Below are 43261 nucleotides of genomic sequence, written 5' to 3'. Positions count from 1 at the left end.
GATGTCGATACCGGTGTCGGCCTGGAATTTATCCAGCGCATCGTGCAGCGGCTGCGGGAACTCATAGTTACCGGTGTAGGTCACGCCGAAAGTCGGCACCACGCCGATGGTATTTTCGTCGCAGGCTTCAATCATGCGTTTCGGGTCCATAAACAACTGACCGGGGCGCATAGGGATCTCACGCAACTCCACATCCCAGTAGCGGGCGAATTTATGCCAGCAGATTTGTACCGGACCGCACACCAGGTTTGGTTTATCCGTTGGTTTGCCTGCGGCTTCCATACGCTTGCGCCAACGCCATTTCATCGCCATCCCGCCGAGCATACAGGCCTCGGAAGAACCAATGGTGTTGGTGCCAACGGCCTGACCATTTTTCGGTGCAGGCGCATGCCACAGATCGGCAACCATGTTTACGCAACGCAGGTCGATTGCAGCGGATTGCGGATATTCTTCTTTGTCGATCCAGTTTTTATTGATCGACAAATCCATCAATTTATGGACGTTTTCGTCGTCCCAGGTCTGGCAGAAAGTGGCCAGGTTCTGACGAGCGTTGCCATCAAGATATAATTCATCATTGATAATCTGAAATGCAACATCATCGCGCATTTCGTGCAGCGGAAATCGTTTTGACTCCGCGATAGTAGAAATGGCCTTTGCACCAAAACGTGAATCGAGTAGTTCTGAGCGGAAATCCGTTAACAGCTTCTGGTCCATTTCGAACTCCTTAAATTTATTTGAAGGCAATAAAAAAGTAGGATTTATCCGCAATGGAAGCAAGGCATTACAGGCTTAATTTAAATAACAAAATCCTAAGCAGAAAAACGACCTTTTATAATATAAACATTTAATATGATAATATTAAAAACAGACTTTATTATCGTAATAAAAATCGCCCAAACACTCCTGTTCGGGCGATCAAATTAATTATTGTTTATCCTGCATATACGGCGTGTAAACCCCGTTCAGACTGTGCAGGAAAGCTACGATATCATCCACATCCTCCTGCGGCAGCTCTTTGCCTACCTGATAGCGCAGCATCAGTTTCACCGCCCCGTCCAGCGTCGGCACGTCACCGCGATGGAAGTACGGTGCCGTTAAAGCAACGTTACGTAAACCGGGTACTTTCTGACGCAATTTATCACGCTCTTCTTTAGTCACATTCATACGACCAATATCCGCCGCCGTAATTTCACCAAAGTTAAAGTCTTTTTTCAGCCCCAACGGTTCAAAGGAACGTCCGCCGAGAATAATACCACCATGACAAGTTGCACATTTATTATCTTTAAATAATTGATAGCCTTTTTTCTGTTGCGCCGTCAGAGCATTCTCATCTCCACGCAACCATTTATCAAATGGGGAATCCGGCGTAATTAATGTTTTCTCAAATTCAGCAATGGCATCAGTAATATTTTCGCCACTGAAACCTTGCGGATAGACTTCGAGGAACTGCGCTTTAAGCTGCGGATCTTTTTCCAGCTTAGCAATAATTTCGTCCCAGGATTTCGACGCCATTTCAATCGGGTTCAACGGCGGTCCACCAGCCTGATCCTGCAATGTTGCCGCACGACCATCCCAGAACTGCTCAACGTTAAATACTGAGTTAAATACCGTCGGCGCGTTAATCGGCCCCACTGCGCCACCAACACCAATCGATGTTTTTCTGCCATCGACGCCCCCCGCATTCAACGCATGGCAATGAGCGCATGAAATGGTGCTATCAGCCGATAAACGGGGATCGTGATACAGCGCAAAACCCAACGCCACTTTTTGCGCATCGGTAGGCAGTTTTTGCGGGATGGGCTGCACCGGTTCATTGCGATGCTCCGGAGCAGTATCATTGCTGGCGTAATATTCCGCGCGCTGTTTTGCAATCCAGGCCAGTATTTCCGCCCGCTCTTCATCACTCACCTTACCCGCCCAGTGTAGCGCGGTATAACGCGTTGGCGGCATAGTTTCATACTGCATCACCCATTCAATCTTATTCAGATCGCTTTGCGAAACGGGTTTATTAGCCAGCAGAGCCGCACGCACGGCCTCGAGGTTAAAAGATTTATATCCAAGCTTTATGTCGTAATCCATCAACTGTTTCGCGCCGGGAATATAATAATAGGCGGGTAATTCTGCCGAAGGTGTATGGCAATAGTCGCATCCTTTTTCACGGAGAAAGCCTAAAACCTTATTATTTTCACTGACAGCAGATGCCTGAACATCGGCCTGTTTACTGCGTTTATTATCGTGGTACCACACATAACCAGATAACCCTAAATAGCAAATCGCGACGCCAGCCAGGCCGATCGCGGTAATACGTGAGACCATTTTCATTATTCTTCCCTCACGGTGGTGAGTTATTGTGACCCAGAAAATTTTCCAGAATGCTGCAAACGTCTCTGCGAGACAAAGCCATCATAAAAAACAGGGAGATATGCTTTTTGATAGGAATCAATCAATTACATGAATATAAACTATCAATAAGATAGCCAGTGCCTATTACCCAGATCAGGAATGGCATATCATGATTGCGGCGAGAGCAGGATTGAATGTTCTGAAAATGAAAAACAACACGAAATCCGTATTTTTATAAATTCCATTGATATTAGTGCGTTATATTTTTTGGCAGGTTAATAAACGTGATCCACCGCACGCTTTGTCGCCCACCAGGCGGAGCGAATGACTACCCTTAAAGAAAAGCCCGATAATTAGCGACGAATTTCGGAGGTCGGATCCTTATGCTCAATCAGAAAATTCAAAACCCTAATCCAGACGAACTGATGATCGAGGTCGATCTCTGCTATGAGCTGGACCCGTATGAATTAAAACTGGATGAGATGATCGAGGCAGAACCGGAACCCGAGATGATTGAAGGGCTGCCCGCCTCTGATGCGCTGACGCCTGCCGATCGCTATCTCGAACTGTTCGAGCATGTTCAGTCGGCGAAAATTTTCCCCGACAGTAAAACCTTTCCCGACTGCGCACCCAAAATGGACCCGCTGGATATTTTAATCCGCTACCGTAAAGTGCGCCGTCATCGTGATTTTGACTTGCGCAAGTTTGTTGAAAACCACTTCTGGCTGCCGGAGGTCTACTCCAGCGAGTATGTATCGGACCCGCAAAATTCCCTGAAAGAGCATATCGACCAGCTGTGGCCGGTGCTAACCCGTGAACCACAGGATCACATTCCGTGGTCTTCTCTGCTGGCGCTGCCGCAGTCATATATTGTCCCGGGCGGCCGTTTTAGCGAAACCTACTATTGGGATTCCTATTTCACCATGCTGGGGCTGGCGGAAAGTGGTCGGGAAGATTTGCTGAAATGCATGGCCGATAACTTCGCCTGGATGATCGAAAACTACGGCCACATCCCCAACGGCAACCGCACCTATTATTTGAGCCGCTCGCAACCACCGGTTTTTGCGCTGATGGTGGAGTTGTTTGAAGAAGATGGTGTACGCGGCGCGCGCCGCTATCTCGACCACCTGAAAATGGAATATGCCTTCTGGATGGACGGTGCAGAATCGTTGATCCCTAATCAGGCCTATCGCCATGTTGTGCGGATGCCGGACGGCTCGCTGCTCAATCGTTACTGGGACGATCGCGACACGCCGCGTGACGAATCCTGGCTTGAGGACGTTGAAACCGCGAAACATTCTGGTCGCCCGCCTAACGAGGTGTACCGCGATTTACGTGCGGGGGCGGCCTCCGGTTGGGATTACTCTTCCCGTTGGCTGCGTGATACTGGTCGTCTGGCGAGCATTCGTACCACCCAGTTCATCCCCATCGATCTGAATGCCTTCCTGTTTAAACTGGAGAGCGCCATCGCCAACATCTCGGCGCTGAAAGGCGAGAAAGAGACAGAAGCACTGTTCCGCCAGAAGGCCAGTGCCCGTCGCGATGCGGTAAACCGTTACCTCTGGGATGATGAAAACGGCATCTACCGCGATTACGACTGGCGACGCGAGCAACTGGCGCTGTTTTCCGCTGCCGCCATTGTGCCGCTCTATGTCGGTATGGCGAACCATGAACAGGCCGATCGTCTGGCAAACGCCGTGCGCAGCCGGTTACTGACACCTGGCGGGATTCTGGCAAGCGAGTACGAAACCGGTGAACAGTGGGATAAACCCAACGGCTGGGCACCGTTACAATGGATGGCGATTCAGGGATTTAAAATGTATGGCGATGACCTTCTGGGTGATGAAATCGCGCGCAGCTGGCTGAAGACGGTGAATCAGTTCTATCTGGAACAGCACAAACTGATCGAGAAATACCATATTGCCGATGGTGTTCCCCGCGAAGGCGGCGGTGGCGAGTATCCGTTGCAGGATGGGTTTGGCTGGACTAACGGTGTGGTGCGCCGTTTAATTGGTTTGTACGGTGAACCATAATATTTTTACAGCCAGCCGCTAACTTCCTGCTGGCTGTAAAATTATCCTCTTCAGGAGGAGATATTTAACATCATTGCCGCCTGGGTGCGATTTTTCACTTCCAGACGGCGATACAGGGATTCCAGATGCGCTTTTACCGTTCCGGTACTGATATTCAGCGCCCTGCCGATCTCCTTATTTGATTCGCCCGCCGCTAACATGGTTAAAATCTCCCGCTGGCGGGCGCTTAACGATTTGAGATCTTTAATGTCCTTTTCCGGCGTCGTCCGCCAGTCTCCAGGCAGAAACATCATCCCCATCGCCGCACTATTTACCGCCAACGCAAATGTCTCGACGGTTGAATCACGAGGCACAATGGCCAGCACATTAAAATGGATAACTTCCTGTAACCACCGTTTATTGCAATCCGTCGCCGTAATTAACACCTTAACCTCAGGAAATTGCACCACGGTTTTTTGCAGCAACCAGTAACAAAACTCACCATCCTGATCGCCATCGAGCATCACTAAGGCTTCAGGGTAACTTTCCAGCTTTTGCCATAACTCGTCTGCCTGACTGGCCCCCTGAATACTCACTCCTGGAATACGTTGCTGTAAACTGATTTTCATTCCATGAATAAATATTGACTGCCTGTCAAACATGACTATTTGCATAACTGAATCTCCACCTGAATACGTTAAAAAGACTTAAGTAGTGGAAGGGTATTACCCGCGAGAAAAAATAAGAATTCGCCATTTGGCGGTGGCCATTCTACAGAGATGACGCGTAGAAAATAGTTACCGATATAAATAGTTACAGCTAAACGCCTGAAATTACATGTCGAGGGCACTATTTAAAACAATTTTGAGGATTTCCTTATATTAGTGGTTAGTACGCATGCAATTAAAAATGAAATTCCGCGACCACAAGCCAAAATAACAAATGGCAATGAGACAAAAATAAGCACAAATAGCCAATACGTCCTCTATTCACTTTAAAGGGAATCGCTGAAAAATACGCTCTGTTTAAGGGGATTCACCTTTCTAAGAAAGCTATTCCTCCCTTTTCCTACTGAGAAATCGCCACATTCGTCATGACAACATTGTGAAACCCGGCTTTAGGTGTTAGAAAAAACAATAAACAATGCGATATGCGCGTTACTGTTTCGTTGTGAACAACAATCGGTCAAAGAAATGGATAAAATTCACGCAATGCAGTTGTTCATCAAAGTCGCGGAGCTGGAAAGTTTTTCTCGCGCGGCGGATTTTTTTGCTTTGCCAAAGGGAAGTGTTTCGCGCCAGATACAGGCACTGGAACATCAACTTGGCATCCAGCTTCTCCAGCGCACCACGCGGCGAGTCAAACTCACGCCAGAAGGCATGACCTATTATCAACGGGCAAAAGATGTGTTGAGTAATCTCAACGAACTGGACGGTCTGTTTCAACAGGATGCCACCAGTATCAGCGGTAAATTACGCATCGACATCCCGCCAGGAATCGCGAAAAGCCTGTTACTGCCGCGTCTGTCGGAATTTCTCTATCAGCATCCGGGAATTGAGCTGGAGCTGAGTAGCCATGACCGTCCGGTAGATATTCTTCACGATGGTTTTGATTGCGTGATACGCACTGGCGCGTTACCGGAAGATGGCGTTATCGCCCGTCCCCTCGGCAAACTGACCATGGTCAACTGTGCCAGTCCGCACTATCTGACGCGCTTTGGTTATCCGCAAAGCCCCGACGATCTGGCTTCACACGCAATAGTGCGTTACACACCGCACCTGGGTGTACATCCGTTAGGTTTTGAGGTTGCCAGCGTTAATGGCGTCCAGTGGTTTAAGTCTGGCGGCATGTTGACGGTAAACAGTCGCGAAAACTATCTCGCCGCCGGTCTTGCCGGTCTGGGGATTATTCAGATCCCGCGCATTGCCGTGCGCGAAGCCCTGCGTGCCGGGCGGCTTATTGAAGTATTACCTGGCTACCGTGCCGAGCCGCTCTCCCTTTCGCTGGTTTATCCGCAGCGTCGGGAGCTTTCCCGGCGTGTAAACCTGTTTATGCAGTGGCTGGCTGGCGTAATGACAGAGCACCTGGACTGACCGACTATACTTTTTAAGAATGACCACGACAGAAGGACAAAAGAGCGGATGACGCAGGAAAACGAGATCAAACGTCCCACCCAGGATCTGGAGCACGAGCCGATTAAGCAGTTGGATAATAGCGAGAAAGGCGGCAAAGTTAGCCAGGCGCTGGAAACCGTCACCACTACTGCCGAGAAAGTCCAACGCCAACCGGTTATTGCGCACCTGATTCGCGCAACAGAGCGCTTTAACGATCGGCTGGGTAACCAGTTTGGTGCGGCTATCACCTATTTCTCATTTTTGTCGATGATCCCGATTTTGATGGTGTCGTTTGCCGCAGGGGGCTTTGTGCTGGCCTCCCATCCGATGTTGCTACAGGATATCTTCGACAAAATTCTGCAAAACATTAGCGATCCGACGCTAGCCGCCACGTTGAAAAACACCATCAACACCGCCGTTCAGCAGCGTACGACTGTAGGGCTTGTCGGTCTGGCAGTGGCGCTTTATTCCGGCATCAACTGGATGGGTAACCTGCGTGAAGCGATTCGCGCCCAGTCACGCGATGTCTGGGAACGCTCGCCGCAAGATCAGGAGAAGTTCTGGGTAAAATATCTGCGTGATTTTATTTCGCTGATTGGTTTGTTGATTGCGCTGATTGTGACGCTTTCTATCACCTCGGTTGCCGGTTCTGCGCAGCAAATGATTATTAGCGCCCTTCACCTGAACAGCATTGAGTGGCTGAAACCGACATGGCGGTTAATTGGCCTGGCGATTTCCATCTTCGCCAACTATCTGCTTTTCTTCTGGATCTTCTGGCGCTTGCCGCGCCACCGTCCGCGCAAAAAAGCCCTGATTCGCGGAACATTTCTGGCTGCGATTGGTTTTGAAGTGATTAAAATCGTGATGACCTACACCCTGCCATCGCTGATGAAATCCCCCTCTGGCGCAGCATTTGGTTCCGTGCTGGGACTGATGGCATTTTTCTACTTCTTCGCCCGTTTGACGCTGTTTTGCGCGGCGTGGATTGCCACCGCCGAATATAAAGACGACCCGCGAATGCCGGGGAAAACGCAGCCTTAAAATAGGCCGGATGCGGCGTACGAATTTATTCGGCCTGGCTCCCCGTAGGCCGGATAAGATGCGCCAGCATCGCATCCGGCTATAATGCGCACATAACCTCTTGAAACTCTTTCCCAGAGCCTCTTTAGCCATCTATTCAGGAGCAAACAATTTCATTCCAACTCATAACCCCAGCATATAAATCCAGTTGGTAACTTTTATTTAACCTAAAACCAGTTTAATCCACCATTTATAAAATTATGTGAAGCATTTCATAGAAGAAAAATCACTGGCCTAAACATTATCCCCTTTTTGCATGATTTTTGACCATTTCCGCGATTTGTTACACATTGAAATATCACTTTTGCTGTGCGTAATATGGCTATTCGTTAGCCAAAAAATAAGAAAAGATTATGCAAGCAACAGCCACAACACTCGACCACGAGCAAGAATACACGCCGATCAACTCGCGTAATAAAGTCCTTGTCGCCTCTCTCATTGGCACGGCCATTGAGTTCTTCGACTTTTACATTTACGCCACTGCGGCCGTTATTGTGTTTCCGCATATCTTCTTCCCGCAGGGCGATCCAACGGCAGCAACGCTACAGTCGCTCGCCACCTTCGCCATCGCCTTCGTCGCGCGCCCCATTGGCTCTGCCGTTTTTGGTCATTTTGGCGATCGCGTTGGGCGTAAAGCGACGCTGGTCGCCTCGTTGCTAACGATGGGGATTTCGACCGTGGTGATTGGTCTGCTGCCAGGCTATGCCACGATTGGTATTTTCGCCCCGCTGCTGCTGGCGCTGGCTCGATTTGGTCAGGGTCTGGGCTTAGGTGGTGAATGGGGCGGCGCGGCTCTGCTGGCGACTGAAAACGCCCCACCGCGCAAACGTGCATTGTACGGCTCCTTCCCGCAGCTGGGCGCACCGATTGGCTTCTTCTTTGCCAACGGCACTTTCTTGCTGCTTTCCTGGCTACTGACCGACGAGCAGTTTATGAGCTGGGGCTGGCGTGTGCCATTTATCTTCTCGGCGGTGCTGGTCATTATCGGCCTGTATGTTCGCGTGTCGCTGCATGAGTCGCCGGTGTTTGAGAAAGTCGCTAAAGCGAAAAAACAGGTGAAGATCCCGCTGGGTACGCTGCTGACCAAACATGTTCGCGTAACCGTACTGGGTACGTTCATTATGCTGGCAACCTATACGCTGTTTTACATCATGACGGTCTACTCTATGACCTTTAGTACCGCCGCCGCGCCAGTTGGGCTTGGCCTGCCGCGTAACGAAGTGTTGTGGATGCTGATGATGGCAGTTATTGGTTTTGGCGTGATGGTGCCCGTCGCCGGATTACTGGCTGATGCCTTTGGTCGCCGTAAAAGCATGGTAATCATCACCACGCTGATCATCCTGTTCGCGCTATTCGCCTTTAACCCTTTGCTCGGTTCTGGCAACCCGATTCTGGTTTTTGCCTTCCTGCTGCTGGGGTTAAGTCTGATGGGGCTGACCTTCGGTCCGATGGGCGCGCTGTTACCAGAGCTGTTCCCGACAGAAGTGCGTTACACCGGAGCATCGTTCTCTTACAACGTATCGTCGATTCTCGGGGCTTCCGTTGCGCCATATATCGCAGCCTGGTTGCAGACTAACTACGGGTTAGGTGCGGTGGGGCTATATCTGGCGGCGATGGCTGGCTTGACGTTAATCGCCCTGCTGCTGACCCATGAGACGCGACATCAGTCGTTGTAATCAGAGTGAAAAGCCTGATGCGCTACGCTTATCAGGCCAGAATTTCCATACAATATATTGAATTCGCAAGGATTTGTTGGACGGATAAGGCGTTCACGTCGCATCCGGCATGAACAAAGCACACTTTGCCAACACTCTAAATCTGTTTAATTGCCGGATGTCAGACATCCGGCAATTATCATCACTTCTTCATCTGCGACAAAATCGTCCGACACTGATTAGCCTCCCCTTCGGAAGGAGAGATCAGCGCCAGTAACGCCGCCGCCGGTGTTACCAGCGTTGCCAGTGCCGCCGCAACAGCACCACGGGCAATCAACGGCCCGGCTTTCACCCCAGCCTGCGGATTTTTAAACGTCCCACGCACATACAGCGGCGAACGCAGTGTGATAATCCGAATCCCTTTACTTTCTGGATCGATAGTCAAATCCAGTTGCTCCGAAGCAAAACTTGCCGTACCGGTAACATTGATCAACGCATTCTCAGTATCAAAAGCAAAAATCTGCGGACGCGCCACACCGTTGGCAATATCAAGATTCGCCGCCGCGCAGTTCACCCGCACCTCATCGTCACCAAATATCGCACCGACAATGTAGTTACCGACATTCAGCCCGACAATCTCCATCAGGTTGCGGCTCACCAGCCCGTCATTCATCAGCAGTTTCAGGTTGCCGTTACTGTTGCCTAAAAGCGCCGCCACCGAGTTACCGCTACCGCGTAGTTCCGCGTCACCGTTCATTTCCCCCAGCGTCTTCTGCATCAGTTCTACATCGGGCATCAGTTCTTTCAGTTTCAGTCGACGAGCCTGAATATCTGCCCGCCCTTGCATCGGTTTTTTATCACCTTCCAGATGAATATTCGCCGCAATGCTGCCGCCTGCCATGCCAAATTTCAGCGGTTGCAGGCGCAGGTCAGCATTTTTGAGGATGATATGAGTAGAAAGATCGCTAATCGGCAGGCTACTGCCATGCTCAATGCGCCGCCCTTTGAAGCGAACATCGGCATCCATGACGTCCCATTTATCGGTTTCGAAGCGGTCATAAGGCAGCACTTTGCCCGCAGGCTGAACGCTTTTTTCACCCTTCTTCTGTTCAGACCGTTTCGACTTTTCAGCTCCTTTCCCGGAATCAACGCCAATTAACGGCCCTAAATCTGCCAGCCGCAATTGCCGCGACTCAACATCACCTTCCAGTTTTGGTCGTGGCTTGCCGGTGGTGTAGACCAGAGAACCGTGGATATCGCTATCGCCAATTCGCCCATTAAAACCGCGATAATCAAAGACCGACGATTTTTCAGTGTCGATTTTCGCTACCAGCCGACCATCCGTTTCAAACGGCGGGGTATCGGGCAGCAGAACGCCCGTCAGTTCATAGAGATCACCCAGCGAATCGCCAGAAAATTTAAGCCGTAAATCGACACCACCCATCTTCATTGGGTCATTCACAACGCCATCAAAAGCAACACGGGTGTTACCAGAGCGAAAATCAGCCTGTACAGGAAATGGCGTCCCTTCGCCACGCAGCGCCAGCATACCGCCTATTTTTCCCGTACCAGTGAGCGGCTCTCCGTTATAACGTCCCTGCGCCTTCAGGCCAAAAACGTAATCGCCCACCTTTTCTTTATCCGCTTTACCTTTCGATCCAGTAACTTCGCTGAACGGCAGCGGCTTGCCTAACGGATCGACAAAAATTTCCAGATCCGCTTTGCTTACTTTGTCATCAATGGCGATCCGCCCTTGATCGAACAGAATATTATCCAGCCGAAACGACCATGCCGACGGCTTTGCATTCGTGTCTTTGTTGTCATCGTTGGCAAGATTAAACGTCCAGTTGTTGTTCTTTTCTGAGAGGCGAATCAGGCGTGCGTCGGGCTTTTCGAGCTTGATCCACGGCAACCAGACCGTTTTGGTCAGCAGCGCCAGCGGGGCCAGCGTCGCTTCTACTCGCGGCAAATGCACCATTGTGACTTCGGGAATATCCGGTGGATTGCCAAGAATGATGTCTTCCGCGTGTACATGGGGCCACGGCACCCAGCTGCGCCAGCCAGTTTCTTGTTTTTGCCGCTCCCACACCACGCCCAGATCGCCACGGATAGCGAACGGACGATTCAACTCCGCAGAGACTTTCTGGTTGATGGTCGGTTTGAGTCGATTCCAGTCAAAAGTTGCAATCAAAATGATCGCCACGACAATCAACAACAAGAAAGCCCCTGAAATCGCAGCGGTTATTTTGCCTGCCTTGCTCATCGTTCGCTTCCTCATATTCTTCCTGTGCCAGTCCTAAAGATAGTCCAGCCAGGCGGAAAATGAGGCAGCTTATAGCGCCAGAACCGCCGTATTCAGCGTTTCTATCGGTGCCGGGCGTGAAAGAAACCAGCCTTGTGCGGCGAATGCGGGCGAGTTCTGAACATCACGCCACTCTTCTGGTGTTTCTACGCCCTCGACAATCACCCCGCGACAATAGCGATTCATTAGATGTAAAAGCTGAGAAAAGAGTGTGCGTCCTTCCGGTGACTGACGCAGCATCACAAACAGTTCTCGCGCGATTTTGATGTAGTCATAACGCACTTCACTTAGTACAGAGAAATTTGCCATCCCGGTACCAAAATCATCCAGCCACAGCGGGCCAAATTCACACATCGAGGCAAAGGTTGAATCTTTCGGCAGACGGATATGCTCCACCAGTTCGAAACGCAGCCAGGGAAGACGCTCAATCTGGCGCAGGATTTTTGGTTGCTGACGCAGGGCGATGAGCGTAGGGCCGTCAATATTGACCGATGCCAACAGGCCGTGCTCTACAAAGAAGTCGGCTTTTTGCGCCAGCAAATCAATCTGCTCTTTCACAACCTCCATCCGATGGCTAACGGTGATTTCAGTAAAATAGCGATCCGGCGGCAGGCGTTGCGAAGGGTTCAAGGGATGCGTGACCACCGTTAATAGCTCCACGGCCATTAACCGTCCGCAGGTTTGATAGATCGGCTGCCAGGTGTAAGCACGCTCACACTGCAACCAAAAACGCCGTTCCTGCAAGCTCTCGATGCTTGCTTCAGGGTTGCTTATTCGCTGGATAACCTGCCTTATCATCAAAGATGTCCTGTGTTTAAAAGTGATGCTGCCCGGACTCGACAAAGATTATCGGCGCGCAAGGGCAGAACTTTACCGCCTGGTCGGGGTAAATTTCCCCACTCCACAACGGAATCTTTCAGGAATACGTTCTGGCTCAAAAAAATAATGGAACACTGTTTTAATATGGTTGACCAGCAAACCACCACAGCGCAAACTAACGCTAATTTTTTACAGATCAGGTTCACGACTATGTCCAAAAAGATTGCCGTGATTGGCGAATGCATGATTGAGCTTTCCGAGAAAGGCGCGGACGTTAAGCGCGGTTTCGGCGGCGATACCCTGAACACTTCCGTCTATATCGCCCGTCAGGTCGATCCTGCGGCATTAACCGTTCATTACGTAACGGCGCTGGGAACGGACAGTTTTAGCCAGCAGATGCTGGACGCCTGGCACGGCGAGAACGTTGATACTTCCCTGACCCAACGGATGGAAAACCGTCTGCCGGGCCTTTACTACATTGAAACCGACAGCACCGGCGAACGTACGTTCTACTACTGGCGTAACGAAGCCGCCGCCAAATTCTGGCTGGAGAGTGAGCAATCCGCGGCGATTTGCGAAGAGCTGGCGAATTTCGATTATCTCTACCTGAGCGGGATTAGCCTGGCGATCTTAAGCCAGACCAGCCGCGAAAAGCTGCTTTCCCTGCTGCGCGAATGCCGCGCCAACGGCGGAAAAGTGATTTTCGACAATAACTATCGTCCGCGCCTGTGGGCCAGCAAAGAAGAGACACAGCAGGTGTACCAACAAATGCTGGAATGCACGGATATCGCCTTCCTGACGCTGGACGATGAAGACGCGCTGTGGGGTCAACAGCCGGTGGAAGACGTCATTGCGCGCACCCATAACGCGGGCGTGAAAGAAGTGGTGGTGAAACGCGGGGCGGATTCTTGCCTGGTGTCCATTGCTGGCGAAGGGTTAGTGGATGTTCCGGCGGTAAAACTGCCGAAAGAAAAAGTGATCGATACCACCGCAGCTGGCGACTCTTTCAGTGCCGGTTATCTGGCGGTACGTTTGACGGGCGGCAGTGCGGAAGACGCAGCGAAACGCGGGCACCTGACCGCAAGTACCGTTATTCAGTATCGCGGCGCGATTATCCCGCGTGAAGCGATGCCAGCGTAAAAGCAGCATATGCAAAAGGCTGGATAGAGTGTTACCCCCCTATCCAGCTCATCCATAAATACCTGATGGTTGTTCTAACTCATCACCATCAGGCATTACTGTACAGGTGGAATATCCGTCACTTCAGGATGTACGTCATCCGTGGCGACAGATGTGGCGGCAGCCGCAGTCGATGGGGTCATGATTTGATCCCAGGCCGCCTGCAACGCTTTCATGTTAAATTCCGGCTCGCCTTTCGGCTGCAGCAGTATTAACGCCATATCATTCGACAACTGCTGACGCAGATCCTGATTTAACATCTCCACCGTCAGGCTGTTAAGGAAATCCTGACGCAGTTTCTGATATTGCTCCGGCGCGATATCGACGACCTGATTTTGCAACGAACGCATCCGCTGCCCCATCAGAATATCGGTATCAGCTCGCGCATAGGCGGCAAACAGTTTCTGCAGCTCCAGTTTCTTTTGCGCCACTAACGCATTGAACTCTTCTTCCGGCAGACCTTTATCGCGAACCTTCGCCAGTTCACGCGCCACCAGATTAAGGTTGCTGTTCAGCTTGTCGTTTGGTGATTCGATGTTGATGGCACACTGCGCACGCAGATACAGCACACGACAGTCAAATCCAAGACCGATATCTTTGCTGTTACTGGCGCTTAACGCTTGCTGAACATGCCAGAACAGCGCCTCACGGGCCAGGTCCGCACGCCAGTAGCGCAGCAGTGCGGCTGATTCACGAATCGGCTGCCACGGCGTATCCCACATGATTGATAACCGGTCCTGACGCACCGCGTCAGTCATAATACTCACCGCTTCCGCACGCAGCGGAGAAAGCGTCGGCACCGGAGCCGGTGTTTCACGTTTGCCTTTCAGTTCGCCAAACGTTTTATTGATTTGGTCGACGACCGAGCGCGCATCCACGTTTCCCACCACCAGCAGCGTCATTGCATCCGGGGTATACCATTTCTGATAGAAATCTTTAATCTTTTCCGCTTCAACGGGTTGTTTCAGCGGATCGGCAGGATCGTGACCTAACAAGGTTGATCCTTTCAGACGATAACGCCACCAGCCCTCTTTAGTATCGGCAGGCCAGGTTGCCACCATGTCCTGACTTTGCAGCGCGTGGTTGATGGTTTCTGGTGTGATGGTCAGTTTGCCAGTGGCATTTGCCAGATAAGAGAGCGCTTCTTTCAGCAAGTCGTTACGGTTATTGGGCAAACTCAGATTAAACAGCGTGGTGTCATAAGAGACAATTACTGGCGGCATCGGGCGTTTAGGGTCGATCCCCTGCTGCCACAATGAACGCGCCTGTGCTGCTTCAAGGCCACCGCTTTGCGTTAACGCAATACGAGGGATGGCGTGGCTGTAACCGCTCTGTTGTGTACTTTCGGCGAGCGAACCGGTATTAACCAGCAGGCGAATTTCAACACGATCGCTAGGACGCTGGGGCGTGGTCAGCACTTGCCACTGTAAACCGTTGGAAAGCGTCCCCTGTTGCCATGCTGGATCAGGCTGGAGCGCATCTGCCTGCACATAGCCAGCAGTGGCCATCATCAGCAAACCGCCCGCTAAAAGTCGAATTTTTGTGCCCTGCATGTGAACCCCTGATCAACTATCCTGGTAATAAAAAAACTGCCCGTTGTCGGTCAGTCTAAATGACGTTAAAAACACTTCGTGTTAGACCGCAAGAACATGAAAATGTCACGGAAGAAGTGAAATAAACCTGAACTCACCCAGGTGGTAAGTTCAGGCACAGGGGTCAATTATGCGCAAACACCCGCACTCGGGGAAGGGAGTGCGGGCATAAGTGATGAGATTAAGAGGATAATTCGTGCGTTTTGCCATCCGGCGCACGATTATTCAGCACATCGTCCAGTTTTTTGTGGTCCAGTTCTTTCACCCACTTAGCAACGACAATGGTCGCTACGCCGTTACCGACCAGGTTAGTCAGCGCACGAGCTTCTGACATAAAGCGGTCGATACCAAGGATCAGCGCCAGACCTGCTACCGGCAAATGGCCCACCGCAGAGAGCGTCGCCGCCAGCACGATAAAGCCACTGCCCGTTACCCCGGCAGCCCCTTTGGAAGAGAGCAACAACACAATTAATAGCGTAATTTGGTGGACGATATCCATCTGACTGTTAGTCGCCTGGGCGATAAACACCGCCGCCATTGTCAGGTATATCGATGTGCCATCAAGGTTAAACGAGTAGCCTGTCGGGATGACCAGCCCCACCACCGATTTCCGGCAGCCGAGTTTCTCCATCTTGTCGAGCATACGCGGCAGCGCCGACTCGGAAGAAGAAGTGCCCAGTACAATCAGCAGCTCTTCACGGATGTAGCGGATAAATTTGAAGATACTGAAACCAGTCGCTTTAGCGATTGAACCCAATACCAGCACCACAAACAGGATACAGGTGATGTAGAAACAGATAATCAGCTGCCCCAGTTGCACCAGTGTGCCGACGCCGTATTTACCGATGGTAAACGCCATTGCCCCGAACGCACCAATAGGTGCCAGACGCATGATCATATTGATGATGCCGAAAATGACCTGCGAGAAACTTTCGATCACGTTAAAAATCAGTTGGCCTTTGCTGCCCAGACGGTGGAGCGCAAAACCAAACAGTACGGCAAACAGCAGTACCTGCAGAATGTTACCGCTGGCAAATGCGCCAATGACGCTCGCCGGGATGACATCCATAATGAAGGCGACAATGCCCTGGTCTTTCGCCTGATCGGCGTAAACCGCTACCGCTTTCGCATCAAGCGTTGCCGGATCGACGTTCATTCCGGCACCAGGCTGCACGACGTTAACGATGATAAGACCAATAATCAGCGCGATGGTACTGACAATTTCAAAGTAAAGCAGTGCGACTGCGCCGGTACGACCGACCGCCTTCATGCTTTCCATGCCCGCAATGCCCGTTACGACGGTACAAAAGATGACAGGAGCGATGATCATCTTAATGAGCTTAACGAACCCGTCGCCAAGCGGTTTCATTTGCTCGCCTATTTCAGGATAGAAATGGCCAAGGAGAATACCAATGGCTATCGCTGTCAGGACCTGAAAGTAAAGGCTTTTAAACAGAGAGGTTTTCATAGGGTGTCCTTTAGTAAAACCACAGGTCTTGTAAGGTTATGGGGTACCTGCGGCCTTAAAATAACACCCAGACAACATCACAGAAATGTACCTGGATCATAATTGAAACAAAAAGGTTAAAAAGTTTGAGCTGGCTCGCACAAACCAGCACTTTTTAAAGTTTTGTAATCAGTTTGGGGTAGCTACTTTTCTTCCAGGTAACTCTCTTCGAAGATTTCAATAGGGAGTGGGCGAGCAAAAAGGAAGCCCTGGGCAATACCAACGCCCGCTTTTGCCAGCCAGTCGCGTTGTGCTTCAGTCTCCACGCCTTCGGCAATCATTTGTAAGTTCAGGCTTTGCGCCAACATGATAATTGCAGCAATCATGCTGCTATCTTCCGGCAAGCCTTCAACAAACATTTTGTCGATTTTCAGTACGTCGATTGGCAACGATTTCATATGCTGCAGCTGACGCAGCCCCGCATAGCCCATGCCGAAATCATCCAGCGCCACCCGAACTCCGGCATTGCGCAGCGGACGGAGGATTGCCACCGCAGCATGAGGGTCGTCAATACGTCGGCTTTCTGTCACTTCCAGAATCAGTGTTCCCGGCTGAATGCGATAGCGGGTTAACAGTTCCAGCATATCCGCCACCATATTCGGGTGCATCAGTTGCAGCGCTGAGAGGTTTACCGACAAGGGCAGCATAATGCCGCGCTCTTGCCAGGCAGCAAGCAGTCGACAGGACTCTTCCAGCACCCAGTGACCAACGGTAACCATCAGCCCACAGCATTCAATGCGATCGATTAAGCCATCCGGCAGATCCCAACTGCCATCCGGTTGCTGGATACGCAGTAACACTTCCGCACTGACCAGTTTACCGCTGGTCATCTCGACCTGTGGCTGTAACCAAATCGCAAACTGATGATTTTCCAGTGCATTAAGGATATCGCTCTCTTCCGTCAACCGCTGTTGGGCGGCTTCCATCTGCTGCGGATCAAAGAACTGAATCTGATTCTTGCCTTTATGGCGAGCGGTAAATGCCGCAGAAATAGCACGACTGTAAAGCTGTTCGGCGGTGAGATCGCCGTAGAACATCGCCACGCCAATGCTACAGTGCGGACGGAGTTGAATACGTTCAATCGGCAGGCGCTCGCTCATGATAGTGAGCACTTGCTGACCTAAAGTGATTGCGTGCCACGGTTCCTGTACACCATTGGCAATGACAGCAAAGTCATAACCACTAATCTGCGCGAGGATCATACGTGGCGACAGTACCGATTTGAGTTTTTCCACCAGCGTCAGCAGCAGAATTTCTCGTTGCGCCTCTTTCAGCACGCCCGCAGTATCACGCAGGGTTTCACAGGTGATGATCATCAGCGCGGTGGTTTGTTTACGCGCGACAACCTGCTCCAGCATCTCCATCAGCAAGGCTTTGTTCGGCAAATCCGACACCGGGAAGCGCATCGCGTTTTCGTTCTGTTCTTCATAATGGCGCTGCAGCAATTGCTGGTTGAGGTTGTAACTGCGCACCAGCATACCGATTTCATCGTCCTGATGCAGACGTGGTAATGCCAGTTGGTGACCAACAAGCTCCTGGGCAGGGATGGCGTTAAGTTCGCGAGCAATATTGCGTAACGGATGCAAAATCAGGCGGTTAATGCACCAGCTAATCGCCACCGTCAATATTAACGACAAAAGTAAGTAAATGGTCACTAACGTTGAGAGGGTGCTCATCACGAACTTATACATGCGGAAGGAATCCGCCTGTAGCACCAGATAGGCAATTGGCTGCGGATTTGCCGGACGTTCGAGCGAGTAGACACCCAGCGAGATTTGAACCGGTAGCTCAAACAGGCGAGTAACCATTACCGGCACCGGACGCTCTGGAATAAAACTTTTACGCAGCGCCTGGAACTGGTTAGGCAGCACTACATCGGCACGGCTGACCACGCCTGCCGGTTTAATGCTGGCAAGAATAGCTTCCGCTTCGGGAATATCGCCTTTCAAAATAGCTGAAGATAAGGGTTCGCGGACAGAGCGAGCAATGCTTTCCAGTTGCGTAGCCGTGTTATAGCGATTCTGCTGGACCAGATGGAACAGCAAAACGGTGCAAAAAATAAAAACGAACACCAGGACAACGGCTGCCACCATTGCCATCTGCTTGATTGTTAACGAGCGACTTACGCGCAAATTGTCTCCCCCCGGAAATCCCAGATTGCCGCCCGAGTATACCCGATCGCAGCGGCATTAAGAGAGGCGCTATCTGAAAACTTACCAGTCGGCGTAAGGTATCAGCGGCTGCGGCGGTAAATCTATGTCACCCTGCCATCCGGCGGCGGAATAACGTACGTAGAGCAGGAAATGGCTGGGTGCGTAATCTTTCGCCTGCTGGATATCAATTGCCGTGCCGACAAACCAGTTGGAAGTAACACGTCGTTCAAGTAATGCCCGCGCCGTATAGCCGAAGCCCTGACTGCTGCCGCCATCGTTGGATTGCCGCGCAGCTTCTTCCTGCCAGTCGGTCGGGATCAGATTCATCAGCGGATAACGCGGCATGGTTTTGGTGCGTGAATGCGACCACGAGCCAGACGCCCCCAGCTCCCACGACCAGTTTTCCGTGCGCTCCCGCCACATCACCGGTATGGCAAACGACAGGTATTCCTGCGGACTGTAGTAACCGCCCTGACCGAGTGAGTAGCCACTCAGGTCTTTGTCGTAATGCCAGATCATGTTGTTCAGGCCGATGGTGACGCGGCGATTGTTCTGGTTGATGACCTTATAGTAATAGCCCGTCATCCAGCGCACGCGCCAGTTATCTTCGACATTTTTACCAGTTAACTGATCACCGCTAAGCGATGCCCAGACGCCGTTTGCTTCACCTTTATCGTAACTCAGACTTAGCCCCACGCCGTCGGCACGCACGCCGCCCCATTTTTTCCCGGTATTGCTCGGGGAGTCTTTTTGCCCACCAAAGGCCAGCAAAGAACTGGAGATGGGCCGACGGTGGGCGTTAACGGTGTAACCCAGCGGCCCGATATCATCGCTGTAACTGATGCCGCCGACCACATCCACCACGTTGAAGCCCATCGGCGTGGTGCCGATATCCCAGCTCCAGGTGTCGTTGCGCCAACCGACCGCCACGCTGGCACCGGAATCCGACTGGCTGCGGTTGCCGCTACAATCCTGTAATGTACAGGTGCCCCAGTTGTCATCCCATTTACCATCGGCATTAGTGGAGAAACTGCCGACGTTCATATTGACGAAATCACTGCGAAAGAACATCCGCCCGTCAGAATACGGCGCATCCACCTGCAACATGGTAGTGTGCGCTTTCAGATCGGAGTAACCACCGGTGCCGCTCGAACCCCAGTAATCATGCTCAAGGGTGACGTTAAGATCCTGCTGGCGATAGAGGTCCGCCGCATCGCTGCGCACGCCGCGTTTCAGCCAGTCATCTTTCTCGTCATTGCGGGTCAGTCGGGTAAAGGTGTCGTTATCCAGCGGACGCGTCGTGGTCACACCGGATGCAACCATCGCGTCTTTGTAGGTTTCCAGCGCCTGCGTTGGATCGCCCGCCTGCGCTTCAAACTTCGCACCATCACGCAGTACCATCGCACTTTCCATCGACGGCGGCTGAGATTTTGCCAGCGGGATCAACTTATTAAACGTCTGCTGCGCCGCTGCGGTATCGCCAAGCTGCGCCTGCGCCAGCGCCACGCGCCGCTGAGTGTTCAGAGAGGCGTTATCAGTGGCGGGCAGTTTCGCCAGCTGGCTACGTGCCGCCGCTTTGTCACCGGCAGCAATATCCACTTCCGTCAGACCAAGAATGGCATCGGCGTTAGTTGGCTCCCGCGTCAGGACATTCTGATATGCAGCGCGAGCGGCGGTGTAATCACGTCGTTGTTGCGCCCAGTCAGCCAGCGTGAGGTCTATGCGCGTGGAAGGTGGTTGCTGGCGCAGCATCGCTTCCGCTTCAGCTTCTTTGCCGCTTTCTCGCAGGCGATTAGCGGTTTCCAACACCTGATCGCTTTGCAGTCGATTAACCAGCTCCTGAATATTGCTGCTCCACTGCGCGCGCGGCAGGCTGTTGATATGCGCCAGCGCCGCTCTGTCCTGGTCATGACCAGAGAGATACAGCCCGTAAGCGTAAACCTGCTCCGGGTCGTTCGGCTTCTGCTGCGCCAGATTACGCATTAACGTATCGGCCTGGCTGCGTTGTCCGGCCTGCCAGAGATCCTGTGAAAGTCGGTAAGTAATCCATACACTGCCGGGGGCCAGCGCCAGTCGTTGCCGCTGAAGTGCTGCCGCCTGCACCCATTTGCCCTGCTTTTCCAGTGCCTCTGCCTGCTGTGCCAGACGGTCGTTTTGCAGGCTGCGTTCGATATCATCAATGCTGCGCCGCTGACTGGCAGAGAGCGAGGCGATAAACGCTTCGGCTTTTTCTGGCGACTGCTGGCGGTAAATATTCGCCAGCCCGCGCACGGCGTTAGTGTTGCTACTGTCCATACGCAGCGTCTGCTGGTAATAGCGTTCAGCGGCGGGGTAATCTTTGCGTGCCATCGCCACATCGCCCAGCCCCAGCACCGCATAGCTGTCGGTGTTATCGACATTACGTGCCTGCTGGAACAACCGTTCCGCCCGGTCAGGATTATTGGCTTTCAGCGCAGCATCGCCCTGCTGGATTGCCAGCCAGTAGCGGTTTACTTTCAGCAGACTGTTCCATTTGTCGTTGTTGCTGCTGTGCGGATCCAGGGCGAGGGCTTTTTCCAGATTCGCCACCGCATTGGCGCGATCGCCTTTCTGAGAATACGCCTGGCCCAGCGCCCCCAGAGTCTCACTGTCTTTCGGGTTCGCCCGCACCGCCTGTTGTAGTTCGGGAATGGCTTTACCCGCCATACCAGAGTCCACCGCCGCTAAACCTTGCGCACGAGCGCGGAAAGCAGGGTCGGCCAGCTGTTTTTGCTGTTCTGCCAGTTGCGATTGTGCAGCCGCCACGCTATCGCCATCGCTAAAGATCGAGAGATATTTTTTCAGCGCCGACACGCTGGCATCGCTGACGGGCATGTCTTTAATCTGCCCGTACCAGATTTTAGAGGCCCCTTCGCGCCCGGCGTTTGATTTCGCCATCTGTTCCAGGACAGCAAAACCTTCGTCACGGCGATCGCTACTAAACAGCAATAGCGCCAGATTGTTTTGCAGGCCCGTATTGCCCGGCGTATCCGCATTAATGCGTTTTAGCTGATTAATCGCTTCGCCACGGCGAGCTGGAATTTTCGCCACCGTACTCCAGTACTCGACGGCAATGTCACCTTCCGGCGGCGCACCGTTGAACAGTTTGTTGTAACTCGCCACAGCTTCTTCTGCATGACCGGTCGTCGCCTGCAATCTTGCCTGTTGCAGTGCCTGACGACCATCCGGCGTGGAAAGCAACATTGTGGTCCGCGACGATTTATACGCATTTGAACTCGGCGCTAACTGCGACAGCCGATCGAGCTGTTTTTGCGCGCCATCAATATCGCCCTGACGTAACAGAGAACGGAAACGGGCGGCAACGACGTCCGGGTTATTCGGATCAATAAGTTCCAGACGATACAACGACTGTTGCACCAGGTCTTCACGATGGGTCGCTTCGCCTAACCGAACTTGCTCCAGCAACTGTTGCTGAGCGGTTGGTGCTGCCTCGACCATCGGCATGACGGCCAGACCGAGGGAAAGCGTGAATATGTTTAGTGTGAATTTGCGCATTCCTGGCCCCAGTCAGGTAATAACTCACCTTTTGTCGAGAAGCGGAAACGGTGTTGATCCCAGCCTTGTCCAAACAGGGTCAGCACATAGTTGTAATAGGCATCGCTGCCAGGAAAGTTATCGGCCACGCGCTGGCGCTGAACGGCCTGCGCATCGCGGTTTTGTAAAAAGGGCAGCATGGCGGCAGAAAAACCGACCGGTCCTTTACCCTGCGCTTTCCCCGTAGCCACATCCACTTTTTCCGGCGGATAACCGTTTTTCTCAGTGAATGTCGCCATCGGTTTAAACCGGTTGAGCATCCGCGCTTTTTGCGGATCGCTGTCAGGCATCATGCCTACCCACATGTAAACGCGGATAGCGTCGTAGCTGCTGATCAATGTTTTTTCGGCTTTTAGCTGCCAGCCTTTGTCTTTCTCATAGCGCACCCAGTCTGGCGAAAAGCCTTTCGGGGCGGTTTCCAGCAATAAACGTTGATTGGTTTCGCGCAGCGTGGTCCACGGCGCGCCAAAGCGGGTGAAATACTGCGCCAGCGTCGGCGGCAGGTAGCTGGGGTTAAAACGCCAGCTGTTATCCTCTGCAAATCCCACTTTGCCCGGTAACAACATGGAGCCCAGCCCAGGCACCGTCACCACTTCCTCCCGCGCGATACGTTTTAGCAATGCGCTGCCGATGTCGGTATAACGCTGCTCTTTCCACAAACGCCCCGCCTCCAGCAACGCCCAGGCCATCCAGACATCACCATCGGAGGCCGAATTGCTGTCCAGCACTTCCCACTTACTGTTCTCTTTCTTGCCCCACAGCCAGGCGGGCAAATGTTCTTTTAAAGAACCCTGTGCGAGATTGTTCTGCGTCCAGTCGAGAAGATTATCGAAAGCTGCACGGTCGTTAGCCGCCAGGGCAAAGAACATGCCGTAACTTTGCCCTTCGGAGGTGGTGATTTTGCGCGCGTCGCTGGGGTCGATGACGCGCCCTTCCTGACTGATGTAATCCTTTTTAAACTGCTCCCAGGCAGGCCAGGTACAGGCTGCCTGAACACTAAAGGCAGCCAGCAGCAGCATCGTCACGAGTCCACTACGCAACACATTCATCTTCAATTACTCGTTATCCGGGTTAAGACGACGACGGCTGATAATACGCAGCAGACGCCACAGTACCCATGCCAGCAGCACGACGCTGATTGCCGCCAGCACCGCCAGCAGAATCGGATGGTTTGCCAGCGCATACCATAAGCGTTCGAACCACGGCAGATGGCCAACGTAATAGACGTCGCCAACACGCAGGCTATTGATACCGGACTCGCGGATCACCGCGACCGAACCGAACATGGTGGCGCGTTTGCCGCTATCGTTCACCGCATCGTTAAGCATTTCATAACCGCGTGGGCTATCTGCCAGCAGCGCAATCACGCTACGCTGGTCGTTATACGGCGACTGGAAGCCAATCACCGCTGCCATCGCACCTGAAGAGGTCAGCGTTGACTGAGTTTCTGCCGCGCGATCGCTCTCGTCCGGTACAATGCCGGGGAACGGGGTCTGGCGCATCGGCGTTTTCACCCAGCTTTCGGTCGCCTGCACCAACAGGTCGATCTGCTTGTCGTCTTTCAGTTTGTCCGGGATACCACCGACGATCATGATGTCGGCATCTTTCCCCTGAATAGTGCTGCCATCATCGGTCACCGTCAGGTTAATCGCCGGGAAGCCCGTCTGCGCACCGATAAAGCCAACGGTATTCAGCAAGGTTTCCATCTGTGCTTCGTTAGGCGCTTTCGGCATCACGGTGATGGTTTGTGACAGATCCGCCATCCGGCTGAACGGGAAGCCCGCGTTAGCAAAGGCGCGTAGATCCGGCATCGGGATGAAGTGGTAATACTTCGAGAAGTCGATGGTGGAATCATCACCAATCACCACATGATTCTGCACCGGCTGGAAGGTAATGCAGTTATCCACCGAACCGCCCGGCATCGGGTTCATATACTCAAAGTCAAAGCGCAGCTGGTTGGTCGCGCCCAGTTTCAGCGCCGGAATAGAGACATCCGTTTTGCCATCCAGCAAACCTTGTAATACCGGAATACGCAGCAGCAGGCGGTTCGCCTCCTGTTTACTGCTCAGGTTGAAGGATTGCAGGAACTGGTTATTCAGGCTGATATCCATCCGTGAGCTGTCTTTCACTGGCGGCATGGTGTAGCGATAATTAATATCCATATCAATGCCGGTACTGCGCATCAGGTAGAGATCCGGCGGCAGGTTTAGCGAAACGTTAATCGCTGCTGGCTCAAGACCGCTGGATTATAACTGTTCTTCATAGGTTTTCAGTTCACCAAAGGTAACCGGACGATCGGTACGCACCCAGTTCGGCGCATCGTACGGCTTACGCGGTAGCAGCGGTTTCACTTCATTCACTACCACGCTTTCACCACGGAACAGAATGTTACCCTGAGCGATACCTTTCGCTGCCTGCAACAGGTCTTTGTCGTCACGACCAAACACCACCAGCAGTTTGACATAAGGATTCTGCGGATGGTTGATCATTTCAATCACCGGGGCTTTTACCGCCGGATGATCGCGCAGGAAGTCCGGGCGTTTGTCATTGGTGGCAAAAACGATGGCATTGCGATCCGGCAATTGGTTATAGAGCACCGGGAAGTTCTGCCCACGCCAGCCAGAACGCGAACCAAACCACGAGGCGACAATGGCAGATGCTTGTTGCAGCCCGACATCCGGCGCACCCGCAAAGACCATCGGCAAGGTGTTAGTACGGTTATCACGCGGGTCAAAGAATGGCACCGGGAAGTGTGACAGGTCATTCTTCACATTCAGGGTCTGATAGGTCAGATCCAGTCCACTGCTCCGCCCAACATCCAGCCAAAGCGTGGTGCTGGCCGGGTTTTCGCACACGTCCTGATAATGACCGACAAACTCCAGCCGCACACGGTTGAAGTCGGTAATAAACAGTGGGTTAATTGGCATTTGTGCCAGCGTTTTTTTACCCAACTGTTCTTTGGTCACTGGCAGCACGCCCATCAGTTCATCATTGAGATAAACCTTTAACTGCGACTGGACAGGCAGTAACGATGGCGATGGCGTGTATTCGAGATTGAGCATCGCCTTCGTCACCACTTCATCGCTGCGCATACCAAACTCAATGCTGCCGTTCGGGTTAATGCCACGTAGCACCATGCTGCCCGGCGGCGGCGCAATTTGCGCAAAGGTCAGCTTCACATCACGCGAAGGACCGTTCTGCGCCACGACTGGCGCATCAGCGCCCTGCACTCCCGGCATCACTTGCCCCACCTGCGGATTTTGTTCCGTCTGGGCGGCTACAGCTGGCTCAGCATTGATCAGTGGTTGCGTTGCTGGCGTCGCCTGCGTCATGAAAGAGGGGAACGCACTCATCCCCATAGCCACTGCACAAATCCAGAATAGTTTTCTTTTCATCGCGTTATCATCATTGTTGAGCCAAAGCCTGATCCGATGGTTGTGCCGTTTCGCTCCGCTCCGGGCGGCGCGGAATAAACGATACAACCCAGGAAACCAGAGAAGTCAGCACACGGAATATGCCCTTCACCGAAGAAGGCGCAAACTCCGCCAGATGGCGGTAGCCACGGAAGCCGAGCTTCAGAATATCCAGCAGACTTTCCAGCGGCTTATCTTCCGGATAGCTGTCCTGCCAGAGCGCCCATGTATCCGCACGGGCAAACGTACACTGCACAAAATCGATATGTTGCTGGGTGGTGAGCGGCATTAATTTCAACCCAACTTCATTACCCATCACGCGCGCCACCTGGGTCGGGAAGACGTATTCCTGCTGACCGCGTTTAAGCAACAGATTCACTTTCTGCCCTTCCAGAATCTGCGCCTGACCGTTGATCTTGATCCCCAAACCACCGTCGGAGAAATCCTGAACGGTACACGAGAAGAGGTGACCATCTTCGCGGGCAATTGCTGCGGGCATCGTCATCTCCACGCGGTGCGATCGGCGTACCTGTTTGCTTTCTACCGATACTGCGACTGCGCCGCCGAGAATAATCAGGTTGTAGAATACCCACACCATACTGACGACCACGGTGAGCATCTCAGTTGGCGGACCATAGAAGTAGCGCCAGATCCCAACCGCTACGCCCACCAGGTTGAGCAGAACAAGGAAGATGTAGGGCCGCGAGATCACCCAGTCGACGTACTCTTCTTCCACCAGTCCACCTTTGGCGGTGACGTTAAATTTGCCTTTGTGCGGGTTAATCAGCGCCACCAGCGTCGGTGGTGCGATATACCACGCCAGCACTGTTTCGTAGATTTCACTCCAGAAAGAGTGGCGATATTTGCCCTGGATCTTCGAGTTAGTCAGGCTGGCATGGATCATATGCGGTAGCACGAACAGGGCGATCATCAACGCTGGCGCGTAGATGATGTAGGCATGAAACAGCAGGAACGCCAGCGGCGCAGTCAGGAAGATCAGCCGTGGAATGCCCGACAAGAAATGGAACATGGCGTTGACATAGCACAGCCGCTGAGCAAACTTCAGCCCTTTACCGGTGAGTGGGTTATCGAGACGGAAGATTTGCACCATCCCGCGCGCCCAGCGAATACGCTGACCGATATGCGCCGAGAGACTTTCGGTCGCCAGCCCCGCTGCCTGCGGAATACGCATATACGCTGAGGTGTAGCCTCGACGGTGCAGACGCAGAGAAGTGTGCGCATCTTCGGTTACCGTTTCGACAGCAATTCCGCCAATCTCATCCAGCGGCTTACGGCGAATCACCGCACATGAACCGCAGAAGAAAGTGGCATCCCACATATCATTGCCGTCCTGCACCAGACCATAAAACAGCGTGCCTTCGTTCGGCGTTTTACGAAAACGCCCCAGGTTGCGTTCAAACGGATCCGGCGAGAAGAAGTGGTGCGGCGTCTGCATCATCGCCAGCTGTTTCTCTTTCAGGAACCAGCCCATGGTCATTTGCAGGAACGATCGCGTTGGTACGTGGTCGCAGTCGAATATCGACACGAACTCGCCTTTGGCATATTTCAGCGCATTGTTGATGTTGCCCGCTTTCGCATGTTCATGAGTGGTACGGGCGATATATTTCACCCCCACGTTTTGCGCAAACTGGCGAAACTCTTCCCTGCCGCCGTCATCGAGGATCCAGATGTTCAGCTTGTCTTTCGGCCAGTCGATACCCAGCGAAGCGTAAATGGTATTTTTCACCACGTTGAGATCTTCGTTGTAAGTCGGGACAAAGATATCCACCGACGGCCACAGCGACATATCTTTCGGCAATGGCACCGGCTGACGATTCAGAGGCCATACGACCTGGAAATAGCCGAGCACCAGCACAATCCACGCGTACGTTTCAGCGAAGAGCAGAATAAGCCCGCACACCAGGCTGACCGGATCGTCCCAGTTTAACGTCGAGGTGTAACGCCACCAGATATAACGGCAAGAAACGGTCAGCGACAGCACAATCAGCATCAGCGCCGAGAAGCGCCCCGGCATCCGCCGTACGATCAGCGCTACCCCCCACAGCAGCATCAGGAAGATAAACTGCGCTAGCGGGTTAAACGGCTGAGTAACGCAGATTAACGCCAGAATCAGCGAGAAGGTGACGATGATACCAAGGATCAACCGCCGCGCCCCGGCACTCAAATGACCGAGCTCTTTTTTCTCATCAAGATGCTGTGTTTTATGGCTAACGCGCTCAGGCAGCTCGTTCATCCATTGATGGTAACGTCCACGAATATTTTGTAGACCTGAAAATGCCCGCCTGCGCGGTTTCGGCGTTTCTTTGCGCGATGCACCGATCAGTAACCAGCATGTTTGAATAAGATAACGGACCGGGTCCAGCGGACGCGGACGCGAGGCGTTGATATGCGGATACAGGTTTTTATGTTCTGCGCGAATACGCTGCCAGCGCGGGTGCTCCAGCGGAATAAAAATCCAGGCCAGGATCATCCAGAAACAGCCGAGCGTCGCGCTGAAAGCCGACGCGCCGTGACGACGATAATCGCGATAACGCCCAATAAGCCGTGCGTTGACCGGCGGGATAAGCAACCACCGGGTCAGGATACTCATGATGCACTCCCGACTGGCGTTTTCAGCCCGGAATAGTTCAACAGGCACCAGTTCGCCAGCGTCAGTATTTCTTCAGCCGCCAGCGCATCACTGCGAAATTCACCGACTGGTTGCTTAGCTGCCAGACATTCAGCCATCGCTTCATCACGATGAATGAGCATCGGCAGCAATCGGCGCTGGCTTTGCAACCAAAGCTGGTAAATATCGTCCTGAACCTGGCTGCCAATACGGAAGTCATTAATCAAAATATGTGCACCATCCGGCAGCGCTTGCTGATGCAGTCGGATATGGCAGTTGGCATCCACATTGACGATTGCCAGCGAGTGATCGCACAAACTCAGCAGCTGGTGGGTTATCTGCGAGGCATCACGCGGTAAGTCAATTAAAATCCACTGGTAACGCCCGCTGGCTTTTAGTTGCTGTAAGCCGGTGCAAATATCGCTCAGCCGGGTTTGCCAGTGCTGTGGATTTTCTTGTTCTTCAATGGATAACTGACCAAAAGGCAGCAAATCGAGCTGCGAGGTATAGCGCAACCCGGCGTCACGCCAGTCCTGGCCATCCAGCATAGCTCTGGCCCAACCCTGACGGTGGGTAAAATCAACGTTAAATGACAGGCGCAACAAGTTGTCCGGGCAGGCATCGACCACCAGGACATTTTCTCCCAACATTTGTAATGACCAGGCTAATGCGGCGGTGATGGTTGTTGTCCCCACGCCTCCCCGAACCCCCTGCAATCCCAGTACGGCCATTCACCAATCCCCTACTTTTGTTGCGCAAACTCTGCCAGCAACGGCCAGCGTTTTAATGCCGCGGCCAACCGTTCGCGTTGGGAAATATCGGCATAATCAATATCAGGCAGTGAAAATGCCTGCTTTAACGCCAAAATATCATTCTGGAAGATATAGCCTATCGCGGGATCAGGCAGAGTATCTGGTTCATTGTTATTCATTTTTCTTGATCCCTATGAAATAACCGTACCGTTCATGAGACAATTCTAACTGTGAGCATTTCGTCGGTTTATTGTTTACGGCGAGACGGGAATGTGCTCACTTTTTGACTTTCCGTTACGCAACAGAAAAAGTTAAAAACGAAAAGACTAAAATCACATGTCTTGTGACCTGCTAAATTGATTCACATGCTAAATCTGATAAGTTTTAATTTCAATGGTAGGTTTATTTCTTAGCTTTCGCTAGTAAACTGATAATCAGACAAAATGTTGACATGAGGGACATTGTGGACCCTGTATTCTCTATCGGTATCTCATCATTATGGGATGAGCTGCGACATATGCCAGCAGGCGGCGTCTGGTGGTTTAACGTCGATCGCCATGAAGATGCTATCAGTCTGGCGAATCAAACAATTGCATCCCAGGCTGAAACCGCACACGTCGCGGTCATTAGCATGGACAGCGATCCAGCGAAAATCTTTCAATTAGATGATTCTCAAGGGCCGGGAAAAATAACATTATTTTCAATGCTAAATCATGAAAAAGGTCTATACTATTTGGCCCGTGATTTGCAGTGTTCTATTGATCCCCATAATTACCTTTTTATTCTTGTTTGCGCAAATAACGCATGGCAAAACATTCCTGCCGAGCGGCTTCGCTCATGGTTGGATAAAATGAATAAATGGAGCCGGCTAAACCATTGTTCGCTTTTGGTAATTAATTCCGGAAATAATAACGATAAACAATTTTCATTGTTACTTGAGGAATACCGTTCACTTTTTGGTCTTGCCAGTTTGCGTTTTCAGGGCGACCAACATTTGCTGGATATTGCTTTCTGGTGCAACGAAAAAGGGGTCAGCGCCCGTCAGCAGCTTAGCGTTCAGCAACAAAAGGGTATCTGGACATTAGTTCAAAGCGAAGAGGCGGAGATCCAACCACGCAGCGACGAAAAACGCATTCTGAGTAATGTTGCTGTACTGGAAGGTGCGCCGCCGCTATCGGAACACTGGCAACTGTTCAACAATAACGAAGTTCTGTTCAATGAAGCCCGTACCGCTCAGGCGGCGACGGTGGTCTTTTCTTTACAGCAAAATGCGCAAATCGAGCCACTGGCCCGCAGCATTCATACTCTGCGTCGCCAGCGCGGTAGTGCGATGAAAATCCTCGTACGGGAAAATACCGCTAGCCTGCGCGCCACCGATGAACGTTTGTTATTGGCCTGCGGTGCAAATATGGTTATCCCATGGAATGCCCCACTCTCCCGCTGTCTGACGATGATCGAAAGCGTGCAAGGGCAGAAGTTTAGTCGCTATGTGCCGGAAGATATCACTACCTTGCTGTCAATGACCCAGCCGCTCAAACTGCGTGGTTTCCAGAAGTGGGATGTGTTCTGTAATGCCGTCAACAACATGATGAATAACCCTCTATTACCTGCCCACGGTAAAGGCGTTCTGGTTGCCCTACGTCCGGTACCGGGTATCCGCGTTGAGCAAGCCCTGACGCTATGTCGCCCTAATCGCACCGGCGATATCATGACCATTGGCGGTAATCGGCTGGTGCTGTTTCTCTCATTCTGTCGGATTAACGATCTGGATACCGCGTTGAATCATATTTTCCCATTGCCTACTGGCGACATTTTCTCAAACCGTATGGTCTGGTTTGAAGATGATCAAATCAGTGCCGAGCTGGTGCAGATGCGCCTGCTTGCCCCAGAACAATGGGGCATGCCGCTGCCTTTAACGCAAAGTTCTAAACCGGTCATCAATGCCGAGCACGATGGTCGCCACTGGCGACGAATACCAGAACCAATGCGACTGTTAGATGATGCTGTGGAGCGCTCATCATGATGACCATCAGCGATATCATTGAAATTATTGTCGTTTGCGCACTGATATTTTTCCCGCTGGGCTATCTGGCGCGGCACTCTTTGCGACGCATTCGCGACACCTTACGTTTGTTCTTTGCTAAACCTCGTTATGTTAAACCGGCCGGGACGTTACGCCGCACGGAAAAAGCCAGGGCAACCAAAAAATGACTCAATTTACGCAAAATACCGCCATGCCTTCTTCCCTCTGGCAATACTGGCGCGGCCTTTCCGGCTGGAACTTCTATTTTCTGGTTAAGTTCGGCCTGTTGTGGGCGGGATATCTTAACTTCCATCCGCTCCTCAATTTGGTCTTTGCCGCGTTTCTGCTGATGCCCATTCCGCGCTACAGCCTGCATCGCTTGCGCCACTGGATTGCCCTGCCGATCGGCTTTGCTTTGTTCTGGCATGACACCTGGTTGCCTGGCCCGGAAAGCATAATGAGCCAGGGTTCGCAGGTGGCGGGGTTCAGTACCGATTATTTAATCGACCTTGTCACACGCTTTATTAACTGGCAGATGATTGGGGCCATTTTTGTTTTATTCGTGGCCTGGTTATTCCTGTCACAATGGATTCGCATTACCGTTTTTGTGGTTGCCATTCTGCTATGGCTGAACGTACTTACCCTGGCGGGACCAAGTTTCTCCTTGTGGCCAGCCGGTCAACCGACGACCACTGTAACAACGACGGGTGGTAACGCAGCGGCAACCGTTGCGGCGACGGGTGGCGCACCGGTAGTGGGTGATATGCCCGCACAAACTGCACCGCCAACAACGGCGAACCTTAACGCCTGGCTGAATAATTTCTATAACGCGGAGGCGAAACGTAAATCGACCTTCCCGTCTTCGCTGCCCGCTGATGCTCAGCCATTTGAACTACTGGTGATTAATATCTGTTCGCTTTCCTGGTCGGATATTGAAGCCGCCGGGTTGATGTCGCATCCGCTGTGGTCGCATTTCGATATTGAGTTCAAGAACTTTAACTCCGCCACCTCCTACAGTGGCCCGGCGGCGATCCGTTTACTGCGCGCCAGCTGCGGGCAGACTTCGCACACTAATCTGTATCAACCGGCAAATAACGACTGCTATCTGTTTGATAACCTGTCGAAACTGGGCTTTACCCAGCACCTGATGATGGGACATAACGGCCAGTTCGGCGGTTTTTTGAAAGAAGTTCGCGAAAATGGCGGCATGCAGACCGAATTGATGGATCAAACAAATCTGCCGGTTATTTTGCTGGGCTTTGATGGTTCGCCGGTTTATGACGATACCGCCGTGCTTAACCGCTGGCTGGACATTACCGAAAAAGATAAAAACAGCCGTAGTGCCACGTTCTACAACACGCTTCCACTGCATGACGGCAACCATTATCCGGGCGTCAGCAAAACAGCGGATTACAAAGCGCGGGCGCAGAAATTCTTTGATGAACTGGACGCCTTCTTTACTGAACTGGAGAAATCGGGTCGTAAAGTGATGGTGGTCGTGGTGCCGGAACACGGCGGCGCGCTGAAGGGCGACAGAATGCAGGTATCTGGCCTACGTGATATCCCTAGCCCGTCTATCACAGACGTCCCCGTTGGGGTGAAATTCTTCGGCATGAAGGCACCACATCAGGGGGCACCGATTGTCATCGACCAACCGAGCAGCTTCCTGGCTATCTCCGATCTGGTGGTTCGCGTTCTTGATGGCAAGATTTTCTCCGAAGACAATGTTGACTGGAAAAAACTCACCAGTGGGTTGCCACAAACAGCACCGGTCTCCGAGAACTCAAATGCAGTAGTTATTCAATACCAGGATAAACCGTACGTTCGCCTGAACGGCGGCGACTGGGTGCCTTACCCGCAATAAGAACGAAAAAGGCCGCAGAGTTTCACCCCTGCGGCCTGATCCGGGCGCAAATTGCCATTACGGCAGCCTGACGCCCGCATGACACGTTACTTCCGCTTGTTCAGCCAGTTCACGATCATGCTGGCAAGAATGCCAGCAATGACCGGAGCCGCTAAATCATGCCAGAAGGCCATGCCCAGCTCTGCGAGCGTCATATAGCCGCCTGAGTTGTAATGACAACGTTTCGCGGCTATTCTTGAGTTGTTTGGGTTCAAGAATGGCCCCCGTGGTGTTGTCAGGTGCATACCTGCAACGTGCGGGGGTTTTCTCTCTCCAGCAAACAATGCCACCAGGGATTAAGCCCCCGCAACATTGCGCCTCACCGGAACCTTTCCGGCTTGCCGCTGATTCTACGACTGTTTTTCTGCTCCGGAATCCGTCACGTCTTCACTCTGTGCTGCGCATTCCGCAGAATATTATCCGCTTGCAACCGTTGCATTTTTCTTACGAAAAAGGCCGCAGAGTTTTATCCCTGCGGCCTGATCCGGGCGCAACTTGCCATTACGGCAGCCTGACGCCCGTCTGACACGTTACTTCCGCTTATTCAGCCAGTTCACGATCATGCTGGCAAGAATGCCAGCAATGACCGGAGCCGCTAAATCATGCCAGAAGGCCATGCCCAGCTCTGCGAGCGTCATATAGCCGCCTGAGTTGTAATGACAACGTTTCGCGGCTATTCTTGAATGGTCTAGATGCAAGAATGGCCCCCGTGGTGTTGTCAGGTGCATACCTGCAACGTGCGGGGGTTTTCTCTCTCCAGCAACCAATGCCACCAGGGATTAAGCCCCCGCAACATTGCGCCTCACCGGAACCTTTCCGGCTTGCCGCTGATTCTACGACTGTTTTTCTGTTCCGGAATCCATCACTTCTTCACTCTGTGCTGCGCATTCCGCAGAATATTATCCGCTTGCAACCGTTGCATTTTTCTTACGAAAAAGGCCGCAGAGTTTTATCCCTGCGGCCTGGTCCGGGCGCAAATTGCCATTACGGCAGCCTGACGCCCGTCTGACACGTTACTTCCGCTTATTCAGCCAGTTCACGATCATGCTGGCAAGAATGCCAGCAATGACCGGAGCCGCTAAATCATGCCAGAAGGCCATGCCCAGCTCTGCGAGCGTCATATAGCCGCCTGAGTTGTAATGACAACGTTTCGCGGCTATTCTTGAGTTGTGTAGGTTCAAGAATGGCCCCCGTGATGTTGTCAGGTGCATACCTGCAATATGCGGGGGTTTTCTCTCTCCAGCAACCAATGCCACCAGGGATTAAGCCCCCGCAACATTGCGCCTCACCGGAACCTTTCCGGCTTGCCGCTGATTCTACGACTGTTTTTCAGCTCCGAAATCCGTCACTTCTTCACTCTGTGCTGTGCATTCCGCAGAATATTATCCGCTTGCAACCGTTGCATTTTTCTTACGAAAAAGGCCGCAGAGTTTTATCCCTGCGGCCTGATCCGGGCGCAAATTGCCATTACGGCAGCCTGACGCCCGTCTGACACGTTACTTCCGCTTGTTCAGCCAGTTCACGATCAGACTGGCAAGAATGCCAGCTATGACCGGAGCCGCTAAATCATGCCAGAAGGCCATGCCCAGTTCTGCGAGCGTCATATAGCCGCCTGTGTTGTAATGACAACGTTTCGCGGCTATTCTTGAGTGGTCTAGGTTCAAGATTAGCCCCCGTGATGTTGTCAGGTGCATACCTGCAACGTGCGGGGGTTTTCTCTCTCCAGCAACCAATGCCACCAGGGATTAAGCCCCCGCAACATTGCGCCTCACCGGAACCTTTCCGGCTTGCCGCTGATTTTACGATTGCTTTTTACCGTCAGCACCCGGCAATCTTCCTCATTGCGTGATGCCTTCCAGCTTAATTTCTTTATTTGCATTAGTTGCAGTTCATATCCGGGCTGACTCCAGACTGGTAGTGAAATGCGCAATTTTGTAGAATTGCGCCTCCTCGCGACCTCCCCAGTGAATCTGTTGCCTCATTTTTTACATACTGCGTATTCGACTTCTCCACCTGTTGCGCAAGAGAAACTGGGTTTATTCATTTTTGCGAGGCCGACTTCTTTCTGGACAGGACTTTATGCAGCACAACACACTACCGAAACACGATCAGAAAATGCCGTTTACACGCTACGACTTCGGCTGGGTTTTATTATGCATAGGCATGGCGATTGGTGCCGGAACCGTGCTGATGCCAGTACAAATTGGCTTGAAGGGAATTTGGGTATTTATTACCGCAGCGATCATTGCTTATCCTGCCACCTGGGTAGTGCAGGACATTTATTTAAAAACCCTTTCTGAAAGCGATTCCTGTAATGACTACACCGATATTATCAGTCATTACCTGGGGAAGAACTGGGGAATTTTCCTCGGGGTTATCTACTTTTTGATGATTATCCACGGGATTTTTATCTACTCTCTCTCCGTGGTTTTCGACAGCGCCTCGTACCTGAAAACCTTCGGTTTAACCGATGCCGATCTTTCACAATCTCTACTTTATAAAGTCGCCATTTTCGCCGTACTGGTGGCAATTGCGTCTGGTGGTGAACGATTACTGTTTAAGATTTCCGGGCCAATGGTGGTGGTCAAAGTAGGGATTATTGTCGTCTTCGGTTTTGCGATGATCCCGCACTGGAATTTCGCCAATATAACCGCCTTCCCGCAAGCCTCCGTCTTCTTCCGCGACGTCCTGCTTACTATTCCTTTTTGCTTCTTTTCTGCGGTATTTATTCAGGTGCTAAACCCGATGAATATTGCCTACCGCAAACGGGAAGCGGATAAAGTACTGGCAACCCGGCTCGCGCTGCGTACCCACCGAATTAGTTATGTCACGCTCATCGCGGTGATCCTGTTTTTTGCCTTTTCGTTTACCTTCTCAATTAGCCCGAAGAAGCCGTTTCTGCCTTTGAACAAAATATCTCGGCACTGGCACTGGCCGCGCAGGTGATCCCTGGGCATATCATTCATATCACCTCTACGGTGCTGAATATCTTTGCCGTACTGACCGCATTCTTTGGCATTTATCTCGGTTTCCACGAGGCAATTAAAGGCATTATTCTCAATCTGTTAAGCCGAATTATTGATACCAAGAAAATTAACTCACGCATGCTGACTCTGGCGATCTGCGCTTTTATCGTCATTACGTTGACGATTTGGGTCTCGTTTCGTGTATCGGTGCTGGTGTTCTTTCAGTTGGGAAGCCCGTTATATGGCATTGTGTCGTGCCTCATTCCATTTTTCCTGATCTATAAAGTCGCACAACTGGAAAAACTTCGCGGGTTTAAAGCCTGGCTGATTCTGCTGTACGGCATTTTGTTATGTTTGTCGCCACTGTTGAAGTTGATTGAGTAAACCGGAGCGCATGGCCCCGGTTTTGTGAGTTAACGCTGCGGATTTTCATCCTGATCAACAGCAAAACAAGCTACCAGTTGACCGCCGTAGTCTTTTAGCTGCGGCTGCAACTGGGTGCAGGGGCCGAAGCGCCGACGACAGCGGGCGTTGAAGGCGCAACCCGGCGGTGGATTCAGTGGGCTTGGCAGTTCACCGGTGAGCTTGATGCGCTCGCGGCGATCGTCCGGGTTCAGGCGCGGCGTCGCGGAGAGTAGCGCCTGAGTGTACGGATGACGCGGGTTATTGAAGATTTGGTCCTTCGTTCCCTTCTCCACGCAGCGGCCCAGGTACATCACCATCACTTCATCAGCAATGTGCTCTACCACCGACAGGTCGTGCGAGATAAAGACATAAGACAGCCCCAACTCCTGCTGCAAATCCATCATCAGATTCAGCACCTGCGCGCGCACTGAGACGTCCAGCGCGGAAACCGGCTCATCGGCAATCACCACATCCGGGTCGAGCATCAGACCTCGGGCAATGGCGATACGCTGACGCTGACCGCCGGAGAACATATGCGGATAGCGGTCATAATGTTCGGTTTTCAGGCCGACTTTCGCCATCATCGACAGGGCTTTTTCCCGACGCTGTTCTTTGCTTAAGCTGGTATTAATCAGCAGCGGCTCCTCAAGAATTTGCCCGACTTTTTTACGTGGATTCAGCGAACCGTAAGGGTTCTGGAAGACAATCTGGATTTTCTGCCGACGCAGCTTCTGCGCCTGCGGATCGTGCTTGAGCAGATCCTGCCCTTGGTAATACAGTTCACCACCGGTGGGCGTTTCGATCATCGTCAGCAACCGACCGAGGGTCGATTTACCGCAGCCAGATTCCCCTACTACCGCCAGCGTTTTGCCGCGTTCAAGGTTAAACGAAACGCCGTCCAGCGCTTTAACCAAACGTTCCGGCGCGAACATACCTTTCTTCACCGGATAATGTTTTTTCAGGTCGATAGCCTGCAACAGCGGTTGTTGCGAGGTGGCCTCTTGCGTACTCATAGTGTCGGCCTCCCGGCATCATCAAGTGGGTAATGGCATTTGGACTGACGCCCGTCAGCAAGCATATTCAGCGCCGGTTCTTCAGCGCGACATCTGTCAGTGGCATAGGGGCAGCGCGGGTTAAGCAGGCAGCCGTTCGGGCGGTCATACTTGCCGGGAACAACACCTGGCAACGACGCCAGACGTTCTTTATCCTGAGCAAATTCCGGCAGCGCACGCAGCAATGCCTGAGTATACGGGTGACGCGGCGCATGGAAGATGGCGTGCGCATCGCCCGTTTCCACCACCTGACCGGCATACATCACGATGATTTTATGTGCCGCTTCCGCCACCAGCGCCAGGTCATGGGTAATTAACACCAGCGCCATGTTCTCTTTCTGCTGTAGCTCCAGCAGTAGTTCAATGATTTGCGCCTGAATGGTCACGTCCAGCGCAGTGGTTGGTTCATCGGCAATCAGCAGTTTTGGCCGACAGGCAATCGCCATGGCAATCATCACGCGCTGGCTCATGCCGCCGGAAAGCTGATGCGGGTAAACATCCAGACGCGAAGCCGGATCGGGAATACCGACCTGATTCAACAAGTCAATCGCCCGCTGACGACGAGTGCTCTTATTACCGCCCTGATGCACCTTAATCGCTTCCATAATCTGGAAACCCACGGTGTAGCACGGGTTAAGGCTGGTCATCGGGTCCTGGAAGATCATCGCCACTTCGGCACCCACAAGGTTGCGGCGCTCTTTTTCCGAGATACGCTGCAAATCCTGACCGTTAAACTCCAGCTTTTCCGCCATTACGCGGCCCGGATAATCAATCAGCCCCATAATCGCCAGCGAACTGACCGATTTACCGGAGCCAGACTCCCCCACAATCCCGACCACTTCGCCCTGTTTTACGCTGTAGCTGATGCGGTCTACGGCGCGGAACGGTGCGCTTTCGTCGCCGAAATGCACCGATAATTTATCTACATTTAATAACGCCATCTCGAACCTCTTACTGCTTCAGTTTGGGATCGAGCGCGTCACGCAGACCGTCACCCATCAGGTTAAATGCCAGCACCGTCAGCAGGATCGCCAGACCCGGGAAGGTCACGACCCACCAGGCGCTTTGCGCGAACTGCAACACGTCGGAGAGCATGGTGCCCCACTCCGGCGTTGGCGGCTGCGCCCCCATGCCGAGGAAACCAAGAGCAGCCATATCGAGAATGGCGTTAGAGAAACCGAGCGACGCCTGAACAATCAGCGGCGCAAGGCAGTTCGGGAAGATGTTAATAAACATCTGGCGCATTGCCCCGGCACCTGCCACGCGAGACGCGGTAACGTAATCGCGGTTAACTTCCACCAGCACGGCGGCGCGTGTTAAGCGCACATAGTGCGGCAAGGCAACGAAGGTCAGCGCCAGCGCTGCGTTACCAATCGACGGGCCGAAAATCGCCACCAGCACCAGTGCCAACAGCAGACTTGGCAGCGCCAGCATGATATCGACCACGCGCATGATGATGTTATCGACCAGGCCGCCGAAGTAACCGGCGATCAGGCCGAGAATAACGCCCATAATCAGCGATAACACAACTACCAGACAGCCAACCAGCAGTGACAATCGCGCACCGTACATCAGACGCGACAGCACATCACGGCCTACGTCATCGGTGCCCAGCAAGTGCGCCATGCTGCCGCCTTCCTGCCAGGCTGGCGGGGCGAGCAGTGCATCGCGGAACTGTTCCGCCGGGTTATAGGGTGCAATCCAGTTGGCAAAGATCGCGATAAACAGCACGATGACGACGTAAACCAGCCCGACGACCGCGCCTTTGTTGCGTTTAAAATAGTGCCAGAACTCCTGTAACGGGGTCATCGGCACCGGTGCGCTAATCACTTTATTTTCAGTAACCTGTGACATGATGTCCCCTTACTTCTTATGACGAATACGCGGGTTCACCACGCCGTACAGCAGATCGACCAGCAAGTTGACGAGGATAATCATCGTCGCCACCAGCAATACGCCGCCCTGCACTACCGGATAGTCGCGGCGTTGCAGTGCGTCAATCAACCAGCGCCCCAGACCGGGCCACGAGAAGATGGTTTCGGTCAGAATCGCCCCCGCCAGCAACGTTCCCACCTGCAGGCCGATAACGGTCACCACCGGCAGCATCGCGTTACGCAGCGCATGGACGATAATCACCCTAAGGCGGGTCAACCCTTTGGCGCGCGCGGTGCGGATGTAATCTTCACCCAGCACTTCCAGCATCGAGGAGCGTGTCATACGCACAATGACCGCCAGCGGGATAGTACCCAGCACAATGGCGGGCAAGATCATATGGGCGACGGCATCGATAAAGTTACCGTCTTCACCCCAGATGGCGGTGTCGATCAGCATAAAACCGGTTAACGGATTGGAATCATCGAGGAACACCATGTCGCTCACGCGACCGGAGACGGGCGTCAGGTTCCAGTGCACCGAAACCAGCATGATCAGCATCATGCCCCACCAGAAAATTGGCATCGAGTAGCCGGTCAGCGCCAGGCCAACCGCTGTGTGATCGAAAATGGAACCACGTTTAACCGCAGCCAGCACACCAACCGGAATCCCGACTGCGGTCGCAAAAATCATCGCGCAGACGCCAAGTTCCAGCGTGGCCTGAAAGCGCGGCACGAACTCTTCCCATACCGGAATTCGGCTTTTCATCGAAATGCCTAAATCACCGTGCATTACGCCCCAAATGTAATGGAGATACTGCTGCCACATCGGTTTATCTAAGCCGAGTTCAGCCAGCAATTGCGCGTGACGCTCTGGGGAGATCCCACGTTCGCCCGCCATGATCATCACCGGATCGCCCGGGATCATGTGGACAAAGGCAAATGTGAGAAGGGTAATACCGATAAACGTGGGGATGACGAGTCCCAAACGTCGGAGAATAAACTGCAACATAACCCGGATTCTCTATAATGACCCGCAGCCTGGAACTGCGTGTCTGTATTGCTCACAAATCAATTCCCGCCCTTGTGGAACAGGGAATGAAGTATTGCTGCCGGATGGCGCTGCACGCAGAGGCACAGCGCCACCGGGTATGCAGATTGTTGACAAAGTGCGCTTTGTTTATGCCGGATGCGGCGTTAACGCCTTATCCGGCCTACAAAATCGTGCAAATTCAATACATTGCAGAATTTTCGTAGGCCTGATAAGCGGAGCGCATCAGGCAGTTTTGCCTTTGCCATCAGTCTTGTATGGCTTTTAATTATTCGATAGAGACGTTTTCGAAGTGATGTTTGCCTAATGGATCAACCACATAGCCTTTAACTTCTTTGCGTACCGGTTCAAATACGGTGGAGTGAGCGATGATCAGTGCCGGAGCCTGATCGTGCATCACCACCTGCGCTTGTTTGTACAGTTCAACACGTTTGTTATGGTCGTCGGTGGCACGCGCCGGTTGAATCAGATCTTCAAACGGTTTGTAGCACCATTTTGAGTAGTTGGAGCCTTGTTCAGAGGCGGCGCAGCTGAACAGGGTGGCGAAGAAGTTATCCGGATCCCCGTTGTCGCCAGTCCAGCCCATCATTACCGTCTGATGCTCGCCATCTTTCGCACGCTTGAGATACTCACCCCATTCGTAGGTGACAATTTTGGCCTGCACGCCCACTTTCGCCCAGTCTGCCTGAATCATCTCTGCCATGCGGCGAGCATTCGGGTTATACGGACGTTGTACCGGCATTGCCCACAGGTCGATGGAGAAGCCTTTTTCCAGGCCCGCTTCTTTCAGCAAGGCTTTCGCTTTTTCGGGATCGTAGGTGTAGTCCTGAACGTCGTCGTTATAGCCCCACATGGTTGGCGGGATCAGGTTTTTCGCTGCCACGCCCGCGCCCTGATAAACCGCTTTGATGATCGCGTCTTTGTTCACCGCGTAGGTCAGAGCCTGGCGAACTTTCACGTCATCAAGTGGTTTTTTCTGCACGTTATATGAAAGATAGCCGACGTTAAGCCCCGGCATTTCCATCAGATTGATGGATTTATCCTGCTTCATGCGAGCGATATCTGCCGGGTTCGGGTACGGCATCACCTGGCATTCATTCTTCTGCAATTTCGCGTAACGCACGGAAGCATCAGGGGTAATAGAGAAAACCAGCGTATCGATCTGCGGTTTGGTGCCCCAGTAGCCATCAAACGCTTTGTAGCGGATACGGGAATCTTTTTGGTACTGCTGTAACTGGAACGGACCGGTGCCGATTGGGTTGAGGTCCAGTTTTTCCGGTGTACCGGCTTTCATCATCGCGTCAGCATATTCTTTTGACAGAATAGAGGCGAAGTCCATTGCCAGGTCAGCGAGGAACGGCGCTTCCGGTCGAGTCAGCACAAACTGAACGGTGTTGTCGTCCACCTTTTTCACTTCGCTGATCAGCTCCGGCAAGCCCATGCCTTCAAAGTATTCGTAGCTACCGCCAGAAACTTTATGGTACGGGTTTTGCGCGTTTTTCTGACGATCGAACGAGAACACTACGTCATCGGCATTCAGTTCGCGCGTCGGTTTGAATTCTTTATTGTCGTGCCACTTCACACCTTTACGCAGATGGAAGGTATAGGTTTTACCGTCTTCGCTGACTTCCCACTTTTCAGCGAGGCCCGGGATCACTTCAGTGGTGCCGATTTTAAATTCAACCAGACGGTTATAAAGCGGTACGGAAGAGGCGTCATAGGTGGTGCCGGAGGTAAACAGCTGCGGGTTAAACCCTTCCGGAGATCCTTCTGAGCAATAAACCAGAGTTTTAGCCTGAACACTTGCTGCGACGGTCATAGCCACCAGGCTGAGACCAAGCTTCAGCATCCCTGACTTTTTCAAGGAAATACGCATTATTCTGCTCCAATTGTGATGTTTGTTGTTTTAACCCTTTGCAGTGGGTTGTCGCTGCCTGACCTTTTTTGTTTTTTGCCCGGTCGGGTCAACGTTATGAGGTGGGGATGCCGTACTAATTAACATCAGTGTAACAGTGCGGATCCTCCATAAAATGCCCCTCGTGACCTACAATCTGTCAACAGAATGTGAAAACGTCAATACAGCCAACCGGGATTTACACCAACGGTGAGAATCCACAAACAAAGATTAAAAAAACTTCAAACAGCTATTTGCAGCAGAGAAATTTGTGCTACGCCAACACAACCAGAACAATCAGCTTAATATTTAGCAACATTTGGTGATTAAGTTTTATGCATTTAATGAAAAAAATCTGAGGTAAAGGTGGATATCTGAGCGATTAATACCATGAACGCTAAAACGCACAGCGGAAAATGCCAGCGCCAGCCATAAGTAACGCAAAAAAAGATTTAAGCAAATATAAAAAAAGACAATGGTTTCTGTCACAAATCCGTTAATGGATAGTGAGATATGGGGCGCAAATTTGGCAGGGAAATGTGTGGTGTGTAGATCGGATAAGGCGGTCGCGCCGAATCCGACAATGGGCCGGTACATTTGCCTGATGCGACGCTGGCGCGTCTTATCAGGCCTACGTCGAGTCGAACCTCCCCGCCCCCGGAGGTTCTCATCCTCATAGGCTACATGACTAGTCCTGATATACGTTGACACTTTTCTGTCTGTAAAACGCCTGATGAACGTCATCGGGTGTTTTGTATTTCAGAGCCAGATGTGGCCGCTCATGGTTATAAATTGCCACGGACTCTTTGACCATTTCCCGGGCCTGCGCCAGGTCTGCAGGACGCGAGAGTAAAAACTCATTTTTCAGGATACCGTTTATTCGCTCAGCCAGTGCGTTCTGGTAGCAGTCATAACCATCCGTCATTGAACAGGTTATTCCATTTCTTTCATGAACTGACTGATAGAGCGCTGA

General features: G+C 52.3%; 31 protein-coding genes and 2 pseudogenes. 9 read left to right on the top strand and 24 right to left on the bottom strand.

Translation table 11 applies throughout. The annotated features are described in order from the left end of the window. Positions 1–714 (bottom strand): pyridoxal-dependent decarboxylase (locus tag ACJHWT_RS19650; RefSeq protein WP_001459285.1); only part of this gene is annotated, 714 nt, incomplete at its 3' end. A gap of 210 nt (positions 715–924) precedes the next feature. After that, positions 925–2322 (bottom strand): cytochrome c peroxidase, encoded by a 1398-nt coding sequence (gene ccp, locus ACJHWT_RS19645; RefSeq protein ID WP_000784837.1) that lies wholly within the window; start codon positions 2320–2322, stop codon positions 925–927. Between the two features lie 404 nt (positions 2323–2726). Between ccp and ACJHWT_RS19640 the strand changes: the two genes are divergently transcribed. Further along, complete coding sequence (locus tag ACJHWT_RS19640; RefSeq protein ID WP_000934216.1) at positions 2727–4376, top strand: alpha,alpha-trehalase; 1650 nt, start codon at positions 2727–2729, stop codon at positions 4374–4376. 50 nt (positions 4377–4426) lie between these two features. Here the strand turns inward: ACJHWT_RS19640 and ACJHWT_RS19635 are convergent, their stop codons facing one another. Continuing rightward, positions 4427–5029, bottom strand: a complete 603-nt coding sequence (locus ACJHWT_RS19635; protein ID WP_001167676.1) for a helix-turn-helix transcriptional regulator — start codon at positions 5027–5029, stop codon at positions 4427–4429. Positions 5030–5548: 519 nt separating this feature from the next. On the opposite strand from ACJHWT_RS19635, the gene ACJHWT_RS19630 reads away from it, so the two are divergent. From ACJHWT_RS19630 to ACJHWT_RS19620, 3 genes are all read left to right on the top strand, one after another. After that, a complete protein-coding gene (locus tag ACJHWT_RS19630) occupies positions 5549–6448 on the top strand; it encodes a LysR family transcriptional regulator (RefSeq protein ID WP_021525732.1) in 900 nt (299 codons plus the stop codon). 48 nt (positions 6449–6496) lie between these two features. Next, the gene (yhjD, locus tag ACJHWT_RS19625) at positions 6497–7510 is read left to right on the top strand and encodes an inner membrane protein YhjD (protein WP_000191257.1); all 1014 of its coding nucleotides are present in this window, start codon (positions 6497–6499) and stop codon (positions 7508–7510) included. 392 nt (positions 7511–7902) lie between these two features. Then, complete coding sequence (locus ACJHWT_RS19620) at positions 7903–9225, top strand: MFS transporter (protein ID WP_001149007.1); 1323 nt, start codon at positions 7903–7905, stop codon at positions 9223–9225. 181 nt (positions 9226–9406) lie between these two features. Here ACJHWT_RS19620 and ACJHWT_RS19615 read toward each other — a convergent pair whose 3' ends face one another. Then, entirely contained in the window at positions 9407–11467 is a 2061-nt protein-coding gene (locus ACJHWT_RS19615) for an AsmA family protein (protein ID WP_001318095.1), read from the bottom strand. Between the two features lie 69 nt (positions 11468–11536). Next, the gene (gene pdeH, locus ACJHWT_RS19610; RefSeq protein ID WP_025492001.1) at positions 11537–12304 is read right to left on the bottom strand and encodes a cyclic-guanylate-specific phosphodiesterase; all 768 of its coding nucleotides are present in this window, start codon (positions 12302–12304) and stop codon (positions 11537–11539) included. Between the two features lie 231 nt (positions 12305–12535). Here pdeH and kdgK point away from each other — a divergent pair, with 231 nt between their 5' ends. After that, positions 12536–13465, top strand: coding sequence for a 2-dehydro-3-deoxygluconokinase (kdgK, locus tag ACJHWT_RS19605; RefSeq protein ID WP_001318096.1), 930 nt, complete (start codon positions 12536–12538; stop codon positions 13463–13465). Between the two features lie 95 nt (positions 13466–13560). On the opposite strand, the gene ACJHWT_RS19600 is transcribed toward kdgK, so the two are convergent. From ACJHWT_RS19600 to bcsR, 9 genes and pseudogenes are all read right to left on the bottom strand, one after another. After that, positions 13561–15057, bottom strand: a complete 1497-nt coding sequence (locus ACJHWT_RS19600; protein ID WP_001163157.1) for a M16 family metallopeptidase — start codon at positions 15055–15057, stop codon at positions 13561–13563. Between the two features lie 220 nt (positions 15058–15277). Next, a complete protein-coding gene (dctA, locus tag ACJHWT_RS19595) occupies positions 15278–16564 on the bottom strand; it encodes a C4-dicarboxylate transporter DctC (protein ID WP_000858214.1) in 1287 nt (428 codons plus the stop codon). 182 nt (positions 16565–16746) lie between these two features. Continuing rightward, a complete protein-coding gene (hmsP, locus tag ACJHWT_RS19590) occupies positions 16747–18735 on the bottom strand; it encodes a biofilm formation regulator HmsP (RefSeq protein WP_001266310.1) in 1989 nt (662 codons plus the stop codon). Positions 18736–18816: 81 nt separating this feature from the next. Next, positions 18817–22290, bottom strand: coding sequence for a cellulose synthase complex outer membrane protein BcsC (gene bcsC / locus ACJHWT_RS19585; protein WP_001225154.1), 3474 nt, complete (start codon positions 22288–22290; stop codon positions 18817–18819). After that, positions 22272–23378 carry a cellulose synthase complex periplasmic endoglucanase BcsZ gene (bcsZ, locus tag ACJHWT_RS19580; protein WP_001318097.1) on the bottom strand — a complete coding sequence of 369 codons (1107 nt, stop codon included), beginning with the start codon at positions 23376–23378 and terminating at the stop codon, positions 22272–22274. The genes bcsC and bcsZ overlap by 19 nt, the downstream gene beginning before the upstream one ends. Positions 23379–23384: 6 nt before the next feature. Then, positions 23385–25724, bottom strand: a pseudogene (bcsB, locus tag ACJHWT_RS19575) (cellulose biosynthesis cyclic di-GMP-binding regulatory protein BcsB). Positions 25725–25734: 10 nt separating this feature from the next. Next, positions 25735–28353, bottom strand: coding sequence for a UDP-forming cellulose synthase catalytic subunit (bcsA, locus tag ACJHWT_RS19570; RefSeq protein WP_000025885.1), 2619 nt, complete (start codon positions 28351–28353; stop codon positions 25735–25737). Next, the gene (gene bcsQ / locus ACJHWT_RS19565; protein WP_000279544.1) at positions 28350–29102 is read right to left on the bottom strand and encodes a cellulose biosynthesis protein BcsQ; all 753 of its coding nucleotides are present in this window, start codon (positions 29100–29102) and stop codon (positions 28350–28352) included. The genes bcsA and bcsQ overlap by 4 nt, the downstream gene beginning before the upstream one ends. 11 nt (positions 29103–29113) lie before the next feature. Next, complete coding sequence (bcsR, locus tag ACJHWT_RS19560) at positions 29114–29302, bottom strand: cellulose biosynthesis protein BcsR (protein WP_001063315.1); 189 nt, start codon at positions 29300–29302, stop codon at positions 29114–29116. Between the two features lie 272 nt (positions 29303–29574). Here bcsR and bcsE point away from each other — a divergent pair, with 272 nt between their 5' ends. The 3 genes from bcsE to bcsG are packed head-to-tail and all read left to right on the top strand — an operon-like array spanning position 29575 to position 33010. Further along, positions 29575–31146, top strand: coding sequence for a cellulose biosynthesis c-di-GMP-binding protein BcsE (bcsE, locus tag ACJHWT_RS19555; RefSeq protein ID WP_001204944.1), 1572 nt, complete (start codon positions 29575–29577; stop codon positions 31144–31146). Next, positions 31143–31334: a cellulose biosynthesis protein BcsF gene (gene bcsF / locus ACJHWT_RS19550; protein ID WP_000988308.1), complete on the top strand. Its 192-nt coding sequence runs from the start codon at positions 31143–31145 to the stop codon at positions 31332–31334. Before bcsE ends, bcsF begins: the two co-directional genes overlap by 4 nt. Then, a complete protein-coding gene (bcsG, locus tag ACJHWT_RS19545; protein ID WP_001562264.1) occupies positions 31331–33010 on the top strand; it encodes a cellulose biosynthesis protein BcsG in 1680 nt (559 codons plus the stop codon). Before bcsF ends, bcsG begins: the two co-directional genes overlap by 4 nt. 86 nt (positions 33011–33096) lie before the next feature. Here bcsG and ACJHWT_RS19540 read toward each other — a convergent pair whose 3' ends face one another. The 4 genes from ACJHWT_RS19540 to ACJHWT_RS19525 form a co-directional block, all read right to left on the bottom strand. Then, a complete protein-coding gene (locus ACJHWT_RS19540; RefSeq protein ID WP_001295224.1) occupies positions 33097–33204 on the bottom strand; it encodes a type I toxin-antitoxin system toxin Ldr family protein in 108 nt (35 codons plus the stop codon). Positions 33205–33579: 375 nt separating this feature from the next. Next, entirely contained in the window at positions 33580–33687 is a 108-nt protein-coding gene (locus ACJHWT_RS19535) for a type I toxin-antitoxin system toxin Ldr family protein (protein ID WP_001295224.1), read from the bottom strand. Positions 33688–34062: 375 nt separating this feature from the next. Further along, a complete protein-coding gene (locus tag ACJHWT_RS19530; RefSeq protein WP_001295224.1) occupies positions 34063–34170 on the bottom strand; it encodes a type I toxin-antitoxin system toxin Ldr family protein in 108 nt (35 codons plus the stop codon). Between the two features lie 375 nt (positions 34171–34545). Further along, entirely contained in the window at positions 34546–34653 is a 108-nt protein-coding gene (locus ACJHWT_RS19525) for a type I toxin-antitoxin system toxin Ldr family protein (RefSeq protein ID WP_000170738.1), read from the bottom strand. Between the two features lie 475 nt (positions 34654–35128). Here ACJHWT_RS19525 and ACJHWT_RS19520 point away from each other — a divergent pair. After that, positions 35129–36399: pseudogene (locus ACJHWT_RS19520) on the top strand (transporter). A 29-nt stretch (positions 36400–36428) separates the two neighbouring features. On the opposite strand, the gene dppF reads toward ACJHWT_RS19520, so the two are convergent. From dppF to ACJHWT_RS19490, 6 genes are all read right to left on the bottom strand, one after another. After that, entirely contained in the window at positions 36429–37433 is a 1005-nt protein-coding gene (gene dppF, locus ACJHWT_RS19515; protein ID WP_000107036.1) for a dipeptide ABC transporter ATP-binding subunit DppF, read from the bottom strand. Then, positions 37430–38413, bottom strand: coding sequence for a dipeptide ABC transporter ATP-binding protein (dppD, locus tag ACJHWT_RS19510; RefSeq protein ID WP_001196486.1), 984 nt, complete (start codon positions 38411–38413; stop codon positions 37430–37432). Before dppD ends, dppF begins: the two co-directional genes overlap by 4 nt. A gap of 10 nt (positions 38414–38423) precedes the next feature. Beyond that, positions 38424–39326: a dipeptide ABC transporter permease DppC gene (gene dppC, locus ACJHWT_RS19505; protein ID WP_000084677.1), complete on the bottom strand. Its 903-nt coding sequence runs from the start codon at positions 39324–39326 to the stop codon at positions 38424–38426. Between the two features lie 9 nt (positions 39327–39335). Further along, positions 39336–40355, bottom strand: coding sequence for a dipeptide ABC transporter permease DppB (gene dppB, locus ACJHWT_RS19500; protein ID WP_000938853.1), 1020 nt, complete (start codon positions 40353–40355; stop codon positions 39336–39338). A gap of 307 nt (positions 40356–40662) precedes the next feature. Beyond that, the gene (dppA, locus tag ACJHWT_RS19495; RefSeq protein ID WP_001222876.1) at positions 40663–42270 is read right to left on the bottom strand and encodes a dipeptide ABC transporter substrate-binding protein DppA; all 1608 of its coding nucleotides are present in this window, start codon (positions 42268–42270) and stop codon (positions 40663–40665) included. Positions 42271–42976: 706 nt separating this feature from the next. Further along, the coding region (locus ACJHWT_RS19490; protein ID WP_368455464.1) for a transposase at positions 42977–43261 on the bottom strand (285 nt) is incomplete at its 5' end.

This window comes from Escherichia sp. WS338, from assembly GCF_046486405.1.
In the GTDB taxonomy this organism is placed as follows: domain Bacteria; phylum Pseudomonadota; class Gammaproteobacteria; order Enterobacterales; family Enterobacteriaceae; genus Escherichia; species Escherichia coli.
This window is presented reverse-complemented; position numbering and strand designations above follow the sequence as displayed.

What these genes read in the sequence shown, in the direction of transcription:
- ccp (WP_000784837.1), bottom strand. Translation starts at nt 2,322, where the DNA reads ATGAAAATGGTCTCACGTATTACCGCGATCGGCCTGGCTGGCGTCGCG.
- ACJHWT_RS19640 (WP_000934216.1), top strand. Translation starts at nt 2,727, where the DNA reads ATGCTCAATCAGAAAATTCAAAACCCTAATCCAGACGAACTGATGATC.
- ACJHWT_RS19635 (WP_001167676.1), bottom strand. Translation starts at nt 5,029, where the DNA reads ATGCAAATAGTCATGTTTGACAGGCAGTCAATATTTATTCATGGAATG.
- ACJHWT_RS19630 (WP_021525732.1), top strand. Translation starts at nt 5,549, where the DNA reads ATGGATAAAATTCACGCAATGCAGTTGTTCATCAAAGTCGCGGAGCTG.
- yhjD (WP_000191257.1), top strand. Translation starts at nt 6,497, where the DNA reads ATGACGCAGGAAAACGAGATCAAACGTCCCACCCAGGATCTGGAGCAC.
- ACJHWT_RS19620 (WP_001149007.1), top strand. Translation starts at nt 7,903, where the DNA reads ATGCAAGCAACAGCCACAACACTCGACCACGAGCAAGAATACACGCCG.
- ACJHWT_RS19615 (WP_001318095.1), bottom strand. Translation starts at nt 11,467, where the DNA reads ATGAGCAAGGCAGGCAAAATAACCGCTGCGATTTCAGGGGCTTTCTTG.
- pdeH (WP_025492001.1), bottom strand. Translation starts at nt 12,304, where the DNA reads ATGATAAGGCAGGTTATCCAGCGAATAAGCAACCCTGAAGCAAGCATC.
- kdgK (WP_001318096.1), top strand. Translation starts at nt 12,536, where the DNA reads ATGTCCAAAAAGATTGCCGTGATTGGCGAATGCATGATTGAGCTTTCC.
- ACJHWT_RS19600 (WP_001163157.1), bottom strand. Translation starts at nt 15,057, where the DNA reads ATGCAGGGCACAAAAATTCGACTTTTAGCGGGCGGTTTGCTGATGATG.
- dctA (WP_000858214.1), bottom strand. Translation starts at nt 16,564, where the DNA reads ATGAAAACCTCTCTGTTTAAAAGCCTTTACTTTCAGGTCCTGACAGCG.
- bcsC (WP_001225154.1), bottom strand. Translation starts at nt 22,290, where the DNA reads ATGCGCAAATTCACACTAAACATATTCACGCTTTCCCTCGGTCTGGCC.
- bcsZ (WP_001318097.1), bottom strand. Translation starts at nt 23,378, where the DNA reads ATGAATGTGTTGCGTAGTGGACTCGTGACGATGCTGCTGCTGGCTGCC.
- bcsA (WP_000025885.1), bottom strand. Translation starts at nt 28,353, where the DNA reads ATGAGTATCCTGACCCGGTGGTTGCTTATCCCGCCGGTCAACGCACGG.
- bcsQ (WP_000279544.1), bottom strand. Translation starts at nt 29,102, where the DNA reads ATGGCCGTACTGGGATTGCAGGGGGTTCGGGGAGGCGTGGGGACAACA.
- bcsR (WP_001063315.1), bottom strand. Translation starts at nt 29,302, where the DNA reads ATGAATAACAATGAACCAGATACTCTGCCTGATCCCGCGATAGGCTAT.
- bcsE (WP_001204944.1), top strand. Translation starts at nt 29,575, where the DNA reads ATGAGGGACATTGTGGACCCTGTATTCTCTATCGGTATCTCATCATTA.
- bcsF (WP_000988308.1), top strand. Translation starts at nt 31,143, where the DNA reads ATGATGACCATCAGCGATATCATTGAAATTATTGTCGTTTGCGCACTG.
- bcsG (WP_001562264.1), top strand. Translation starts at nt 31,331, where the DNA reads ATGACTCAATTTACGCAAAATACCGCCATGCCTTCTTCCCTCTGGCAA.
- ACJHWT_RS19540 (WP_001295224.1), bottom strand. Translation starts at nt 33,204, where the DNA reads ATGACGCTCGCAGAGCTGGGCATGGCCTTCTGGCATGATTTAGCGGCT.
- ACJHWT_RS19535 (WP_001295224.1), bottom strand. Translation starts at nt 33,687, where the DNA reads ATGACGCTCGCAGAGCTGGGCATGGCCTTCTGGCATGATTTAGCGGCT.
- ACJHWT_RS19530 (WP_001295224.1), bottom strand. Translation starts at nt 34,170, where the DNA reads ATGACGCTCGCAGAGCTGGGCATGGCCTTCTGGCATGATTTAGCGGCT.
- ACJHWT_RS19525 (WP_000170738.1), bottom strand. Translation starts at nt 34,653, where the DNA reads ATGACGCTCGCAGAACTGGGCATGGCCTTCTGGCATGATTTAGCGGCT.
- dppF (WP_000107036.1), bottom strand. Translation starts at nt 37,433, where the DNA reads ATGAGTACGCAAGAGGCCACCTCGCAACAACCGCTGTTGCAGGCTATC.
- dppD (WP_001196486.1), bottom strand. Translation starts at nt 38,413, where the DNA reads ATGGCGTTATTAAATGTAGATAAATTATCGGTGCATTTCGGCGACGAA.
- dppC (WP_000084677.1), bottom strand. Translation starts at nt 39,326, where the DNA reads ATGTCACAGGTTACTGAAAATAAAGTGATTAGCGCACCGGTGCCGATG.
- dppB (WP_000938853.1), bottom strand. Translation starts at nt 40,355, where the DNA reads ATGTTGCAGTTTATTCTCCGACGTTTGGGACTCGTCATCCCCACGTTT.
- dppA (WP_001222876.1), bottom strand. Translation starts at nt 42,270, where the DNA reads ATGCGTATTTCCTTGAAAAAGTCAGGGATGCTGAAGCTTGGTCTCAGC.